The sequence below is a fragment of the Pseudomonas sp. SJZ131 genome (genome assembly GCF_007828705.1).
Classification (GTDB): domain Bacteria; phylum Pseudomonadota; class Gammaproteobacteria; order Pseudomonadales; family Pseudomonadaceae; genus Aquipseudomonas; species Aquipseudomonas prosekii.
Window position 1 is genome coordinate 1,199,361 of sequence record NZ_VIVC01000002.1, and the last position, 41,637, is coordinate 1,240,997.

A 41,637-nucleotide genomic window follows, 5' to 3' on the forward strand; every position below is an offset into this window, starting at 1 on the left:
GTTGCCGGGCAAGACTCGGGCGTTTGTCGATTTCATTATTGAGCAGTTTGCCGAGCGGGGGTTGGGGGAGCGATTCAGTGCGGTTTGAGTTCGGCAGATCGGGGTGAGGCCTTCGCGGGCAAGCCTTGCTCCTACAGGGATTTGCGCAGCTCCTGTAGGAGCGAGGCTTGCCCGCGATGAACGATAATGCGGTCTACAGCCCAAACCGCCCCGGCCAGCCGATAATCGCTTTCGGCCGCGGCGTCGCATACGTCCGCACTTTCGACGTCGACAACCCCAAGCGCACCAGCGACTCGGCAATCGTCACCGCCGCTGTCACGCCGTCCACCACCGGCACGCCGGTGCGCCGGCGGATCTGCTCGTCCAGCCCGGCCATGCCGCCGCAGCCCAGGCAAATCACCTCGGCTTTATCCTCCAGCACCGCCAATTCCGCCTGACGAACAATCGCTTCCAGTGCGCGTTGCGGCTCGGATTCCAGCTCCAGCACGGCCAGACCGCTGGCGCGCACCGAGGCGCAACGGTCCCACAATCCAGACAGTTTCAGGCGATCCTCGATCAGCGGCACGGTGCGGTCCAGCGTCGTGACCACCGAATACGCGTGGCCAAGAAACATCGCGGTGCTGGCCGCCGCATCGGTGATGTCCACCACGGGCACGTTGAGCAATTCCTGCAAACCTTCGCGACCGTGTTCGCCGTAACCGGCCTGGATCACCGCGTCGAACGGTTGGTCGTAGGCCATCACCCGGTCCATCACGGCGATGGCGGCGAGGTAGCTTTCGAAATTGCCTTCAATCGAATCGGCGCCGAAGTACGGCGTCAGGCCGACGATTTCAGTGCCCGGCGCGGCGACCGATTGCGCCTGGCGGGCGATGGCCTGGGTGATGGATTCGGTGGTGTTGACGTTGACCACGAGAATTCGCATGGGAAATCCTTATAACGGGTGGTTCGGCGACCCGACGTCGCCGGGCCGCGAGGGAGTTAATGGCTGACGTTATCGACCGCGATGCATTCGCCGCTGACATCGGCGTAATGCGCCTCGCGCTTGGCGATGATCAGGTACAACATCCCGGCAATCCCGGCGCCGATCAGCCACGAGAACGGCGACACCAAGTGGAAACCCGGCACCAGCGCCAGGACGATGGCGATCAGTGCTGCAGGAATAAACGCCGCGACTGCGCGCAGATTGACCCCGCGGCTGTAGTAATAAGCGCCGTTGGGGTCTTCGCTGTACAACTGCGGCACGTTGATCCGAGCTTTTCGTACCAGCCAGTAGTCGACCATGATCACCCCGTACAACGGGCCGAGCAGGGCGCCGAGGCCGGAGAGGAAGTACACGATCACCAGTGGGCTGTTGTAGAGATTCCACGGCAGGATCAGCACGGCGATGGTCGCGCTGATCAGCCCGGCGCGGCGGAAGGTCAGATATTTCGGCGCCAGGTTGCTGAGGACGAAGGCTGGCGCAACGAAGTTGGCCATGATGTTCACCGCCACGGTGACGATCAGAAACGCCAGGCAACCGAGCACCAGAAAGAACGTGTTGGGGATCGAGGCGATGATTTCCGTCGGGCTTTCGATGATCCGGCCATTGATCTGAAATTGCGCGCCGCAGAGCAGAACGGTGATGGCCGCGAACACCAGAATATTCACCGGCAGGCCCCAGAAGTTGCCGACCTTGATGGTTTTGCGGCACGGCGAGGAACGCGCGAAGTCGCAGAAATTGAGGATCAGCGTGCCGTAGATCGCTAGCCACAAGGCGCCGCCGGCAAAGATGTTGCGCCACATCTCGGCGCCGGTCAGCGGCTCGCGAGTCGACCAGGCAATGGTCGCGTCGGCCTGAAAATACATCCACCCGGCGAGGGCGGCGACCGTCAGCAGAATCACCGGCCCGGCGAACGCCTCGTAGCGCCGGACCATTTCCATGCCGTACGCGAGGATCGCCAGTTGCACCAACCAGATCGCGACAAAACAGATCCAGCCCAGCGTCGATAAGCCGAGGATCGAGTTGTGGTCGTAATCGGCGAATCCGGGATGCACGGCGGTCAGCAGCACGCGAAAAACCACTGACGCCAGGTACGTTTGAATGCCGAACCAGGCGATGGCGATCACCGCGCGGATCAGTGCAGGGATTTGCGCGCCGTGGATGCCGAAGCTGATCCGGCTGATCACTGGAAACGGCACGCCGGTTTTCTGCCCCATGTAACCGGACAGGTTCATGAAGCAGTACACCAGCGCCGCGCCGATCCCCAGCGACAGGAGGATTTGCCAGCCGCCGAGGCCCAACGCGTAGAGACCGATGGCGAACGAGTAGTTGGCGATGTTGTGAACGTCGTTGGTCCACAGCGCAAAAATGCTGTAACGCCCCCAACGCCGGCCTTCAGCCTTGGTCGGCGCGAGGTCTTTGTTGTGCAGGCGAGGGCTGAGGACCACGGGTTGGTTGTGGGTGTCGAGGATGGGGGACGAGGAGGGCAGATCCAGCGCGATGTTGTTATTGGAGAGGCTAGTACGCATTCCGGCAGGCTCCTGAAGCTTGGCATCGCGATGACTGTGCGTGAGCGTCGGCTCGACAAATCTTCGTCGCGGGCAATAAGCATCATTGGTTACGGGGCATCTGCAGCCTGTACGGGATAGGGCGCTTCAGGCTTGCGGATCGAAAGTGTGGGTATGTCTTGTCGGTGATTGTATACAAAACATGTATGCACTTAAGCCAGATCTATGCCAGTTCAGGATCTATGAAAAACGCTGCTCATTTCGAATGGTTATCGATTGACGATAAGTGGTTGAAAAAAAGGCGATATAAATTGACCGATTGAACAGGTATTTATTTTTTGGCGGGGTGTTCGGGAAACGATGACTGAGGGAGTCAGGGAGGAGTTGTGTAACTTTTCAGGGCGCTGAAAGGAAAAGTGCACACATAAATGGCACCGATGGTGACAGTTGTGTGTACACATTTACGTGGGAGCAAAGCTTGCTCGCGATACCGGACTGACATTCAACATCGATGTCGACCTTTATACCGCTATCGCGAGCAAGCTTTGCTCCTACGGGGGATGGCGCGAGGGTTGGTTTACACCTTGGACTTGCTGATGATATTCCCCGCATGCAGCCCGCATTCTTTCTGCGTGGCTTCTTCCCACCACCAGCGGCCTTCGCGTTCGTGCTGGTTCGGCAATACCGGGCGAGTGCAGGGCTCGCAGCCGATGCTGATAAAACCGCGCTCGTGCAGGCTGTTGTATGGCAGCTCGAGCATGCGGATGTAACCCCAGATTTCTTCGCTGGTCATCTGCGCCAGTGGGTTGAATTTGTACAGCGTGCGTTCCGGCGTCGAGAACGCGGTGTCGATTTCCAGCACCGCGACGGCGCTGCGGGTGCCGGGGCTCTGGTCGCGGCGCTGGCCGGTGGCCCAGGCGCGGACAGTCGAAAGTTTGCGCCGCAGCGGTTCGATCTTGCGAATCCCGCAGCATTCGCCGTGGCCGTCCTTGTAGAAACTGAACAGGCCTTTTTCCTTCACGAACGGTTCAAGTTTCGTGTAGTCCGGCGACACCAGTTCAATGTCGATCTTGTAGTGCTCGCGCACTTGGTCGATGAACCGATAGGTCTCCGGGTGCAGCCGGCCGGTGTCGAGGCTGAACACTTTGACGTTCTTGTTCAGCTTCCAGGCCATGTCCACCAGCACCACGTCTTCGGCGCCGCTGAAAGATATCCACAGTTCATCGCCGAACTCGGCAAAGGCGAGTTTGAGGATGTCCTGGGCGGATTTATTGGCATAGGTCGTGGCGAGTTCCACGACATCGAACGATGGGCTCATCAGGGCGGCTTCCTACAGGTCGGTGGCGCTGGGCGCTCTATATGGCGCCGATGGTAACAAAAACCCGGTGCCGCTGGCGCGCCCTCTGCGTTGCGCAGCCTCGTGCGAGTCGCTAGAGTTCGGCAGTCCTTTTGCTCGCTCGACTCAATAATCACTACAAATGGGAGTGTCTTGTGGAAATTGCCTGTCTGGATCTTGAAGGTGTGCTGGTCCCGGAAATCTGGATCGCTTTCGCGGAAAAAACCGGGATCGAATCACTCCGGGCCACCACTCGGGACATTCCCGATTACGACGTATTGATGAAGCAGCGCCTGCGCATTCTCGACGAGCATGGCTTGAAGCTGTCCGACATTCAGGAAGTGATCGCCACCCTGCAACCGCTGGACGGCGCCGTCGAGTTCGTCAACTGGCTGCGCGAGCGCTTTCAAGTGGTAATTCTGTCGGACACCTTCTACGAGTTTTCCCAGCCGCTGATGCGTCAATTGGGTTTCCCGACGTTGCTCTGCCATCGGCTGATTACTGATGACAGCGGCCGGGTGACGAGTTATCAGCTGCGTCAGAAAGACCCCAAACGCCAGTCGGTGTTGGCGTTCAAGAGCCTTTATTACCGAGTGATCGCGGCGGGGGATTCGTATAACGACACGACGATGTTGGGCGAGGCCGATGCGGGGATTCTGTTCCACGCGCCGGACAACGTGATTCGCGAGTTTCCGCAATTCCCGGCGGTGCACAGTTTTGCGGATTTGAAGCAGGAATTCCTCAAGGCCTCCAATCGCGCTTTGAGTTTGTAGGCGTTTTCGAGGGCGCCTTCGCGGGCAAGCCTTGCTCCCACAGGATTGATTGTTCCCACGCGTGGGAACGATCAAACGCCGCAAAACCCGTAGGAGCGAGGCTTGCCCGCGAAGCTCTTAGAGGTTCTGCAACGTATCGAGCAGCACTTTCACTTTGGTGATCGATTCCTGATATTCGGCCTGCCACTCGGAATCCGCGACAATCCCGCCGCCGCCCCAGCAACACACCTGCCCATCCTTGACCAGCAAACTTCGGATGGCGATGGAGCTGTCCATCTCGCCGCGCACGTCCAGATACAGCAGCGAACCGCAATACAAACCGCGCCGGGTCGGCTCCAGTTCATCGATGATCTGCATCGCGCGGATCTTCGGTGCGCCGGTAATCGAACCGCCGGGGAAGCTGCCGGCGATCAGGTCAAGCGCATCCTTGTCCTCGGCCAATTCGCCGGTGACGCTGCTCACCAAGTGATGCACGTTTGGATAACTTTCGAGGCTGAACAACTCCGGCACCCGCACCGAGCCGATGCGGCAGGTGCGGCCAAGGTCGTTGCGCAGCAGGTCGACGATCATCAGGTTTTCCGCGCGATCCTTGGGGCTGGCCAGCAGTTCGGCGGCGTTAGCGGCGTCTTCGGCCGGGGTCACGCCGCGCGGGCGTGTGCCTTTGATCGGGCGGGTTTCAACCTGGCGTTGGCTGACTTTGACGAAACGTTCGGGCGACAGGCTCAGCACTGCGCCGCCATCGGGCAGACTCTGAAACCCGGAAAACGGCGTCGGGCAGGCTTCTCGCAGTGCGCAATAAGCGGCCCACGGGTCGCCTGCGCACTCGGCGCGGAACCGTTGGGCGAAGTTCACCTGATAACAATCGCCAGCCTGGATGTATTGCTGAATCCGCTCCAGCGCCTGGCGATAGTCGTCAGCACTGAGGTCGGCGTTCATCGGCGCTTGCAGTTTGAACGGCGCGACTTGGTTATCCACAGGCTGGCTGAACAGGTCGATCAGGCGCTGGCGTTCGCTGGCGGGCAGCGAGGGGTGAAACACCAATTGGCTGGTCATGCGCAGGTGATCGCTGATCAACGCCCAGTCATACAAACCAAATCGCGCATCCGGCAAGTGCAAGTCGTCCTGCGCCTGACTTGGCAGGTGTTCCAGATGACGGCCGAAGTCGTAACTCAGGTAACCGATCAGACCGCCGGCGAACGGCAGTTCATCCGCGACAGACGCTGCGCCGAGTGCCGTCAGTTGGCTGCGCAACCGTTGCAGGAAATCGCCACCGCTTTCGTCCGGCAATACCGCCAGTTGTTGCAGCGGCCAGGCGCTGAGCAAATCGAAGCGCCCGCGATCCGCCGTCGGCCGACCGCTGTCGAGGAGCACGGCGCCGGGAGCATGGCGAATCGCCGCGAAGTAGTCGGCGGGGTTGCTGCGATAGGGCAGTGGGTGTACGGAACAGGTCAACATGGGCGGGGCGTATCAGCCATCGAGGCGGGGTGGCGATTGTAGTCCCCTGAAGGATTTGCTCCTAGAGGGGATGTCGGTGTTGAGTAGGCCGGCAGCGACTGGCGCGAATCCTGTGGCGAGCGAGCTTGCTCGCGCTGGGCTGCGCAGCAGCCCCAAAACCATTCACCTAAATAGTTTCAGGCAGACCGCATCAGCCGGTTTTACGACTGCTGCGCAGCCGAGCGCGAGCAAGCTCGCTCGCCACAAAAGCATCTGGGTGATCGTGGACGATCAACCCTCAACCGGTGGAATATGCCCGAACATTTCCTGCACAAACGCTACCCGTTCCTCAACCGTCTCGACCACTCCACGCGCTTTCAGCTCTTCCAGCCGTGCTTCGACCGCGTGGGTGCGCAGCGTCAGGCCGCAATCGTTGGCAATCTGGATGTTCAGCCCCGGCCGCGCGTTCAGTTCAAGAATCAGCGGGCCTTTTTCCTGATCGAGCACCATGTCCACACCGATGTAACCCAGGCCGCACAGCTCATAGCAACCCGCCGCAAGTTTCATGAAACCGTCCCAGTAGGGCAGTTGCACGCCATCCACCGCGTTGGTGGTGTCCGGGTGTTTGGTAATGATGTTGTTCAGCCAGGTGCCGCGCAGAGTCAGGCCGGTGGCCAGATCGACACCGACGCCGATGGCGCCCTGGTGCAGGTTGGCCTTGCCGCCCGACTGCCGCGTCGGCAAGCGCAACATGGCCATCACCGGATAACCCATCAACACAATGATGCGGATATCCGGCACACCTTCGTAACTGATGCTTTTGAAGATCTGGTCCGGCGTAACGCGGTATTCGATCAGCGCGCGGTCGCGGTGGCCACCGAGCGAATACAGGCCGGTGAGGATGCTCGATATATGGTGCTCAAGTTCCTCGTGGCTGAGGATCTTGCCCGACACCGTGCGATAGCGGCCTTCAAAACGGTCGGCGATGACGATAATGCCGTCACCGCCAGCGCCCTGGGCCGGTTTGATCACGAAATCGCTGCGACCGCCGATGATGTCATTGAGGTTGTCGATTTCTTTCTCGGTGGAAATCACCCCGTACATCTCCGGCACGTTGATGCCGGCGGAGAGCGCGCGTTCCTTGGTGATGATCTTGTCATCGACAATCGGGTACAGACTGCGCTTGTTGTACTTGAGCACATAGTCGGCGTTACGCCGATTGATGCCCATGATGCCCCGGGCTTCCAAGGCCTTCCAGGTCTTCCAGAAACCGAACATTACGAGTCAGCCTTGAGGAACGCTTTGAAACGCACCAGTTCGGTCAGGCGATAGCCGCGATAGCGACCCATGGCCAGCATGAAGCCAACGAGGATCAGCAGAATCGCCGGGAACGTGAACACGAAGTACACCAGTTCCGGCACGCTCATGATCAGGTGCGCCAGCGACGCGGCGAACAGCGTACCAATCGCCACTTTCATCGCATGCCCGGCACCGCGTTCTTCCCAGGTGATCGACAGGCGTTCGATGGTCATGGTCAGAATCACCATCGGGAACAGCGCCACCGACAACCCGCGTTCGAGGCCGAGTTTGTGGCTGAACAGGCTGATCGCCGCGATCAGCACCACAACAAACGTCAGCACCACCGACAGCCTCGGCAACATTTGCAGCTTCAAATGCTCGAGGTAGGAACGCAGCGACAGCCCCAGCGCGGTGATGATCGTAAACAGCACAATGCCGAAACCGAGCTGCGTTTCGCGGAACGCCAGGGCGATCAGCACCGGAGTAAACGTGCCGAGAGTCTGCAGGCCGATCAGGTTACGCAGGATCAGGATCACCAGCACGCCAATCGGGATCATCACCATGATCATGAACGTCTGCTGGGTTTGCAGCGGCAAGCCGTACAGCGAGTATTCGAGGAAGTTGGCGTCAGTGTTTTCGTCGGTCAGCTTGGCCAGGCGAATCGCGTTCATTTCGCTGTTGTTCAGGCTGAAGGTCACGTTGGCTTTCTTGCCGCCATCGACGGTGATCAGGTTTTCATCGCCGGTCCACCACAGCAGGCGGTCGGTCGGCAGGCCCTGTTCGCCGGTTTCCGGGTTGAAGTACAACCAATCGGTGCCGTTGAAGCTGCGCAACCACAATTCCGGGGTTTGCGGTTGGTCGGCAACGAGGCGGATGGTGTGGACTTTTTCCACCGGCACGTGGGCGATCGACAGCACCAGTTCGACAATCTTGGCTTTGTGCCCGCTCGACGGATCGCCGCCCAGCAGCAGTTTCACGTTGTCATCGTTGACGTTGTTGACCCGCTTGATCGCCTCACCAATAAAGGTTTCGACGTCGGCGGAGTGTTGGCGGATCGGCGCGAGCAGGGCTTCGGCGGCGACCTTCTCTGCGCCTTCGACGGCAATGCTGTCGCGGAAAGTCGGGCCTTTGATTTTGGCTTTTTCGCCGGTGTAACGCTTGGTCAGGACCAGACGGTAATAAAGCGTCTGATTGCCCTTGGCCCGACGCGCCGACCAGGTGACCTTGCGGTTGCCATCGACGCGGTTTACCGCAACGCCGTAATTATTCGAAATGAAGCTTTCGTTCAGGCTCACATAGTCGCGGCTCAACGGCGGTACGAACATCTGGATCTTGACCGGGTCCTTGGCGCTGGCGACGAACTCGACCTTGGCGTCGATGTTCCACAGGTCGTCCGTGGCGTCTTCGGTCACGGGGATGCCGAGCACGAAGATCTGATAGGCCGTAACTGAAATGCCCAGCACCACCAGGATGGCGATGAGGATTTTCAGGTGGAGGGTGATAGAGCGCATTGGAATTACTCTGCGGTATGTGCGTCGGTGGCGCAGGCGGGTTTGCCAGCAGCGTATTTAAGACTGGGGTCGACCAGCGCGTCGAAGCGTTTCAGCGCTTCGGAGCCGATCAGCAGCGGATATTGGAAGGCACTGCGGTCGGTCAGGTTCACTTCGATGCTGCGTAATGCCGAACCCATGCAGATATCCAGTTCGATGACCGGGCGGGCCGTGTATTTCTTGCCTTCTTCCGGGTCGTAGTCACCGGCCCGGCGCTTGATTTTGCTGACGCGCGCCAGTGGTCGTTCGATCGGGTGCGAATGCGCGGTGTCGATCGCCAGGTAAAAGCGTACCCACGATTCGCCATTGCGCTTGAAACGTTTGATGTCGCGTGCACTTAAAGAAGCGGTTTTTGCCCCAGTGTCGAGTTTGGCCGCGACCTCGAGGTCGATGCCATCCAGCGCAGCGTATTCGTTGAGGCCGTACACGGTTTTCTCTCCCGCAGCGGCAACGCCGGGCAGGAAGAGCAGGGATAAAAATGTGGCGAAGGGCTTGAGTCTCATAAATCCTGGTGCGCGGAGGTCCGTTTTTCGATTCAAGGCCCTGGCATCACTGCGCAAGCTCCCTCGTATGCCTATCAGCTATTTATGACAAGCCGTGCAGATGCAGATGACAAACAAATGCGGCCGGCATTCTAGCACGGTGGTTTTATGGCGCCAGCGCTGGCAGGGGGCTATAACCGACAGTGCCACTTCGTTATGGCGCACGCGGTTATTAGACGATTGTCGACAATACCCATTTATCCTTTGACTCCAAGGGTCGTATTCGCTAGTTTTTGCCGCATCAGCTTTCAAGGTGTCGACAATATGCTGGATCAACTCGATCCCCCGGTGATGGTGCAGGACGATTCGGAGACACTTTCCGAGAATGTCTTCCGGCGCATTCAGGCGGCCATCGTCAAAGGCGAGATCGCCCCGGGCAGCAAAATCTCCGAGCCCGAGCTGGCGCGCACCTACGGCATCAGTCGCGGGCCGTTGCGCGAAGCGATCCACCGCCTCGAAGGCCAGCGCCTGCTGGTGCGCGTGCCGCATGTCGGCGCGCGCGTGGTGTCACTGAGCCACGCCGAACTGCTGGAACTCTACGAAATCCGCGAATCCCTCGAAGGCATGGCCTGTCGCCTCGCTGCCGAACGCATGACCCTTGAAGAAATCGACGAGCTGCGCCGGGTTCTCGAAACCCACGAGCGCGATGCGGCGTTTCAGGCCGGCGTCGGTTATTACCAGCAGGAAGGCGATTTCGACTTTCATTACCGGATCATCCAGGGCAGCGGCAACCGCACGCTGACGCAGATGCTGTGCGGCGAGCTGTATCAACTGGTGCGCATGTACCGCATCCAGTTTTCCACCACGCCCAACCGCCCGCGCCAGGCGTTTGCCGAGCATCACCGAATTCTCGACGCCATCGCCGACCGTGACGGTGAACTGGCCGAATTGTTGATGCGCCGCCACATCGGCGCCTCCAAACGCAATATCGCCCGTCATTACCAGGACGGCGCCAACAATAAGACAGCCACTGAACGAGGTGAGTCATGAGTTCCAACAAGAGCACTCCAGGCCAGCGTTTCCGCGATGCGGTCGCCAGCGAACATCCGCTGCAAGTGGTTGGCGCGATCAACGCCAACCACGCGCTGCTGGCCAAGCGCGCCGGTTTCAAGGCTATTTACCTGTCGGGTGGCGGGGTGGCTGCCGGCTCCCTCGGCGTGCCGGACCTGGGCATTACCGGCCTGGATGACGTGCTCACCGACGTGCGCCGCATCACCGACGTCTGCGACCTGCCGCTGCTGGTCGATGTCGACACCGGTTTCGGTTCCTCGGCGTTCAACGTCGCGCGCACCGTCAAATCGATGAGCAAGTTCGGCGCGGCGGCGATTCACATCGAAGACCAGGTCGGCGCCAAGCGCTGCGGCCATCGTCCGAATAAAGAGATCGTGTCGTTGCAGGAAATGGTCGACCGGATCAAAGCCGCCGTCGATGCGCGCACCGATGACAGCTTCGTGATCATGGCGCGCACCGACGCGCTGGCCGTCGAAGGCCTGGAATCCGCGCTGGATCGCGCCGCCGCGTGCATCGAGGCCGGCGCCGACATGATCTTCCCGGAAGCCATCACCGAACTGGACATGTACAAGCTGTTCGCCAACCGCGTGAAAGCGCCGATTCTGGCCAACATCACCGAATTCGGCGCGACGCCGCTATACACCACCGAGCAACTCGCCGCTGCCGACGTGTCGCTGGTGCTGTACCCGCTGTCGGCGTTCCGCGCGATGAACAAGGCTGCGGAAAACGTCTACACCGCGATCCGCCGCGACGGCACGCAACAGAATGTGATCGACACCATGCAAACGCGCATGGAGCTCTACGATCGCATCGACTACCACACGTTCGAGCAGAAGCTCGATGCGCTGTTCGCCGCCAAGAAGTAACGACAAGGCAATTTTGCAAATGAACACGTTTTTGTAGCAGCTGCCGAGCCCGCGAGGCTGCGTTCGAGGCCGAAGGATTCGCCAGTCAGGCGACGCGATTTTCCAGGTGTAACGCGTCGTCAGGATTTACGACTGCTTCGCAGCCGAACGCAGCCTCGCGCTGCTCGACAGCTGCTACAAAGTTCGATGCAAATTTTGAAGAAATTGCAGATTCCCAACAAATTCAAGAAAAACTGGAGACAGCAATGGCCGAAGCAAAAGTACTCAGTGGCGCCGGGCTCCGTGGCCAGGTTGCCGGGCAAACCGCACTGTCCACCGTGGGCCAATCCGGTGCCGGCCTGACCTATCGCGGCTACGACGTTCGCGAACTGGCGGCGGACGCGCAATTTGAAGAAGTCGCCTACCTGCTGCTGTACGGCGAACTGCCGAGCAAAACCCAACTGGCTGACTACATCAGCAAACTGAGCAAGCTGCGCGACCTGCCGCAAGCGCTGAAAGAAGTGCTGGAGCGCATCCCCGCCGACGCCCACCCGATGGATGTGATGCGCACCGGTTGCTCGTTCCTCGGCAACATCGAACCGGAGAAAGACTTCGCCGCCCAACACGACGTCACCGACCGGCTGCTGGCCGCGTTCCCGGCGATCATGTGTTACTGGTATCGCTTCAGCCACGACGGCAAACGCATCAATTGCGTGACCGACGAACAGACAATTGGCGGGCACTTCCTGCAACTGCTGCACGACAAGAAGCCGAGCGACCTGCACGTCAAAGTGATGAACGTGTCGCTGATCCTTTACGCCGAACACGAATTCAACGCCTCGACGTTCACCGCGCGCGTCTGCGCGTCGACCCTGTCCGACATGTATTCCTGCGTCACCGCTGCCATCGGTTCGTTGCGTGGCCCGTTGCACGGCGGCGCCAACGAAGCGGCGATGGAGATGATCGAGCGCTTCAAGTCGCCGGAAGAGGCGATCAAAGGCACGCTCGGCATGCTTGAGCGCAAAGACAAGATCATGGGTTTCGGCCACGCGATCTATAAGGACAACGATCCGCGCAACGAGGTGATCAAGGGCTGGGCGAAGAAACTCGCGGACGAAGTGGGCGATACCGTGCTGTTCCCGGTGTCGGAAGCCATCGACAAAACCATGTGGGAGCAGAAGAAACTGTTCCCGAACGCCGACTTCTACCACGCGTCGACGTACCACTTCATGGGCATTCCGACCAAGTTGTTCACGCCGATTTTCGTCTGCTCGCGCCTGACCGGCTGGGCCGCGCACGTGTTCGAACAGCGCGCCAACAACCGCATCATCCGCCCGAGCGCCGAATACATCGGCGTCGAACAGCGCAAGTTCGTGCCAATCGAACAACGCTGATCGGGAGAGGGCCGACGCGAACGCCGATACCCCTGTGGGAGCGAAGCTTGCTCGCGAAGACGGACCGACATTCAACATTGATGTCGACAGATAGACCGCTTTCGCGAGCAAGCTTCGCTCCTACAGGATCGGATTCAGATCGGCCCCACCCTTTGCACTTACCGTGACCGAGTCCTGACCTGATGAACACTGAATTCCGCAAACCGCTGCCCGGCACCGCTCTGGATTACTTCGACGTCCGCGCGGCGGTCGAAGCGATCCAGCCCGGCGCCTACGACAGCCTGCCGTACACCTCCCGCGTGCTCGCGGAAAACCTCGTGCGTCGCTGTGACCCGGCCACGCTTACCGATTCCCTGAAGCAATTCATCGAGCGCAAACGCGACCTCGATTTTCCGTGGTTCCCGGCGCGCGTGGTCTGCCACGACATCCTCGGCCAGACCGCGCTGGTCGACCTCGCCGGCCTGCGTGACGCCATTGCGTTGCAGGGCGGCGACCCGGCGCAAGTCAACCCGGTGGTGCCGACACAATTGATCGTCGACCACTCGCTGGCCGTCGAGCGCGGTGGGTTTGATCCCGAGGCGTTCGAGAAAAATCGCGCCATCGAAGATCGCCGCAACGAAGACCGTTTTCACTTCATCAACTGGACCAAAAAAGCCTTCAAGAATGTTGATGTGATCCCGCCGGGCAACGGCATCATGCACCAGATCAACCTGGAGAAAATGTCTCCGGTGATCCAAGTGCGCGACGGCGTGGCGTTCCCCGATACCTGCGTCGGCACCGACAGCCACACGCCGCACGTCGATGCGCTGGGCGTGATCGCCATTGGCGTCGGTGGCCTCGAGGCCGAGAGCGTGATGCTCGGTCGCGCGTCGTGGATGCGTCTGCCGGAAAGCGTCGGCGTCGAGCTGACGGGCAAGCTGCAACCGGGCATCACCGCCACCGACATGGTGCTGGCGCTGACCGAGTTCCTGCGCAAACAGAAAGTCGTCGGCGCCTGGCTGGAATTCTTCGGCGAAGGCGCCTCGGCGCTGACCCTCGGCGACCGCGCGACCATCTCCAACATGGCCCCGGAATACGGCGCCACCGCCGCGATGTTTTACATCGACCAGCAAACCATCGATTACCTGAAACTCACCGGCCGCGAAGACGAGCAAGTGCAGTTGGTCGAGACCTACGCCAAGACGACCGGCCTGTGGGCCGACAGCCTCAAAGGCGCGCGATACGAGCGTGGTTTGAGCTTCGATTTGTCTTCGGTGGTGCGCAACATGGCCGGCCCGAGCAACCCGCACGCGCGGGTCGCAACCACCGATTTGGCTGCGCAAGGCATCTCCGGGCAGTGGACCGAAGTGCCGGGCCAGATGCCCGACGGCGCGGTGATCATCGCCGCCATCACCAGTTGCACCAACACCAGCAACCCGCGCAACGTCATCGCCGCCGGCCTGCTGGCGCGCAATGCCAACAAGCTCGGTTTGACCCGCAAGCCGTGGGTCAAATCGTCACTGGCGCCGGGCTCGAAAACCGTCGCGCTGTACCTTGATGAAGCCGGCCTGACGGATGAGCTGGAACAGCTCGGTTTTGGCATCGTCGCGTTCGCCTGCACCACCTGCAACGGCATGTCTGGCGCGCTCGATCCGGCGATCCAGCAAGAGATCATCGACCGCGACCTGTACGCCACTGCCGTGCTGTCCGGCAACCGCAACTTCGACGGACGGATTCACCCGTACGCGAAAAATGCGTTCCTCGCTTCGCCGCCATTGGTGGTGGCTTACGCGATCGCCGGGACGATCCGTTTCGACATCGAAAAAGACGTGCTCGGCCTCGACGCCGACGGCAAGGAAATCCGCCTGAAAGACATCTGGCCGAGCGACGAAGAAATCGACGCGGTGGTCAAAGCCTCGGTCAAACCGGAGCAGTTCCGCCAGGTCTACATTCCGATGTTTGCCATCCATGAAGACACCGGCCCGAAAGTCACGCCGCTGTACGACTGGCGCGAAATGAGCACCTACATCCGCCGTCCGCCGTACTGGGAAGGCGCGCTGGCCGGCGCCCGACCGCTCAAAGGCATGCGCCCGTTGGCGGTGCTGCCGGACAACATCACCACCGACCACTTGTCGCCGTCGAACGCAATCATGCTCGACAGCGCCGCTGGCGAATATCTGGCGAAAATGGGCTTGCCGGAAGAGGATTTCAACTCTTACGCGACCCACCGTGGCGACCACTTGACCGCCCAGCGCGCGACGTTTGCCAACCCGAAACTGTTCAATGAAATGGTCAAGGAAAACGGCAAGGTCAAGCAGGGTTCGCTGGCCCGCGTCGAGCCGGAAGGCCAGGTCATGCGCATGTGGGAAGCCATCGAAACCTACATGGAACGCAAGCAACCGCTGATCATCATTGCCGGCGCCGATTACGGTCAGGGCTCGTCCCGCGACTGGGCGGCAAAAGGCGTGCGGCTGGCCGGCGTCGAGGCGATTGCCGCCGAAGGTTTCGAGCGCATTCACCGCACCAACCTCGTCGGCATGGGCGTGTTGCCGCTGGAGTTTCTGCCGGGCACTGATCGCCACACATTGGCCATCGACGGCAGCGAAACCTACGACGTCATCGGCGACCGCACACCGCGTGCGCAATTGACGTTGGTGATCAATCGTCTGAATGGCGAACGTGTGGAAGTGCCGGTGACTTGCCGTCTCGACACGGCTGAAGAAGTGTCGATTTACGAGGCGGGCGGCGTGTTGCAGCGTTTTGCTCAGGACTTCCTTGAAGAGTCGGCAGTCGCCGTTTAAAAATCCAGGGCCGCAGGGGATTTCAAGTCCCCTGTCGGCCAATAGAGGAATGACATGGCTCACGCACCTCAAATCAGAATCGCCGCCACCTACATGCGCGGCGGCACCAGCAAAGGCGTGTTTTTCAGCCTCAAGGATTTGCCCGAAGCGGCGCAGGTTCCCGGTCCGGCGCGCGATGCCTTGTTGCTGCGGGTGATCGGCAGTCCCGATCCGTACGACAAGCAAATCGACGGCATGGGCGGAGCGACGTCCAGCACCAGCAAAACCGTGATCCTGTCGAAGAGCAGCAAAGCTGATCACGACGTTGATTACCTGTTCGGCCAGGTCTCGATCGACAAGCCTTTTGTCGATTGGAGCGGCAACTGCGGCAACCTCTCGGCGGCGGTCGGTTCATTCGCGATCAGCAACGGTCTGGTCGAAGCCAGCCGCATCCCGCACAACGGTGTGGCGGTGGTCCGGGTCTGGCAGGCCAATATCGGCAAAACCATCATCGCCCACGTGCCGATCACCAACGGTGAAGTGCAGGAAACCGGTGATTTCGAACTCGACGGCGTGACCTTTCCGGCCGCCGAAGTGCAGGTCGAATTCATGGACCCGGCGGCGGAAGAAGAGGGCGGCGGTGGTTCGATGTTCCCCACCGGCAACCTCGTCGATGACCTCGAAGTGCCCGGCGTCGGCACCTTCAAAGCCACCATGATCAACGCAGGCATCCCGACGATTTTCGTCAACGCGGCAGATATCGGTTACACCGGCACCGAGTTGCAAGGCGCGATCAATGGCGATCCGAAAGCGCTACTGATGTTCGAAACCATCCGCGCTTACGGCGCGCTGCGCATGGGTTTGATCAAAAACCTCGACGAAGCGGCCCAGCGCCAGCACACGCCGAAAGTCGCGTTTGTGGCGAAACCGGCGGATTACCTCGCGTCCAGCGGCAAAGCGATTGCGGCGAGCGATGTCGATTTGCTGGTGCGCGCCTTGTCGATGGGCAAATTGCACCACGCGATGATGGGCACGGCGGCGGTGGCGATTGGCACGGCGGCAGCGATTTCCGGGACGCTGGTGAATCTGGCGGCAGGCGGAATCGAGCGCAATGCCGTGCGTTTCGGCCATCCCTCGGGCACCTTGCGCGTCGGCGCCGAGGCCAGTCTGGTCAACGGCGAATGGACCGTGAACAAAGCCATCATGAGCCGCAGCGCGCGGGTATTGATGGAAGGGTTTGTGCGCGTGCCGGGTGATTCGTTCTGATCCGAAAGCCACCCCTCACCCCAACCCTCTCCCCAGGGGGGAGAGGGGAAAGGGAGCCGATCTTCATGTTTTTCAAGGCCTGAGTTCGACTTGATTTGTCGATGCAGTTCGAAAGACAACTCGGTCGGCCTCTCCAGAGGGAGAGGAGAAAGGGAGCCGACCTTCGTGCTTTTCAAGGTCTGAGTTCGACTTGATATGTCGATGCAGTTCGAAAGACAACTCCGTCGGCCCCTACAGAGGGAGAGGGGAAAGAGAGTCGATCTTCACGCTTTTCAAGGCCTGAGTTCGACCCTATATGTCAGGTCGATGCAGTTCGAAAAACAACTCGGTCGGCCCCCTCTACCCTTTGGGGAGAGGGCTGGGGTGAGGGGAAGATCCACCTGAAAAAATGCACATCAAGCAGGCACCCCAGACCTGCAAAAAAAACCAACCTAACCTGCCGCTGAGGAAACACCACAACCCAATCATTCCTTCACTGGAGTAACCCCGAATGAGCGCCAACGTCGACCTGAACAACCGCCCCGACTACGACACGGTCCTGCAGGACATCGCTGACTACGTCCTCGACTTCAAGATCGAGTCCACCGAAGCGCTCGACACCGCGCGCAACTGCCTGATCGACACCCTCGGCTGCGGTCTGCTGGCCCTGCGTTTTCCGGAATGCACCAAGCACCTCGGGCCGATCGTCGAAGGCACCGTCGTGCCGTTCGGCGCGCGTGTGCCTGGCACTTCATTTCGCCTCGACCCGGTAAAAGCCGCGTGGGACATCGGCTGCATCGTCCGTTGGCTCGATTACAACGACACCTGGCTCGCCGCTGAATGGGGGCATCCGTCGGACAACCTCGGCGCAATTCTCGCGGTCGCCGATCACCTGTCGCAGAAACGCCTGGCCAATGGTGACGCGCCGCTGACCGTGCGCGCCGTGCTCGAAGCGATGATCATGGCTCACGAGATTCAAGGCGTGATCGCTCTGGAAAACTCCTTCAATCGTGTAGGACTTGATCACGTCATTCTGGTGAAAGTCGCCTCGACCGCCGTTACCGCCAAACTGATGGACGCCAATCGCGAGCAATTGCTCTCGGCGCTGTCCCACGCGTTTGCCGATGGTCAGGCGTTGCGCACCTACCGCCACGCGCCGAACGCCGGATCGCGAAAATCCTGGGCGGCGGGCGATGCGTCGAGCCGAGGCGTGCGCCTGGCGGACATCGCCATGCGCGGCGAAATGGGCATTCCCGGCGTGCTGACCGCCAAGCAGTGGGGCTTCTACGACGTATTGTTCAGCCACAGCAATAACGATTTGGCGCTGAAACCCGAGGACAAACGCGCCTTCAGTTTCAGTCGCCCGTACGGCAGCTACGTGATGGAAAACGTGCTGTTCAAGATCAGCTTCCCCGCCGAATTCCACGCGCAGACCGCTTGCGAAGCGGCCGTGACGCTGCACCCGCACGTGCGCAATCGCCTGCACGAAATCGACCGCATCGTCATCACCACGCATGAATCGGCGATCCGCATCATTTCCAAAGTCGGCCCGCTGGCTAACGCCGCTGACCGCGACCACTGCCTGCAGTACATGGCCGCCGTGCCATTGGCTTTCGGCAATCTGGTCGCCGAGCAATATGAAGACGCGTTCCACGCTGCGCATCCGATCATCGATGTGCTGCGCGAGAAAATGCAGATTGTCGAAGAGCCGCGTTTCACCCGCGAATACCTGGAGCCGGACAAGCGCTCGATTGCCAATGCGATTCAGGTGTTTTTCAAGGACGGTTCGAGCACCGACAACGTTGTGGTGGAGTACCCGATTGGCCACCGCCGCCGCCGCGCCGAAGGGATTCCGCTGCTCGAAGACAAGTTCAAGGCAAATCTGGCGACGCGATTTACCGAACAGCGCAGCGCCGAGATTTTTGCCTTGTGCAAGGATCAGGCGAAGCTTGAAGCGACCCCGGTGAACCGTTTCGTCGATTTGTTCGTGATCTGACGCTAATCCCTGTAGGAGCATGGCTTGCCCGCGATGGCGTCCTCACAGGCACCGAATAACTACTTGAACCGCCGCTCCACGCCTTTCTCGACCAGAATCTTCGCCGAAATCTCTTCCACGGAAAAATGCGTCGAATTGATGTGCGCGATGTTCTCGCGGCGGAACAGATTCTCCACTTCGCGCACTTCAAATTCGCACTGCGCGTAACTCGAATAACGGCTGTTGGGTTTGCGTTCGTTGCGGATCGCGGTCAAGCGGTCGGGGTCGATGGTCAGGCCGAACAGCTTGTGCTGGTGCGCGCGCAGGGCGGCGGGCAGGGTCAGGCGCTCCATGTCGTCTTCGGTCAGCGGGTAGTTGGCCGCTCGAATCCCGAATTGCATGGCCATGTACAAACACGTCGGCGTCTTGCCGCAACGCGACACGCCCACCAGGATCAGGTCAGCCTTGTCGTAATAATGCGTGCGGGCGCCGTCGTCGTTGTCGAGGGCGAAGTTCACCGCCTCGATCCGCTCCATGTAATTGGAGTTGCCGCCAATGGAATGGGATTTGCCGACCGTGTAGGAAGAATGCTCGGTCAGTTCCTGCTCAAGCGGCGCCAGGAACGTCGAGAAAATGTCGATCATGAAACCATTGGAGGTCGCGAGGATCTCACGGATGTCTTGATTGACGATGGTGTCGAAGATGATCGGGCGAAAGCCGTCGGTTTCGGCGGCCTTGTTGATTTGTTGTACCATGGCCCGCGCTTTATCGACGTTGTCGATGTAGGGTCGCGTGAATTTGCTGAAGGTAATGTTTTCGAACTGCGCCAACAGGCTTTGCCCGAGGGTCTCGGCGGTAATACCCGTGCCATCGGAGATGAAGAAAGCAGATCGTTTCATTTGCACCTTGGGCCTTAAGCTAGTGACGAATCTTGGATATGATAGGCGCGATTTGCTGGCCGCCAGTGGCTCGCATTCTCACTTATTTTCCAGGTCCAGGCCATATAGCCGGTCAATGCTCCCCCGAGCCGCCGGCTTCTGAGCTTTTCCAACACAGTTAGTGGAGAGATCACCTTGGTAGAGTACGTAGTTTCCCTCGATAAGCTCGGCGTCCATGATGTAGAGCACGTAGGGGGCAAGAACGCATCCCTGGGCGAGATGATCAGTAACCTCGCAGGTGCCGGTGTATCGGTGCCGGGTGGCTTCGCCACGACAGCTCAGGCTTATCGTGATTTTCTCGAACTGAGCGGCCTCAATGACCAGATCCACGCCGCGCTCGACGCCCTGGACGTCGACGACGTCAATGCCCTGGCCAAAACTGGCGCGCAAATCCGCCAATGGATCATGGAAGCCGAATTCCCCGAGAAGCTCAACGCCGAGATCCGCACCGCTTTCGCCACGCTGTCGGCCGGCAACCCTGACATGGCCGTGGCCGTGCGCTCTTCGGCAACTGCCGAAGACTTGCCGGACGCCTCTTTCGCCGGTCAGCAAGAAACCTTCCTTAATATCCGTGGCGTCGAAAACGTCATCCGCGCCGCCAAAGAGGTGTTCGCGTCCCTCTTCAACGATCGCGCGATTTCCTACCGCGTCCACCAGGGCTTCGACCACAAGCTGGTCGCCCTGTCGGCCGGTGTGCAGCGCATGGTCCGCTCCGAAACCGGCACTGCCGGCGTAATGTTTACCCTCGATACCGAATCCGGTTTCCGTGACGTGGTGTTTATCACCGGCGCCTACGGCCTGGGCGAAACCGTGGTTCAAGGCGCGGTCAACCCGGACGAATTCTACGTTCACAAACAAACCCTTGAAGCCGGTCGCCCAGCGATCCTGCGCCGCAACCTCGGCAGCAAGGCAATCAAGATGATCTACGGCGAAGTCGCCACGGCCGGCAAATCGGTGAAGACCATCGACGTCGACAAAGCGGATCGCGCACGTTTCTGCCTGACCGACGCCGAAGTCAGCGAACTGGCCAAACAAGCGATGATCATCGAAAAGCACTACAAGTGCCCGATGGACATCGAATGGGCGAAGGACGGCGACGACGGCAAGCTCTACATCGTGCAGGCGCGTCCGGAAACCGTGAAAAGCCGCACCCAGGCCAACGTCATGGAACGTTACCTGTTGAAAGAAACCGGCACCGTGCTGGTTGAAGGTCGCGCCATCGGTCAGCGCATCGGCGCCGGCAAGGTCCGCATCATCAAGGACGTGTCCGAAATGGACAAAGTCCAGCCGGGCGACGTCCTGGTTTCCGACATGACCGACCCGGATTGGGAACCGGTCATGAAGCGCGCCAGCGCCATCGTCACCAACCGTGGCGGGCGTACCTGCCACGCGGCGATCATCGCTCGCGAGCTGGGCATCCCGGCAGTGGTCGGTTGCGGCAACGCTACCCAACTGTTGAAAGACGGCCAGGGCGTCACCGTTTCCTGCGCTGAAGGCGACACCGGTTACATCTTCGAAGGCGAGCTGGGCTTCGACATCAAGAAAAACTCCGTGGACGCCATGCCTGATCTGCCGTTCAAGATCATGATGAACGTCGGCAACCCGGACCGCGCTTTCGACTTCGCGCAGCTGCCGAACGCCGGCGTGGGCCTGGCCCGTCTCGAGTTCATCATCAACCGCATGATCGGCGTGCACCCTAAAGCGCTGCTGAACTACGACGGTCTGCCGCAGGACATCAAGGACAGCGTCGACAAGCGCATCGCCGGTTACGCCGATCCGGTCGACTTCTATGTCGACAAACTGGTCGAAGGCATCAGCACCCTGGCCGCCGCGTTTACCCCGAAAAAGGTCATCGTGCGTCTGTCGGACTTCAAGTCCAACGAATACGCGAACCTGATCGGCGGCAAGCTCTACGAGCCGGAAGAAGAAAACCCGATGCTGGGTTTCCGTGGCGCTTCGCGTTACATCAGCGAATCGTTCCGCGATTGCTTCGAACTCGAATGCCGTGCGCTCAAGCGTGTGCGCAACGAGATGGGCCTGACCAACGTCGAAATCATGGTGCCGTTCGTCCGTACGCTGGGCGAAGCCAGCCAGGTGATCGATCTGCTGGCCGAAAACGGTCTGGCGCGCGGCGAGAACGGTTTGCGCATCATCATGATGTGCGAACTTCCGTCCAACGCGATCCTGGCTGAAGAATTCCTCGAATTCTTCGACGGTTTCTCCATCGGCTCCAACGACCTGACTCAGCTGACGCTCGGTCTGGACCGCGACTCCGGGATCATCGCTCACTTGTTCGACGAGCGTAATCCGGCGGTGAAGAAGCTGTTGGCCAACGCGATTCAAGCGTGCAACAAGGCCGGCAAGTACATCGGCATCTGCGGTCAGGGCCCTTCGGACCACCCGGACCTGGCCAAATGGCTGATGGAGCAGGGCATTGAAAGCGTTTCGCTGAACCCCGATTCCGTTCTGGAAACCTGGTTCTTCCTGGCTGAAGGCCAAGCGTCGGCCTGATAGGTATGTGAGAGGGCTGCGTATTGTGGGAACACGGCTTGCCCGCGATGGCGAATTCAAAATCGCCATCGCCAGCAAGCTGTGCTCCCACAGGCTGTAGCCGTTTTCTGAGATTGAAGTAGGGCGGGCTCCTCTGGAAGCCGCCCTTTTTTGTGCAAGAGCATTATGCAAAGCAGCAGTAACTTATTTCCTGTCGCCCTGATCAGCGCCGAGCGGCGCGGCGATCTGAGCGAAGACGTGTATCGATTGAAACCCGCCAACAGCCCCGACGGCACCGTCGAGATTGCCGTCACTCGCCTGGGCCTGGCGGACAGCAGCGAGGCGCGCGGCGTGCCGGTGATCTTGCTGCACGGCAGTTTTTCCAACCGCCGATTCTGGTTTTCGCCCAAAGGCCTCGGTCTGGGCGCCTACCTGACGCGCCTCGGCTTCGATGTGTGGATCCCGGAAATGCGCGGCCACGGCTTGTCCCAGCGCAACCACGACTACCGCAAAAACCGCGTCGCCGATTACGCTCGCTACGACTTGCCGGCGATTGGCGAATTTGTCCGCGAACAAAGTGGCCAGGTCCCGCACTGGATCGGCCATTCGCTGGGCGGCATCACGTTGGCGGCGGCGTTGGGTGGCCAGTACATCGGCGAGTCCATCGTCGCCTCGGCAGCGTTTTTTGGTACGCAGGTCAGCCGCACGTACTGGCCGCTGAAGATTCCGCCGCTGGAGTGGAGCGGGCGGTTTATCCTCAAGCGTTTCGCGCAACTGTCCGGCTCACGCCTGAAGCGCGGCCCCGAGGACGAGCCGATTGGCCTGGCGCTGGAAAGCATGCGCTGGTACGGGCTGTTCGGGCGTTTCGGCGATGCTGACAAGGATTGGTGGGCCGGTCTGGCCGAAGTGCAATTGCCGGTGCTGGCGGTGAGCGCGGCGGGGGATCATCAGGACCCGGCGTGGGCCTGTCGAAAACTCTTTGATCAACTGGGCTCCGAGCACAAGCAATTCATCAATCTGGGACGCGAGCAGGGTTTCAGCGACAATTTCGGTCACGTCGAAATGCTCGTGAGCAAAGCGGCGCACAGCGAAGTCTGGCCACTGGTGGCGCGCTGGTTGGGCGATCAACACACGCCGTTGCTGGCGCAACAGGCGAGTCTGGCGACGGCGAGCTGAGGCCGAGGCTCTGAAAAGGGCATTCCGCTCTGATCGGCTTGCGGCTAAGATATGACGCGTTACGCTTTTCTGGTCACTTTGCGACATCCTCGATTGTCCTTTTTACAGGAGTTTCTCGATGAACCACTACATCACGCCTGACCTGTGCGACGCCTATCCGGAGCTGGTGCAGGTGCTGGAACCGATGTTCAGCAATTTCGGCGGCCGCGATTCCTTCGGCGGCGAGATCGTGACCATCAAATGTTTCGAAGACAACTCGCGGGTCAAAGAGCAAGTCGAGCTTCAAGGTGACGGCAAAGTGCTGGTGGTCGACGGTGGCGGTTCGCTGCGTCATGCGTTGCTGGGTGACATGCTCGCCGAGAAAGCGTCGAAGAACGGTTGGGCAGGGCTGGTGATTTACGGCTGTATTCGCGATGTCGATATCCTCGCGCAGACCGACCTGGGCGTGCAGGCCCTCGCCAGCCACCCGCGCAAGTCCGACCGACGCGGGCTTGGCGATCTCAACGTACCGGTGACTTTCGCCGGCGTGACGTTCCATCCCGGCCATTACATCTACGCGGACAACAACGGCGTGATCATCTCGCCAAGCCCGCTGCAAATGCCCGAATAAAGCTGAATAAAAGTAACGGCGCGACTTTTCGCGGCAAGCATGGAGTAAGGATGTTCGAGGAAGACAACGCGCAGTGGGGGCTGGTGCATGCCCTGGTGCTGGATGGCAGAGGCGGTGCGCGTTCGATAGCCCGGACTGAACTCGATGACTTGCAGCTGCAGGCGCATGAAAGTCTGTGGCTGCACTGGGATCGCAGTCATCCGCAAACCCAGACCTGGCTGCGCAAATCCAGCGGTCTCAGCGAATTCAGCTGCGATCTGTTGCTCGAAGAAAATACCCGTCCGCGACTCTTACAGCTTTCCGACAGCGAACTGCTGCTATTTTTGCGTGGGGTCAACCTGAACCCCGGCGCAGAGCCGGAAGACATGGTCTCGGTGCGTATTTTCGGCTCGGCGCAGCGGGTTATTTCCCTGCGTTTGCGGCCATTGCGTGCCACGGATGAGTTGTTGTTGCAACTGAGTGACGGCAAAGGGCCGAAAACCGCATCCGAACTCATCCTTTATATGGCGCAGAACCTGACGAACAAAGTGCAGGATCTGGTCTCTTGCCTCTCGGAAGTGGTCGATGAGGAAGAAGAAAAACTGGATGCCGACGAACGGTATACACCCGAGCATGGCGCCATTTTGCAGATCCGTCGCAGGGCTGCCGGACTGAAACGATTCCTCGCGCCGCAACGGGAAATCTTCGGCCAACTGACGCGGATAAAACTGCCGTGGTTTGTCGACGATGACGGTGATTACTGGAACGAATTGAACAACAGCCTGACCCGTTATCTCGAAGAGCTGGAATTGACGAGGGAGCGGGTGGGGTTGGTCCTCGAGGCTGAAGACCGGCGTTTGAGCGTGCGCATGAACCGCACGATGTACCGCTTCGGGATCATCACCGGGATCTTTTTGCCGATGAGTTTTCTCACCGGTTTGCTCGGCATCAACGTCGGCGGCATTCCGTTTTCCGAGAGCCCTTATGGCTTCCTGATTGCGTGCCTGATGATGGTCTCGGTGGCGCTTGGCCAGTGGTGGTTATTCCGACGTTTGCGGTGGGTGTGAAGATGACTCATGTGACCCGGCCAAATTTGATCGCGTCTTTCACAGACATCACGAGAGGTGCGTATGCACGATCCGTTTGAACAGTCTTTGCGTGACATGCTCAAGGCATCTCCGTCCACTCGGGACGACGATGCGTGCCTTGGCCGTGTCCTGAAAACCGCCAACCGCCAGGTCGGCGCCGGCGATCTGTTCAGCCTGCTGGGCCGCTGGTTGCCCGCGCTGATGATTGCCTTGAACAATGGCTCGGCGCATGTCTCGCCGGTCTCCCGCCACCGTAAATCTACCGCTAGCGCTGCTGATAAGGCTGATTGAATATGGAACTTGATCTCTGGACTCAGAGCCTCGTCACCGCAATGACTGCGTTGTGGACAAAAATCGCAAATTTTATTCCGAACCTGTTCGGCGCGCTGGTTGTCCTACTGTTGGGTTTTGTCGTGGCCAAGCTTTTGGACACGTTGCTCTCCAAATTGCTCGCCAAACTGGGCCTTGATCGCCTGATGGGCGGCACCGGTTTGACCAAGCTGCTGTCCCGTGCCGGGCTGCAGGTTCCGATCTCAACATTGATTGGAAAGATCGTTTACTGGTTTGTTTTGCTGATTTTTCTTGTTTCTGCCGCAGAATCGCTTGGACTTGAGCGAGTTTCAGCTACGCTGGACATGCTTGCGCTGTATTTGCCGAAAGTATTTGGCGCCGCGCTGGTGTTGCTGGTAGGTGTGTTGCTCGCGCAATTGGCCAATGGCCTGGTGCGCGGGGCTGCTGAAGGGGTAGGGCTTGATTATGCTTCCGGCCTGGGACGAATCGCTCAGGGCCTGGCCATAATCATCAGTATTTCGGTGGCAATCAGTCAGTTGGAGGTCAAGACTGACCTGTTGAACCACGTGATTGTGATCGTTTTGATTACCGTTGGTCTGGCTGTTGCGCTGGCCATGGGGTTGGGAAGCCGGGAAATTGCCGGTCAGATTCTTGCGGGAATCTATGTGCGTGAGTTGTATGCGGTTGGGCAACAAGTGCGTGTTGGCGAGGTCGAAGGCCAGATCGAAGAGATCGGCACGGTTAAAACCACATTGCTGACCGAGGAGGGTGAGCTAGTCTCTCTCTCCAATCGGATCCTGCTGGAACAGCATGTGAGTAGCCGCTAATCCGGCAAACCCTGCTAATGTATGCCGCCGCTGAATGCCCTCACAGGGCTGCGGCGGACATTGACCTGACTGTCGGCCCGACTTGTTTTGAATAAAGCTCAATCGCTCTCTACGCGCTACGACCCCCGCGAGCTCTCTGATGAGGAGTTGGTCGCGCGCTCGCACACCGAGCTGTTTCACGTAACGCGCGCCTATGAAGAACTGATGCGGCGTTACCAACGAACATTATTTAACGTTTGTGCACGATATCTTGGGAACGATCGCGACGCAGACGATGTCTGTCAGGAAGTGATGTTGAAGGTGCTGTACGGCTTGAAGAACTTCGAGGGGAAATCGAAGTTCAAGACCTGGCTTTACAGCATCACGTACAACGAATGCATCACGCAGTATCGAAAAGAACGGCGAAAGCGTCGCTTGATGGACGCTTTGAGTCTGGACCCCCTCGAGGAAGCGTCTGAAGAAAAGGCGCCAGCACCCGAGGACAAGGCCGGGCTTGATCGCTGGTTGGTGTATGTGAACCCGATCGACCGCGAGATTCTGGTGCTACGATTTGTCGCAGAGCTGGAGTTTCAGGAGATCGCAGACATCATGCATATGGGCTTGAGTGCGACAAAAATGCGTTACAAACGTGCTCTAGATAAATTACGTGAGAAATTTGCGGGCGTTGCTGAAACTTAGTTCAGCGCAAATATCTCTTACGTGTAGGCAAGTTCTGATAGACTTGCCGCCGAGTTGTCCCCCGGTTTGCGGGACTGCTTCACAATCACCAGATGGGGATTTAACGGATGAAACTGAAAAACACCTTGGGCTTGGCCATTGGTTCTCTTATTGCTGCCACTTCGTTCGGCGCTCTGGCACAAGGCCAAGGCGCAGTTGAAATCGAAGGCTTCGCTAAGAAAGAACAATTCGACAGCGCTCGTAACTTCAAGAACAACGGCAACCTCTTCGGCGGTTCGATCGGTTACTTCCTGACCGACGACGTTGAACTGCGTCTGGGCTATGACGAAGTGCACAACGTACGTGCAGATGATGGCAAGAACGTTAAAGGCGCTAACACCGCTCTGGACGCTCTGTACCACTTCAACAACCCAGGTGACATGCTGCGTCCTTACGTCTCTGCCGGTTTCTCGGACCAGAGCATCGACCAGAATGGCAGCAACGGCCGCAACCGTTCCACCTTCGCCAACGTTGGCGGCGGTGCCAAGCTGTACTTCACTGACAACTTCTATGCCCGTGCAGGCGTTGAAGCTCAGTACAACATCGACCAAGGCGACACCGAGTGGGCTCCAAGCGTCGGTATCGGTGTGAACTTCGGTGGCGGCTCCAAGCCTGCTGCTGCTCCAGTTCCAGCACCAGCTGAAGTCTGCTCCGACAGCGACAACGATGGCGTTTGCGACAACGTTGACAAGTGCCCGGACACCCCAGCCAACGTAACTGTTGACGCTGATGGCTGCCCAGCAGTTGCTGAAGTTGTACGTGTTGAGCTGGACGTGAAATTCGACTTCGACAAGTCGGTAGTTAAGCCTAACAGCTACGGCGACATCAAAAACCTCGCTGATTTCATGAAACAGTACCCATCCACCACCACTACTGTTGAAGGTCACACTGACTCCGTCGGTCCTGACGCTTACAACCAGAAACTGTCCGAGCGTCGTGCAAACGCCGTTAAGCAAGTTCTGACCAACCAGTACGGTGTTGAATCGTCCCGCGTTCAGTCTGTTGGCTACGGCGAATCCCGCCCAGTTGCTGACAACAAAACTGACGCTGGCCGCGCTGTAAACCGTCGCGTAGAAGCGCAGGTTGAAGCTCAAGCTAAGTAATTAGCTGCCGCTCAGGAAAAGCCCGGCTCAGGCCGGGCTTTTCTTTGTCTGCGATTTGGGGAAGTTGCTCTGAATCAGACTGATTCAGGCTGTATGTTCGGAACCCATCGCGGGCAAGCCATGCTCCCACAGGGAGGAAGTCTTACAAGCGGCTACTGCACCGATCACCAGAATAGCCGGGCTCTTCAGTGCGAAGCTGTAGGCGTCGTCCTCCATGTTTGTAAGCACACTCCGGCATTCGCGTTGATGCGGCAGGGAGGCGTTCTCGATCATCGCCACCGGCGTGTTTATCGCCATGCCACCCGCCAATAGTTGTTCGCGGATCTCGCTCAACTTCGCTACGCCCATATAAATCACCAACGTTGTGCCACTTTGCGCCAGTGCCTGCCAATTCAGACTGCTGTCGTCCTGCGTGTGCGCGGTCACCAGCGTCACGCCACGCGCCACACCGCGCAGGGTCAGCGGAATCGCACATTGCGTTGCGCCCGCCAGGCCAGCGGTAATGCCATTGACCAGCTCGACGTCGACCCCGCGCTCGCGCAGCCACTGCGCCTCTTCGCCGCCACGCCCGAAAATGCACGGATCGCCACCCTTGAGCCGCACCACGCATTTGCCGTTGCGGGCATAACGCAGCATGAGCCGATGAATAAACGCCTGAGGCGTGGAGCGACAACCGCCGCGTTTGCCCACCGCAATAATCCGTGCAGCCGGGCAATGTTCGAGTACGGCCTCGTTGACCAGGTCGTCGATCAGCACCACATCGGCTTCTCTCAAGGCTCGAACCGCTTTCAGTGTCAGCAATTCAGGATCGCCGGGGCCCGCACCCACCAGCCAGACTTTTGCGCTCATAGTGTTTTCCTCACGAGATAACGGCGATTGGGCGGGGCTGCGATCAGATACGCAGCGCTCAGCCATGCAAAAACATGAACAACAGCAACAGATTCACCACCAGCGACCCCAGCGCCAACGTCCGCCAGACCTTCAACGGTTCGCGCTCCAGCAACGGCTTGGGCCGTACGCTCAAACTGCGTCGCTCACCCTGTTCCAGCAGCAACAGCCACTCTTCAGCGGTTTCGAAACGCTGCTGCGGATCCACCGCGACGCCGCGCTCCAGGCTGGTCACCAGCCATTCGGGGACATCGGGGCGATAACGACTGGCGCTCACCGGCACGCCGAAACGCGGGCGCTGGAACGCTTCGATTTCGCCGTAGGGATAGTGGCCGGTCAGCAGAAAAAACAGGGTCACGCCCACCGCGTACAGATCCTGTTGCGCAGTCGGCGCTTCGCCGCGAAAGGCTTCCGGCGCGATGTAACTCGGTGTGCCGGGCAAAGCACTGGGCTGGTCCTCGGAGAGACCGGGGCAATAGGCGAGGCCGAAATCCAGCAGACGCAGCTCGCCATCGTCGCCCAGCAACAGATTTTCCGGTTTGATGTCGCGGTGCAGGATTTGCCGACGATGCAGCATGCCGACCGCACGCAGCAGGCGTTCGGCCAGTTCGCGCCACTGTGCCAGCGGCAAAGGCCCGGCTTGCCGGTGCAGCTCGGCGAGGTTTTGCCCGGAATATTCGCGCATCACGTAGTACAAATGCTGACGCTGAGTGGCGGCATGGATTTCCGGGAAATGTCGCCCGGCAACGCGTTTGAGAAACCATTCCTCAGAGAGCAGCGCTTGCCCGGCGAGGTGATCGTCGTGCAAGTGCGCGGGCAATGTTTTCAGCAGCCAAGGTTGTTGCTGGGCGTCGCGCACTCGATACAGCAGCGACTGCTGGCTCTGGCCGAGGACGCCCTCGACTTGCCAGCCTTCAAATGTCTGGCCCGGTTTCAGCGCCGGTGGCAGCGGCCATTGCTGCAAATGGATCAGCGCATCGCCAATATTTGTTTCGCCGAGGGCGTCGACCCGCACCAGCAGGGCGCTTGCGTTGTCCTGGCTGCCGGCCAGGTGCGCGGCGTTGACCAGCGTTTGCGCGGCGCTGTCGAGGTCCGGTTGATCGCGCAGAATCGCCGCAATCGCGGTGTCGCCGAGCACTGCCCAGACGCCATCGCTGAGCAGCACAAATGTCTCATCGAGGCGTAACTCGCCATCGAGGAAGTCCAGCACCAGATGTTGATCCAGCCCCAGCGCGCGTTTGAGCACGTGCTGCATGCCTTGCTGGTCCCAGACGTGATCTTCACTGATCCGCTGCAACTGATCGGCATGCCAGCGATAGACTCGGCAATCGCCTACATGCGCAAGGGTAAAACGCCTGCCGCGCATGACCAGCGCGCTGACCGTGGTCAGCAGCGGTTGCCCGCCGCCATTGGCCAGTAACCAGCGATTTTGCGCCGACAGCAAGCGCTCCATTGCCTGCGCGACGCCCCAGGTTTCCGGCGTGGCGTAATAGTCCAGCGCCAACGCCTGCAAGGTTGAACGCGCAGCGAGCCCGCCATCCGCGCATTGGCTGACGCCGTCGGCAATCGCGAACAAGTAACCCTTGCTCGCGGCGAGCGCCGGGGCCGGGGTGACCAGGCGCAGCGCGTCCTGATTTTCCTCGCGTGGGCCGATGGCGCTGGCCTCGGCGAAACTCAGTTGCAGGCTCATGCCGTTTTCAGACCCGCGCCGCCGTGACCGCTGCCGAACCCCAAGTGGTCCTCCAGCGACGTTTCACCCCGTGCAAACCGAACCAGGCAAGCACGCCAAGGCTGGCGAACAACCACAGGGCCATTTGATAGCTGCCGGTGCTTTGCTTGATCGCGCCCATGCCGGCCGCGAGGGCAAAACCGCCGATGCCGCCGGCCATGCCGATCAGCCCGGTCATGACGCCGATTTCGCGGCGAAAGCGTTGCGGTACCAACTGGAAAACCGCGCCGTTACCGGCGCCTAGGCCGAGCATGGTGCAGACGAAAAGTGCCAGTGCGGCGTAGGAACTTGGCAGGTTGAAACCGACCGCTGCGATGCAAATCGCCGCCACCGTGTACATCCCCAGCAACGTGCGAATGCCGCCGAAACGATCCGCCAGCGCGCCGCCCAATGGCCGCATCAAACTGCCGCCGAACACGCAGGCCGCCGTGTAGTAACCGGCGGTGACCGGGCTCAGGCCATATTGGTCGTTGAAGTAGCCGGGCAGGGCGCTGGCCAGACCGATGAAACCGCCGAAGGTCACGCTGTAGAAAAACATGAACCACCAGCTGTCACGATCGCCGAGGGCTTTGAGGTAGTCGGCCATGGACTTGGCTTTCGGCCGTTGCGGGGCGTTTTTCGCCAGCCAAGTGAAGACGAACAGAGTCAGGATCAGCGGAATCAACGCGAAGCCGAACACATTGCTCCAGCCGAACGAGGCCGCCAGTACTGGCGCGATCAATGCCGCGAGGACGGTGCCCGAGTTGCCGGCGCCGGCGATGCCCAGCGCTTTGCCCTGATGCTGCGGCGGATACCATTGCGAGGCCAGCGGCAGGGCGACGGCGAACGAGGCGCCGGCCATGCCGAGGAACAGGCCGAGCACCAGCGCCTGTTCGTAGCTGTGGATCCCGAGTTTCCAGGCGCCGAACAGTGCGCAGATGACAATCACCTGACCGATGATTCCGGCGGTTTTTGGCGACAGCCGATCAGCCAGCAGGCCCATGGCGAAGCGCAGCACGGCACCGGCAAGGATCGGCGTAGCGACGACCATGCCGCGTTGCTGGGTAGTCAATTGCAGGTCGGTCGCGATTTGCACCGCCAGCGGCCCGAGCAGGTACCAGACCATGAAACTCAGGTCGAAATAGAAGAATGCCGCGAACAATGTCGGGGTATGGCCGGATTTCCAGAAGCTTGAATTCATCGCGCACCTCAGCTGTAGGGAGTCTCGAGAAGGAGTCATGAGCTTGCAGGTGGGGCGCCGCCACGGCCGCACCACCGGCCCCGTCATTCGGGGCCAAAACAAAAAAACGCCGCCACCGAGTCCGCCATGGGCGAACGAGGTGAGCGACGTCTTTGTCGTAGGTGGGGCAACCGCCGTTGGTTACCTGTGGTGATTACTTAGCGAGAAGTGTGCCAACCGCCAGTTTCTGTAGTTGCCGAGATTCCCTGTGGCAACCCCCCCTCACCACCGGGTTTCAGCCGAGCAACTCACTCATCGCAATAATCTGCTCCGCGACTTGAATCAGCTTCTGCTGGCGGCTCATGGCTTGGCGGCGCATCAGCGTGTAGGCCGCTTCCTCGTTGCAGTCCTTCATTTTCATCAGCAGCCCCTTGGCCAGCTCGATGCGCTTGCGTTCGGCCAGTTGCTGATCCCGCGCATGCAACTGCGCGCGCAACGCCTGATCGCTCTCGAAACGCGCCATCGCCACATCGAGAATCGGCTGCAAACGCTGCGCGTGAATGCCTTCGACGATGTAGGCGCTGACGCCTGACTTGATCGCCTGGCGCATCACGTCGGGGTCGTGTTCATCGGTAAACATCACAATCGGCCGTGGCTGATCGCGGCTGACCAGCACCACTTGTTCCATGACATCGCGGCTCGGTGACTCGGTATCGATCAGAATCACGTCCGGGCGCACCGTTTCGACGCGCGCGGGCAAGTCGATGGTCAGGCCCGATTCGTCGATCACCTCGAAACCGGCCTCGGTCAGCGCCGCTTTCAATCGCCCGACTTTCTTCGCCGTGTCGTTGATCAGGAGGATTCGCAACATATTCGCAGTCTCCTGTCAGCGGCTGGCGAGAAGGGGCGAGCTGTCGCTCATGGCGTGCAGTTTGAAGCTGCGGGCGTAACCGGCCGGGTCGGAGCCATCCCAGACCTTGCCATCGTTCAACTGGCTGCTGCGCATTTGCTCGTCCGGCGTGGCGATGCCCAGCGCCGTCGCGGCCTCACGGTACAACTCCAGTTGCTGAACCTGGCGCGCCACGCCGAGGTAATCCGGGTCGTCGCGCAGCAAACCCCAGCGACGGAACTGGGTCATGAACCACATGCCATCCGACAGATACGGCAGATTCACCGCGCCGCCGCCATGGAAGCGCACCGCGTGCGGGTCTTGCCAGCGATTACCCAAGCCATCGGCGTAATCGCCGAGCAAGCGCGGCTCGATGCAATCCACCGGCGCGTCGAGGTATTCGGGCGCACTTAACAGCTGCGCGGTGCTGCGACGATTTTCGGTGCTTTGTTCGATGAAACGGCTCGCTTCGAGAATCGCCATCACCAGCGCTCGCGCAGTGTTGGGATATTGCTCGACGAAGGCGCGGGTGCAACCGAGGACTTTTTCCGGGTGATCGGGCCAGATGGTCTGGGTCGTTGCCATGGTGAACCCGAGGTTCTGTTTCACCGCGCTGGCGCTCCACGGTTCGCCGACGCAAAAGCCGTCGATCCGCCCAGCCTGCAAGTGCGCGACCATTTGTGGCGGCGGCACCACCACGCTGTCGACATCGTGCAACGGATGAATGCCCTGGCTCGCGAGCCAGTAATACAGCCACATCGCGTGAGTGCCGGTCGGAAAAGTCTGGGCGAAGGTCAGTTTCGCGCGAGTTTGGTGCACGTGCCGGTCGAGTGCTTCAGGACTGGTCACCCCGAGCGCCTGCAAACCGTGGGACAGATTGATGCTCTGGCCATTCTGGTTCAGGCCCATCAGCACGGCCATGTCGGTCGGCGCCACGCCGCCGATGCCCAGATGCACGGCGTAGATCAGTCCATAAAGGCTGTGCGCGGCGTCGAGTTCGCCGCTGACCAGTTTGTCGCGCAGGTTGGCCCACGACGATTGGCGTTTGAGGTTGATGGTCAAGCCATACGGTTGAGCGAAGCCCTGAGTGGCGGCGACCACCACCGAGGCGCAGTCGCTCAGGGCCATGAATCCTACATTGATCGCGGACTTTTCCGGGGCATCGCTGCCATTGACCCAGGCCAGCGGGCCCGCTGTGGTTTGATTCATCGGTTGTCCACCTTGCATAAAAAAGCGCCGTTCCCGGTGGCTGTCGAGCAGAACCGGGTGACGACGCCATTGTCTTTTGATGCCTGCCGCCATTGGCAGGAGCGCTGATGTCATGAGCTGATAACAATGAGAGTGCAAGGCATATGCCAGTGAGCTGATTTGCCTCTGTGCCTCGCTTGCGACCGCGTTGCCCGGCTATAATCGCCGCCTCATTTCGCCGCCATTCGAGTCAAACACGCCCATGTACACCCTGGCCCGTCAGCTGTTGTTCAAACTTTCTCCGGAAACCTCCCACGATCTGTCTCTGGACCTGATCGGCGCGGGCGGGCGTTTGGGCCTCAACGGCTTGCTGTGCAAGGCGCCGGCAAACCTGCCGGTGAAGGTCATGGGCCTCGATTTCCCGAACCCGGTGGGACTGGCGGCCGGTCTGGACAAGAACGGCGCGGCCATCGATGGTTTTGCCCAGTTGGGTTTCGGTTTCGTCGAAATCGGCACGATCACGCCGCGTCCGCAGCCGGGCAATCCGAAACCACGGATTTTCCGTTTGCCGCAAGCCGAGGCGATCATCAACCGCATGGGCTTCAACAACCTCGGCGTCGATCACTTGCTGGCCCGCGTCGCGGCGGCGAAGTACAAAGGCGTGCTCGGGATCAATATCGGCAAAAACTTCGACACACCGGTCGAGCGGGCGGTCGAGGATTACCTGATCTGCCTCGACAAGGTCTACGCGCATGCGAGTTACGTGACGGTCAACGTCAGTTCGCCGAACACTCCAGGCCTGCGCAGTTTGCAGTTCGGCGATTCGCTCAAGCAACTGCTCGCCGACCTGGCGCAGCGTCGCGCCGAACTGGCGTTGCGCCACGGCAAACATGTGCCGCTGGCGATCAAGATCGCCCCGGACATGACTGATGAAGAGACCGCGCAAGTGGCTCAGGCATTGATCGAAACCGGCATGGACGCGGTGATCGCCACCAACACCACGCTGAGCCGGGTTGGCGTCGAAGGGCTGGAGCATGGCGAAGAGGCGGGCGGCTTGTCCGGTGCGCCGGTTCGCGAGAAAAGCACGAATACGGTCAAGGTATTGGCCGGTGAACTGGCCGGGCGTTTGCCGATTATTGCGGTGGGCGGGATTACCGAGGGCAAGCATGCGGCTGAGAAAATCGCTGCGGGCGCGAGTCTGGTGCAGATCTACTCCGGCTTCATCTATAAAGGCCCGGCGCTGATTCGCGAATCGGTCGATGCGATCGCTGCTATTCGCTGATATCCCTCGTCCATGTACATGTAGCAGCTGCCGAGCCTGCGAGGCTGCGTTCGGCGGCGAAGCCGTCGTAAACCCTGCGTGTGCGGTGTGTCCGCAAGACCGGGGTGTCTGATTTCACGACTGCTTCGCAGCCGAACGCAGCCTCGCGGGCTCGGCAGCTGCTACAAAGGATGGCGATGTTTTTGGAATAAAAAGGGCACCTCGAAGGTGCCCCTGGGCCGGAGCCCGCCGTCCGGATGGGACGTGCGTGGTTAAGGTGTTACGTAATCAGATTGTGTTTCAGTGTCAGGCCCTTTGTCAGCCAACGGCGTGAAGTTCGTTGAGTCTGTGGATTCCCGCAGTGCCGGTCATACCGTCCCAGTTGTCGCCGCGTCCTTCTCGCCAGCCGTTGATCCAGGCTTGGCGTACCGACGGTAGAGTAAATGGGCAAAGCTCACGGGATTTGCCACCAACGCCATATTGATATCCGCGCAAAAATGCTCTTTCCAACGGATCACGCTTAAGTCTTCTCATAGGGTGTTGCCCTCACTTGTTGACTGTATTCATCGCGTCGACCTCAATTGAGGTCTGGCAGAAAAATCTGCCGTTGGCGGCTCGCTGCCGGCGTCGCGAGCCAAGTTGTTGACGTCGTTGCGGCGTCAACCTGTGTTGAGTTCTAACCAATGCGTCACATCGAGGGAATGATCGTTTTGTCATAAGGACGTAACCAGAAAGATGCTATGGCCATAAGTAACACGATGTATGACGCGTGTTTGTTGGCCAAACCCCGGTATGATCAGCTCCGCGCTGTATGACGGGTTTAATCCCTTAGTGAGAATGACCCACGTTTACACTGGGGTACTATTCGACGAAGGGTCGCTTTATGACTTTTTGTTGCTGCGACTTTTTTATCTGCCCTGGCATCTAAGCTCTTTTAACCCGAGCAGCCAGGGTGGGACGGCACACCTTCGTGCCACGCGGGCGCTCTTTTAGAAAAGCGCCTGATTGAAAACCGGACCGGCAATGCGTTGCCGGCCCACTTAGCCAAAGGCTCTGAAATTCCAATGTCCGATCAATTCGAAATCTTCCTCACTTGCCCCAAAGGCCTTGAAGGCCTGCTCATCGAGGAAGCCGTCGGGCTTGGCCTTGAAGAAGCGCGCGAACACACCTCGGCCGTGCGCGGCATGGCCACCATGGAAACCGCTTATCGTCTGTGCCTGTGGTCGCGTCTGGCGAACCGGGTGCTGCTGGTGCTCAAGCGTTTCCCGATGAAGGACGCCGAAGACCTCTACCACGGCGTGCTCGACATCGAGTGGCAAGACCACATGCTCAACGACGGCACCCTGGCCGTTGAATTCAGCGGCCACGGTTCGGGCATCGACAACACGCACTTCGGCGCGCTGAAAGTCAAAGACGCCATCGTCGACAAACTGCGCACCCCGCAAGGCGATCGTCCATCCATCGACAAGCTCAACCCGGACCTGCGCATTCACCTGCGTCTGGACCGTGGCGAAGCGATTCTCTCGCTCGACCTCTCCGGCCACAGCCTGCACCAGCGCGGCTATCGCTTGCAGCAGGGCGCGGCACCGTTGAAAGAAAACCTTGCCGCAGCGATTTTGATTCGTTCCGGCTGGCCGCGCATTGCCGCCGAGGGTGGCGCATTGGCTGACCCGATGTGCGGTGTTGGTACGTTCCTCGTCGAAGCCGCAATGATCGCCGCCGATATGGCGCCTAACCTGCGCCGCGAGCAATGGGGTTTCACCGCTTGGCTGGGTCACGTCCCGGCGCTGTGGAAAAAACTTCACGAAGAAGCCACCGAGCGTTGCGCAGCAGGACTGGCCAAGCCACCGCTGTGGATTCGCGGTTATGAAGCGGATCCGCGCCTGATTCAACCGGGCCGCAACAACGTCGAGCGCGCCGGGCTCAGCGAATGGATCAAGATCTATCAGGGCGAAGTCGGCACGTTCGAGCCACGCCCGGACCAGAACCAGAAAGGCCTGGTGATCTGCAACCCGCCGTACGGCGAACGTCTGGGTGACGAGGCGAGCTTGCTCTATCTCTACCAGAACCTCGGCGAACGTCTGCGTCAGGCTTGCCTGAACTGGGAAGCCGCCGTATTCACTGGCGCCCCGGACCTCGGCAAGCGCATGGGCATCCGCAGCCACAAACAGTATTCGTTCTGGAACGGCGCGTTGCCGTGCAAACTGCTGCTGATCAAGGTCACGCCGGATCAATTTGTCACTGGCGAACGTCGCACCCCGGAGCAACGTCAGGTCGAGCGCGAGCAGGCTGAAGTCGAAGTCGCCGACAACGATGTGGCGCCGGGCAAGTACGAGAAGTACAACAAGAACGGCAACCCGATCAAACCGGCCCCGGTGGTGATCGAGCAACCGCGCTTGAGCGAAGGCGGGCAGATGTTTGCCAACCGCTTGCAGAAAAATCTCAAGGCCTTGGGCAAGTGGGTCAAGCGCGAAGGCATCGATTGCTACCGCGTCTACGATGCCGACATGCCGGAATACTCGATGGCCATCGACCTGTATCAGGATTGGGTCCACGTCCAGGAATACGCCGCGCCGAAGTCCATCGACCCGGAAAAAGCCTCGGCGCGCATGTTCGATGCCCTGGCGGCGATCCCGCAGGCCTTGAACATCGACAAGAGCCGCGTGGTGGTCAAGCGTCGCGAGCGTCAGAGCGGCACCAAGCAGTACGAACGTCAGGCTGCGCAGGGCAAGTTCGTCGAGGTCAACGAAGGTGGCGTGAAGTTGCTGGTCAACCTCACCGATTACCTCGACACCGGGCTGTTCCTCGACCACCGGCCAATGCGCATGCGCATCCAGAAAGAGGCGGCGGGCAAGCGCTTCCTCAATCTGTATTGCTACACCGCGACCGCCAGCGTGCACGCAGCCAAGGGTGGCGCGCGCAGCACCACCAGCGTCGATCTGTCGAAAACCTACCTCGATTGGGCGCGGCGCAACCTGTCGTTGAACGGTTTCTCCGACAAGAACCGTCTGGAGCAGAGCGACGTGATGGTCTGGCTGGACGCCTGCCGTGAGGAGTTCGACCTGATCTTCATCGATCCGCCGACATTCTCCAATTCCAAGCGCATGGAAGGCATCTTCGACGTGCAGCGCGATCAGGTGCAATTGATCGACCTGGCCATGGCGCGTCTGGCGCCGGGCGGCGTGTTGTACTTCTCCAACAACTTCCGCAAGTTCGTGCTGGAGGAGAATCTGACCCATCGTTACGCGGTCGAGGAAATCACCCCGCAGACCGTCGATCCGGACTTTGCCCGTAACGGCAAGATCCACCGCGCCTGGAAAATCACGGCCCGCTGACACCTCAGCGCATTTGGATCCACAGAGCCTTGATTTTTAAAGGCTCTTGGCTCCTCGCCGAGCTAGCCAAATTAGTGGCTAATAGCTATAACTCAACCATGGCCAATGGGCTGTTCCGGCACCAGGCGTTTTGAGTTGTGTTCTATGTCGTTGCACGCCGTGCGCCCCAAGATCCTGGGTTTTATCAGCGAAGATGTCTCGGCCTGGCTGGTCGCGTCGCTGGTATTGCTCGCTGGTGGGATTCTTACGGGGTTGCTGGCATGGGGCACGCTGAATCTGTTTCACCATCAATTGCGGCAACGCTTCCAACTGCTGGCCAGTGAGCGTTACAGCCGTATCGAAGAACGTTTCGAAGATCAGGAGCAGCGCCTCGACGGGCTGCGCCGGTTCTTTGCCAATTCCGGATCGGTGTCCCGCGCCGAGTTCGACGGCTACACCGAACCCTTATTGCATCGCACCCAAGCGTACTCGTTTGCGCAGCGCGTCAGCCGCGAAGAGCGCCCAGCGTTCGAGCAAGCGGTGCGTGATGAAGGTTTCAGCGATTTTGCCATTCGTGAATTGAACGGGGCGGGCGAGCTGCAATTGGCCGGCAATCGCGATGAATACGTGGCGGTGCTGTTCAGTCAGACGCTGAGTCGGCTCGGTTCGCCGCTCGGTTACGATTTGCTCGCGCAACCCTTGCGCCGCGCGACCCTCGAACGCGCCGCCCAGTCGGGGCGCATGGCGGTGTCGCAACCGATGCATCTGGTCAGCGTCGAGCCGGCCTATGCGCGAGGCGTGCTGCTGGTGGCGCCGGTGCAGCGCGAACAAAATCCGCCCGGTTCGACTCAGCCATTCGGCTATGTGATGGCGGTGATCAGCATGCGCCAGTTGCTCGCCGACGGGCTGCCGGACGCCGGTTATGACTATCTGACGGTGCGCATTCTTGATTTGTCGACCGACGATCAGCACGAGGTGTTGTACGAATCTTCGAACACCCCGGCCGAAAGCAGTCTGTCCGCGAGTCGTCTGCTGCGCATGGCTGATCACGATTACCAGGTGGACATTCAGCCCAGCGAGGCATTTCTGCAGGCGAATCATTCGTCGGTCACCAGCCTGGTGGTGCTCGGCGGTTTGCTCAGTGTGTTGCTCAGTGCGCTGCTCTACGTTTTGGTCAGTCAGCGGCAACGGGCGCTGACCCTGGTCGAGCAGCGCACCGAGGAGCTGCGCGCCCGCGAGGAGGAATTGCGCGGCACGCATGGCCAGTTGCGCGGCGTGCTCAACGCGGCGACGCAAGTGGCGATCATCGCTACCGATCTGCGCGGGGTCATTAGCACCTTCAATGCCGGCGCCGAGCAGATGCTCGGTTATGACGCGGCGGAGGTGGTCGGGCACATGACCTTGGAGAGCCTGCACTTTCCCCGTGAGCTGGTCGCGCGTTCGGCGGAATTGAGCGCGCGTTACGGCAAGTTGATTCCGACCTGTCAGGCGATGCTGGTCGAGGGCGGCGAGGAGGGCGGTCATCAGGCGCGCGAATGGACGCTGGTGCGCAAGGATGGCAGTCATCTGGCGGTGAACATGTTGGCGACGCCGGTGCTGGACGAGCAGGGGTTGTGGGTCGGGCATTTGGCGATCTGCATCGACATCACTGAGCGCAAGCGTGTCTACGAAGCCTTGGCGGCGCGGGATCTGCTGCTGAAGAAGCTCAGCGCGCATGTGCCGGGTGGCATCTATCAATTCAAAATGGAGTTCGACGGGCGCTTCAGCGTGATTTATGCGAGTGATGGCATTCGCGAGATTTATGAGCTGGACCCGGATGTGTTGCTGCTGAATGCCGAGGCGATTTTCACCCGGATTCATCCGCAGGATTCGAGCCGCGTGCGCGCGTCGATCCGCGATTCGGCGCTGACGGTCAGCCCGTGGCGTGAGGAATATCGCGTGCAACTGCCGCAGCGTGGTTTGCGCTGGGTGCGCGGCGAGGCCACCCCGGAAGAATTGCCCGGCGGCGGCGTGCTGTGGCATGGCTATATTTCCGACATTTCCGATTTGAAGCGGGTGGAAGAGGAATTGCGCGCGCTGTCGGTCACCGATTCGCTGACCGGGATTCACAATCGGCGCTATTTCCAGGAACGCCTGACCACCGAAATGGCCCGGGTCGAGCGCGGCGGCGGCGAGTTGTCGGTGATCATGCTCGACATCGACCACTTCAAACGCATCAACGACCAGCATGGCCACGCCGTCGGCGACCGGGTGCTGCAAGCGGTCTGCGAACGCATCGGCCATCGCCTGCGCCGCACTGATGTGTTCTGCCGTTTGGGCGGCGAAGAGTTCATGGTGCTCTGCCCGGACATCGACGGCGAACACGCGCATGTGCTGGCATTGCAGCTGTGGCAGGCGTTACGCAGCTCGCCGATTGACGGCGTCGGCACCGTCACCGCGAGTTTCGGCATCGCCAGTTGGCGCGCCGGCGAAGGCGCCGATTCATTGCTGCTGCGCGCCGATTCCGGGGTATACGCCGCAAAACAAGCGGGCCGCGACCGGGTAGAAGCACAGCCAGGCTGACCCAAGCCTCGACCAACCCTCCGGATTTGATGCCCCCAAACCAAATCCCCTGTGGGAGCTGAGCTTGCTCGCGATAGCGGTGTGTCAGCCAACATTTAAGTCGACTGCCACACCGCCATCGCGAGCAAGCTCAGCTCCCACAGGGGTTTGTGGTTGGTCAGGGAAATCGTGTTCAACCACAACCCTGTAGGAGTGATCCTGCTCGCGATAGCGGTGTATCAGCCAACATTTAAGTCGACTGACCCACCGCCATCGCGAGCAAGCTCAGCTCCCACAGGGGTTTGTGGTTGGTCAGGGAAATCGTGTTCAACCCACAACCCTGTAGGAGTGAGCCTGCTCGCGATAGCGGTAAGTCAGCCAACATTAAGTCGACTGATCCACCGCTTTCGCGAGCAAGCTCAGCTCCTACAGGGATTTGTGTCGGTCAGGGGATTTGTGTTCACCGAGGGTGCAGGGATTTGTGGTGGGTCTGGGAATTTGTGTCCACCGCAGGTGCAGGGATTTGTGGCGGGCAGAGGATTTGTATTCAACCCACACCCCTGTGGGAGCCGAGCTTGCTCGCGATAGCGATCTGTCAGCCAATATTCAAGTCGACTGCCACACCACCATCGCAAGCAAACTCAGCCCCCACAGGGTTTTGTGGTTGGTCAGGGAAATCGTGTTCAACCCACAATCCTGTAGGAGTGAGCCTGCTCGCGATAGCGGTAAGTCAGCCAACATTAAGTCGACTGATCCACCGCTTTCGCGAGCAAGCTCAGCTCCTACAGGGATTTGTGTT

Annotated in this window: 33 protein-coding genes (1 of these 33 cut by a window edge); 19 read left to right on the forward strand and 14 right to left on the reverse strand. The window is 59.9% G+C overall.

Annotated features, from left to right (window positions below):
* Nucleotides 1-88 carry the final stretch of a LysR family transcriptional regulator gene (locus tag FBY12_RS12555; protein WP_145253033.1) on the forward strand. The gene continues 836 nt to the left of window position 1, outside the view, so only the last 88 of its 924 coding nucleotides appear in the window; the start codon falls outside the window, past its left edge; its stop codon occupies nucleotides 86-88.
* A 105-nt stretch (nucleotides 89-193) separates the two neighbouring features.
* Here FBY12_RS12555 and FBY12_RS12560 read toward each other — a convergent pair whose 3' ends face one another.
* The 3 genes from FBY12_RS12560 to FBY12_RS12570 form a co-directional block, all read right to left on the reverse strand.
* Nucleotides 194-922, reverse strand: a complete 729-nt coding sequence (locus FBY12_RS12560; protein WP_145253034.1) for an aspartate/glutamate racemase family protein — start codon at nucleotides 920-922, stop codon at nucleotides 194-196.
* Nucleotides 923-978: 56 nt separating this feature from the next.
* On the reverse strand, nucleotides 979-2,508 hold the full coding sequence (locus tag FBY12_RS12565; RefSeq protein ID WP_145253035.1) for an NCS1 family nucleobase:cation symporter-1: 1,530 nt from the start codon (nucleotides 2,506-2,508) through the stop codon (nucleotides 979-981).
* A 556-nt stretch (nucleotides 2,509-3,064) separates the two neighbouring features.
* Nucleotides 3,065-3,805 carry a phosphoadenylyl-sulfate reductase gene (locus FBY12_RS12570; RefSeq protein WP_092270992.1) on the reverse strand — a complete coding sequence of 247 codons (741 nt, stop codon included), beginning with the start codon at nucleotides 3,803-3,805 and terminating at the stop codon, nucleotides 3,065-3,067.
* Between the two features lie 173 nt (nucleotides 3,806-3,978).
* On the opposite strand from FBY12_RS12570, the gene thrH reads away from it, so the two are divergent.
* On the forward strand, nucleotides 3,979-4,596 hold the full coding sequence (gene thrH / locus FBY12_RS12575; protein WP_145253036.1) for a bifunctional phosphoserine phosphatase/homoserine phosphotransferase ThrH: 618 nt from the start codon (nucleotides 3,979-3,981) through the stop codon (nucleotides 4,594-4,596).
* A gap of 117 nt (nucleotides 4,597-4,713) precedes the next feature.
* On the opposite strand, the gene pabB is transcribed toward thrH, so the two are convergent.
* From pabB to FBY12_RS12595, 4 genes are all read right to left on the reverse strand, one after another.
* Entirely contained in the window at nucleotides 4,714-6,051 is a 1,338-nt protein-coding gene (gene pabB / locus FBY12_RS12580; RefSeq protein WP_145253037.1) for an aminodeoxychorismate synthase component I, read from the reverse strand.
* A 270-nt stretch (nucleotides 6,052-6,321) separates the two neighbouring features.
* A complete protein-coding gene (locus tag FBY12_RS12585; protein WP_145253038.1) occupies nucleotides 6,322-7,308 on the reverse strand; it encodes an alpha-L-glutamate ligase-like protein in 987 nt (328 codons plus the stop codon).
* Nucleotides 7,308-8,840 carry an inactive transglutaminase family protein gene (locus FBY12_RS12590; protein ID WP_145253039.1) on the reverse strand — a complete coding sequence of 511 codons (1,533 nt, stop codon included), beginning with the start codon at nucleotides 8,838-8,840 and terminating at the stop codon, nucleotides 7,308-7,310. Before FBY12_RS12590 ends, FBY12_RS12585 begins: the two co-directional genes overlap by 1 nt.
* A gap of 5 nt (nucleotides 8,841-8,845) precedes the next feature.
* Nucleotides 8,846-9,382 carry an ATP-dependent zinc protease gene (locus tag FBY12_RS12595; protein WP_092270977.1) on the reverse strand — a complete coding sequence of 179 codons (537 nt, stop codon included), beginning with the start codon at nucleotides 9,380-9,382 and terminating at the stop codon, nucleotides 8,846-8,848.
* A gap of 303 nt (nucleotides 9,383-9,685) precedes the next feature.
* On the opposite strand from FBY12_RS12595, the gene FBY12_RS12600 reads away from it, so the two are divergent.
* The 6 genes from FBY12_RS12600 (at nucleotide 9,686) to prpD (ending at nucleotide 18,671) form a co-directional block, all read left to right on the forward strand.
* Nucleotides 9,686-10,411: a GntR family transcriptional regulator gene (locus FBY12_RS12600; RefSeq protein WP_092270974.1), complete on the forward strand. Its 726-nt coding sequence runs from the start codon at nucleotides 9,686-9,688 to the stop codon at nucleotides 10,409-10,411.
* Nucleotides 10,408-11,298: a methylisocitrate lyase gene (gene prpB / locus FBY12_RS12605; RefSeq protein ID WP_092270971.1), complete on the forward strand. Its 891-nt coding sequence runs from the start codon at nucleotides 10,408-10,410 to the stop codon at nucleotides 11,296-11,298. The genes FBY12_RS12600 and prpB overlap by 4 nt, the downstream gene beginning before the upstream one ends.
* 245 nt (nucleotides 11,299-11,543) lie before the next feature.
* Nucleotides 11,544-12,671: a 2-methylcitrate synthase gene (gene prpC, locus FBY12_RS12610; protein WP_145253040.1), complete on the forward strand. Its 1,128-nt coding sequence runs from the start codon at nucleotides 11,544-11,546 to the stop codon at nucleotides 12,669-12,671.
* A gap of 182 nt (nucleotides 12,672-12,853) precedes the next feature.
* Nucleotides 12,854-15,451: a Fe/S-dependent 2-methylisocitrate dehydratase AcnD gene (gene acnD, locus FBY12_RS12615; RefSeq protein WP_145253041.1), complete on the forward strand. Its 2,598-nt coding sequence runs from the start codon at nucleotides 12,854-12,856 to the stop codon at nucleotides 15,449-15,451.
* Nucleotides 15,452-15,505: 54 nt separating this feature from the next.
* The gene (gene prpF, locus FBY12_RS12620) at nucleotides 15,506-16,696 is read left to right on the forward strand and encodes a 2-methylaconitate cis-trans isomerase PrpF (RefSeq protein WP_145253042.1); all 1,191 of its coding nucleotides are present in this window, start codon (nucleotides 15,506-15,508) and stop codon (nucleotides 16,694-16,696) included.
* A gap of 490 nt (nucleotides 16,697-17,186) precedes the next feature.
* Nucleotides 17,187-18,671 carry a 2-methylcitrate dehydratase gene (prpD, locus tag FBY12_RS12625; protein ID WP_145253043.1) on the forward strand — a complete coding sequence of 495 codons (1,485 nt, stop codon included), beginning with the start codon at nucleotides 17,187-17,189 and terminating at the stop codon, nucleotides 18,669-18,671.
* A gap of 59 nt (nucleotides 18,672-18,730) precedes the next feature.
* On the opposite strand, the gene FBY12_RS12630 is transcribed toward prpD, so the two are convergent.
* Nucleotides 18,731-19,549 carry a pyruvate, water dikinase regulatory protein gene (locus tag FBY12_RS12630; protein ID WP_092270951.1) on the reverse strand — a complete coding sequence of 273 codons (819 nt, stop codon included), beginning with the start codon at nucleotides 19,547-19,549 and terminating at the stop codon, nucleotides 18,731-18,733.
* Between the two features lie 174 nt (nucleotides 19,550-19,723).
* Between FBY12_RS12630 and ppsA the strand changes: the two genes are divergently transcribed.
* From ppsA to FBY12_RS12670, 8 genes are all read left to right on the forward strand, one after another.
* A complete protein-coding gene (ppsA, locus tag FBY12_RS12635) occupies nucleotides 19,724-22,099 on the forward strand; it encodes a phosphoenolpyruvate synthase (protein ID WP_121733465.1) in 2,376 nt (791 codons plus the stop codon).
* A gap of 165 nt (nucleotides 22,100-22,264) precedes the next feature.
* Complete coding sequence (locus tag FBY12_RS12640; RefSeq protein WP_145253044.1) at nucleotides 22,265-23,254, forward strand: alpha/beta fold hydrolase; 990 nt, start codon at nucleotides 22,265-22,267, stop codon at nucleotides 23,252-23,254.
* A 118-nt stretch (nucleotides 23,255-23,372) separates the two neighbouring features.
* Entirely contained in the window at nucleotides 23,373-23,864 is a 492-nt protein-coding gene (gene rraA / locus FBY12_RS12645; protein ID WP_092270942.1) for a ribonuclease E activity regulator RraA, read from the forward strand.
* Between the two features lie 50 nt (nucleotides 23,865-23,914).
* Nucleotides 23,915-24,910 (forward strand): zinc transporter ZntB, encoded by a 996-nt coding sequence (locus FBY12_RS12650; RefSeq protein ID WP_121733467.1) that lies wholly within the window; start codon nucleotides 23,915-23,917, stop codon nucleotides 24,908-24,910.
* Nucleotides 24,911-24,973: 63 nt separating this feature from the next.
* The gene (locus tag FBY12_RS12655; RefSeq protein WP_092270935.1) at nucleotides 24,974-25,222 is read left to right on the forward strand and encodes a CrfX protein; all 249 of its coding nucleotides are present in this window, start codon (nucleotides 24,974-24,976) and stop codon (nucleotides 25,220-25,222) included.
* A gap of 2 nt (nucleotides 25,223-25,224) precedes the next feature.
* A complete protein-coding gene (locus FBY12_RS12660) occupies nucleotides 25,225-26,049 on the forward strand; it encodes a mechanosensitive ion channel domain-containing protein (RefSeq protein WP_145253045.1) in 825 nt (274 codons plus the stop codon).
* Between the two features lie 87 nt (nucleotides 26,050-26,136).
* Nucleotides 26,137-26,727, forward strand: coding sequence for an RNA polymerase sigma factor SigX (sigX, locus tag FBY12_RS12665; RefSeq protein ID WP_092270928.1), 591 nt, complete (start codon nucleotides 26,137-26,139; stop codon nucleotides 26,725-26,727).
* A 107-nt stretch (nucleotides 26,728-26,834) separates the two neighbouring features.
* The gene (locus FBY12_RS12670; RefSeq protein WP_092270924.1) at nucleotides 26,835-27,869 is read left to right on the forward strand and encodes an OmpA family protein; all 1,035 of its coding nucleotides are present in this window, start codon (nucleotides 26,835-26,837) and stop codon (nucleotides 27,867-27,869) included.
* A gap of 84 nt (nucleotides 27,870-27,953) precedes the next feature.
* On the opposite strand, the gene cobA is transcribed toward FBY12_RS12670, so the two are convergent.
* From cobA to FBY12_RS12695, 5 genes are all read right to left on the reverse strand, one after another.
* Nucleotides 27,954-28,718 carry a uroporphyrinogen-III C-methyltransferase gene (cobA, locus tag FBY12_RS12675; RefSeq protein WP_121733469.1) on the reverse strand — a complete coding sequence of 255 codons (765 nt, stop codon included), beginning with the start codon at nucleotides 28,716-28,718 and terminating at the stop codon, nucleotides 27,954-27,956.
* Between the two features lie 58 nt (nucleotides 28,719-28,776).
* Complete coding sequence (locus tag FBY12_RS12680) at nucleotides 28,777-30,447, reverse strand: bifunctional protein-serine/threonine kinase/phosphatase (RefSeq protein ID WP_145253046.1); 1,671 nt, start codon at nucleotides 30,445-30,447, stop codon at nucleotides 28,777-28,779.
* A gap of 7 nt (nucleotides 30,448-30,454) precedes the next feature.
* Complete coding sequence (locus FBY12_RS12685) at nucleotides 30,455-31,666, reverse strand: NarK/NasA family nitrate transporter (protein ID WP_145253047.1); 1,212 nt, start codon at nucleotides 31,664-31,666, stop codon at nucleotides 30,455-30,457.
* 274 nt (nucleotides 31,667-31,940) lie between these two features.
* The gene (locus FBY12_RS12690; RefSeq protein WP_092270912.1) at nucleotides 31,941-32,516 is read right to left on the reverse strand and encodes an ANTAR domain-containing response regulator; all 576 of its coding nucleotides are present in this window, start codon (nucleotides 32,514-32,516) and stop codon (nucleotides 31,941-31,943) included.
* A 15-nt stretch (nucleotides 32,517-32,531) separates the two neighbouring features.
* Nucleotides 32,532-33,743 carry a CmpA/NrtA family ABC transporter substrate-binding protein gene (locus FBY12_RS12695; RefSeq protein WP_145253048.1) on the reverse strand — a complete coding sequence of 404 codons (1,212 nt, stop codon included), beginning with the start codon at nucleotides 33,741-33,743 and terminating at the stop codon, nucleotides 32,532-32,534.
* A gap of 241 nt (nucleotides 33,744-33,984) precedes the next feature.
* On the opposite strand from FBY12_RS12695, the gene FBY12_RS12700 reads away from it, so the two are divergent.
* Nucleotides 33,985-35,004, forward strand: coding sequence for a quinone-dependent dihydroorotate dehydrogenase (locus tag FBY12_RS12700; RefSeq protein ID WP_145253049.1), 1,020 nt, complete (start codon nucleotides 33,985-33,987; stop codon nucleotides 35,002-35,004).
* A 297-nt stretch (nucleotides 35,005-35,301) separates the two neighbouring features.
* Here FBY12_RS12700 and rmf read toward each other — a convergent pair whose 3' ends face one another.
* Nucleotides 35,302-35,517 carry a ribosome modulation factor gene (gene rmf, locus FBY12_RS12705; RefSeq protein WP_003223300.1) on the reverse strand — a complete coding sequence of 72 codons (216 nt, stop codon included), beginning with the start codon at nucleotides 35,515-35,517 and terminating at the stop codon, nucleotides 35,302-35,304.
* Between the two features lie 530 nt (nucleotides 35,518-36,047).
* Between rmf and rlmKL the strand changes: the two genes are divergently transcribed.
* Together rlmKL and FBY12_RS12715 are read left to right on the forward strand one after the other, a co-directional pair.
* Nucleotides 36,048-38,318 (forward strand): bifunctional 23S rRNA (guanine(2069)-N(7))-methyltransferase RlmK/23S rRNA (guanine(2445)-N(2))-methyltransferase RlmL, encoded by a 2,271-nt coding sequence (gene rlmKL / locus FBY12_RS12710; RefSeq protein WP_145253050.1) that lies wholly within the window; start codon nucleotides 36,048-36,050, stop codon nucleotides 38,316-38,318.
* 144 nt (nucleotides 38,319-38,462) lie between these two features.
* Nucleotides 38,463-40,859, forward strand: coding sequence for a diguanylate cyclase (locus FBY12_RS12715; RefSeq protein ID WP_145253051.1), 2,397 nt, complete (start codon nucleotides 38,463-38,465; stop codon nucleotides 40,857-40,859).
* Nucleotides 40,860-41,637: the final 778 nt, after the last annotated feature.

Excerpts from the sequence above, each read along its gene's own strand:
- FBY12_RS12560 (WP_145253034.1), bottom strand. The coding sequence starts at position 922 with ATGCGAATTCTCGTGGTCAACGTCAACACCACCGAATCCATCACCCAG.
- FBY12_RS12565 (WP_145253035.1), bottom strand. The coding sequence starts at position 2,508 with ATGCGTACTAGCCTCTCCAATAACAACATCGCGCTGGATCTGCCCTCC.
- FBY12_RS12570 (WP_092270992.1), bottom strand. The coding sequence starts at position 3,805 with ATGAGCCCATCGTTCGATGTCGTGGAACTCGCCACGACCTATGCCAAT.
- pabB (WP_145253037.1), bottom strand. The coding sequence starts at position 6,051 with ATGTTGACCTGTTCCGTACACCCACTGCCCTATCGCAGCAACCCCGCC.
- FBY12_RS12585 (WP_145253038.1), bottom strand. The coding sequence starts at position 7,308 with ATGTTCGGTTTCTGGAAGACCTGGAAGGCCTTGGAAGCCCGGGGCATC.
- FBY12_RS12590 (WP_145253039.1), bottom strand. The coding sequence starts at position 8,840 with ATGCGCTCTATCACCCTCCACCTGAAAATCCTCATCGCCATCCTGGTG.
- FBY12_RS12595 (WP_092270977.1), bottom strand. The coding sequence starts at position 9,382 with ATGAGACTCAAGCCCTTCGCCACATTTTTATCCCTGCTCTTCCTGCCC.
- FBY12_RS12600 (WP_092270974.1), top strand. The coding sequence starts at position 9,686 with ATGCTGGATCAACTCGATCCCCCGGTGATGGTGCAGGACGATTCGGAG.
- prpB (WP_092270971.1), top strand. The coding sequence starts at position 10,408 with ATGAGTTCCAACAAGAGCACTCCAGGCCAGCGTTTCCGCGATGCGGTC.
- prpC (WP_145253040.1), top strand. The coding sequence starts at position 11,544 with ATGGCCGAAGCAAAAGTACTCAGTGGCGCCGGGCTCCGTGGCCAGGTT.
- acnD (WP_145253041.1), top strand. The coding sequence starts at position 12,854 with ATGAACACTGAATTCCGCAAACCGCTGCCCGGCACCGCTCTGGATTAC.
- prpF (WP_145253042.1), top strand. The coding sequence starts at position 15,506 with ATGGCTCACGCACCTCAAATCAGAATCGCCGCCACCTACATGCGCGGC.
- prpD (WP_145253043.1), top strand. The coding sequence starts at position 17,187 with ATGAGCGCCAACGTCGACCTGAACAACCGCCCCGACTACGACACGGTC.
- FBY12_RS12630 (WP_092270951.1), bottom strand. The coding sequence starts at position 19,549 with ATGAAACGATCTGCTTTCTTCATCTCCGATGGCACGGGTATTACCGCC.
- FBY12_RS12640 (WP_145253044.1), top strand. The coding sequence starts at position 22,265 with ATGCAAAGCAGCAGTAACTTATTTCCTGTCGCCCTGATCAGCGCCGAG.
- rraA (WP_092270942.1), top strand. The coding sequence starts at position 23,373 with ATGAACCACTACATCACGCCTGACCTGTGCGACGCCTATCCGGAGCTG.
- FBY12_RS12650 (WP_121733467.1), top strand. The coding sequence starts at position 23,915 with ATGTTCGAGGAAGACAACGCGCAGTGGGGGCTGGTGCATGCCCTGGTG.
- FBY12_RS12655 (WP_092270935.1), top strand. The coding sequence starts at position 24,974 with ATGCACGATCCGTTTGAACAGTCTTTGCGTGACATGCTCAAGGCATCT.
- FBY12_RS12660 (WP_145253045.1), top strand. The coding sequence starts at position 25,225 with ATGGAACTTGATCTCTGGACTCAGAGCCTCGTCACCGCAATGACTGCG.
- FBY12_RS12670 (WP_092270924.1), top strand. The coding sequence starts at position 26,835 with ATGAAACTGAAAAACACCTTGGGCTTGGCCATTGGTTCTCTTATTGCT.
- cobA (WP_121733469.1), bottom strand. The coding sequence starts at position 28,718 with ATGAGCGCAAAAGTCTGGCTGGTGGGTGCGGGCCCCGGCGATCCTGAA.
- FBY12_RS12680 (WP_145253046.1), bottom strand. The coding sequence starts at position 30,447 with ATGAGCCTGCAACTGAGTTTCGCCGAGGCCAGCGCCATCGGCCCACGC.
- FBY12_RS12685 (WP_145253047.1), bottom strand. The coding sequence starts at position 31,666 with ATGAATTCAAGCTTCTGGAAATCCGGCCATACCCCGACATTGTTCGCG.
- FBY12_RS12690 (WP_092270912.1), bottom strand. The coding sequence starts at position 32,516 with ATGTTGCGAATCCTCCTGATCAACGACACGGCGAAGAAAGTCGGGCGA.
- FBY12_RS12695 (WP_145253048.1), bottom strand. The coding sequence starts at position 33,743 with ATGAATCAAACCACAGCGGGCCCGCTGGCCTGGGTCAATGGCAGCGAT.
- FBY12_RS12700 (WP_145253049.1), top strand. The coding sequence starts at position 33,985 with ATGTACACCCTGGCCCGTCAGCTGTTGTTCAAACTTTCTCCGGAAACC.
- rmf (WP_003223300.1), bottom strand. The coding sequence starts at position 35,517 with ATGAGAAGACTTAAGCGTGATCCGTTGGAAAGAGCATTTTTGCGCGGA.
- rlmKL (WP_145253050.1), top strand. The coding sequence starts at position 36,048 with ATGTCCGATCAATTCGAAATCTTCCTCACTTGCCCCAAAGGCCTTGAA.
- FBY12_RS12715 (WP_145253051.1), top strand. The coding sequence starts at position 38,463 with ATGTCGTTGCACGCCGTGCGCCCCAAGATCCTGGGTTTTATCAGCGAA.